At 67.0% G+C, this 47,856-nt stretch carries 36 protein-coding genes and 2 pseudogenes; 24 read left to right on the top strand and 14 right to left on the bottom strand.

Annotation, left to right across the window (positions count from 1 at the left end; all coding sequences use genetic code 11):
- The first annotated feature begins 103 nt into the window (after positions 1 to 103).
- Positions 104 to 646 carry a hypothetical protein gene (locus tag VI480_RS02720; protein WP_323671280.1) on the top strand — a complete coding sequence of 181 codons (543 nt, stop codon included), beginning with the start codon at positions 104 to 106 and terminating at the stop codon, positions 644 to 646.
- A gap of 101 nt (positions 647 to 747) precedes the next feature.
- On the opposite strand, the gene VI480_RS02715 is transcribed toward VI480_RS02720, so the two are convergent.
- The 4 genes from VI480_RS02715 to VI480_RS02700 are packed head-to-tail and all read right to left on the bottom strand — an operon-like array spanning position 748 to position 5,050.
- Positions 748 to 1,590, bottom strand: a complete 843-nt coding sequence (locus VI480_RS02715) for an SMP-30/gluconolactonase/LRE family protein (RefSeq protein WP_323671279.1) — start codon at positions 1,588 to 1,590, stop codon at positions 748 to 750.
- Positions 1,591 to 1,645: 55 nt separating this feature from the next.
- Complete coding sequence (locus VI480_RS02710; RefSeq protein WP_323671278.1) at positions 1,646 to 2,998, bottom strand: ATP-binding protein; 1,353 nt, start codon at positions 2,996 to 2,998, stop codon at positions 1,646 to 1,648.
- A 23-nt stretch (positions 2,999 to 3,021) separates the two neighbouring features.
- Positions 3,022 to 3,705 (bottom strand): response regulator transcription factor, encoded by a 684-nt coding sequence (locus VI480_RS02705; protein WP_323671277.1) that lies wholly within the window; start codon positions 3,703 to 3,705, stop codon positions 3,022 to 3,024.
- 52 nt (positions 3,706 to 3,757) lie between these two features.
- Positions 3,758 to 5,050: a cytochrome P450 gene (locus VI480_RS02700; RefSeq protein WP_323671276.1), complete on the bottom strand. Its 1,293-nt coding sequence runs from the start codon at positions 5,048 to 5,050 to the stop codon at positions 3,758 to 3,760.
- Between the two features lie 107 nt (positions 5,051 to 5,157).
- Between VI480_RS02700 and VI480_RS02695 the strand changes: the two genes are divergently transcribed.
- The 6 genes and pseudogenes from VI480_RS02695 (at position 5,158) to VI480_RS02675 (ending at position 13,254) form a co-directional block, all read left to right on the top strand.
- Positions 5,158 to 6,174: an NAD(P)-dependent oxidoreductase gene (locus VI480_RS02695; RefSeq protein WP_323671275.1), complete on the top strand. Its 1,017-nt coding sequence runs from the start codon at positions 5,158 to 5,160 to the stop codon at positions 6,172 to 6,174.
- Between the two features lie 48 nt (positions 6,175 to 6,222).
- Positions 6,223 to 8,334, top strand: a pseudogene (locus VI480_RS02690) (DEAD/DEAH box helicase); the annotation flags it as partial.
- Between the two features lie 596 nt (positions 8,335 to 8,930).
- Positions 8,931 to 10,769 (top strand): helicase HerA domain-containing protein, encoded by a 1,839-nt coding sequence (locus VI480_RS02685; protein WP_323671273.1) that lies wholly within the window; start codon positions 8,931 to 8,933, stop codon positions 10,767 to 10,769.
- Between the two features lie 3 nt (positions 10,770 to 10,772).
- Positions 10,773 to 12,089, top strand: coding sequence for a hypothetical protein (locus VI480_RS02680; protein ID WP_323671272.1), 1,317 nt, complete (start codon positions 10,773 to 10,775; stop codon positions 12,087 to 12,089).
- 4 nt (positions 12,090 to 12,093) lie between these two features.
- Positions 12,094 to 12,315: pseudogene (locus tag VI480_RS15515) on the top strand (DNA methyltransferase); the annotation flags it as partial.
- 141 nt (positions 12,316 to 12,456) lie between these two features.
- On the top strand, positions 12,457 to 13,254 hold the full coding sequence (locus tag VI480_RS02675; RefSeq protein ID WP_323671271.1) for a hypothetical protein: 798 nt from the start codon (positions 12,457 to 12,459) through the stop codon (positions 13,252 to 13,254).
- Positions 13,255 to 13,418: 164 nt separating this feature from the next.
- On the opposite strand, the gene guaB is transcribed toward VI480_RS02675, so the two are convergent.
- Positions 13,419 to 14,933: an IMP dehydrogenase gene (gene guaB / locus VI480_RS02670; RefSeq protein ID WP_323671270.1), complete on the bottom strand. Its 1,515-nt coding sequence runs from the start codon at positions 14,931 to 14,933 to the stop codon at positions 13,419 to 13,421.
- A gap of 84 nt (positions 14,934 to 15,017) precedes the next feature.
- Here guaB and VI480_RS02665 point away from each other — a divergent pair, with 84 nt between their 5' ends.
- Complete coding sequence (locus VI480_RS02665) at positions 15,018 to 16,238, top strand: hypothetical protein (RefSeq protein WP_323671269.1); 1,221 nt, start codon at positions 15,018 to 15,020, stop codon at positions 16,236 to 16,238.
- 15 nt (positions 16,239 to 16,253) lie between these two features.
- Here VI480_RS02665 and VI480_RS02660 read toward each other — a convergent pair whose 3' ends face one another.
- The gene (locus tag VI480_RS02660; protein WP_323671268.1) at positions 16,254 to 17,870 is read right to left on the bottom strand and encodes an alpha-amylase family glycosyl hydrolase; all 1,617 of its coding nucleotides are present in this window, start codon (positions 17,868 to 17,870) and stop codon (positions 16,254 to 16,256) included.
- A gap of 123 nt (positions 17,871 to 17,993) precedes the next feature.
- On the opposite strand from VI480_RS02660, the gene VI480_RS02655 reads away from it, so the two are divergent.
- From VI480_RS02655 to VI480_RS02630, 6 genes are all read left to right on the top strand, one after another.
- A complete protein-coding gene (locus VI480_RS02655; protein ID WP_323671267.1) occupies positions 17,994 to 19,937 on the top strand; it encodes a primary-amine oxidase in 1,944 nt (647 codons plus the stop codon).
- A 25-nt stretch (positions 19,938 to 19,962) separates the two neighbouring features.
- Positions 19,963 to 20,949: a hypothetical protein gene (locus VI480_RS02650; protein WP_323671266.1), complete on the top strand. Its 987-nt coding sequence runs from the start codon at positions 19,963 to 19,965 to the stop codon at positions 20,947 to 20,949.
- 160 nt (positions 20,950 to 21,109) lie between these two features.
- Complete coding sequence (locus VI480_RS02645) at positions 21,110 to 22,204, top strand: BMP family ABC transporter substrate-binding protein (RefSeq protein ID WP_323671265.1); 1,095 nt, start codon at positions 21,110 to 21,112, stop codon at positions 22,202 to 22,204.
- A 28-nt stretch (positions 22,205 to 22,232) separates the two neighbouring features.
- Positions 22,233 to 23,777 carry an ABC transporter ATP-binding protein gene (locus VI480_RS02640; protein WP_323671264.1) on the top strand — a complete coding sequence of 515 codons (1,545 nt, stop codon included), beginning with the start codon at positions 22,233 to 22,235 and terminating at the stop codon, positions 23,775 to 23,777.
- A gap of 132 nt (positions 23,778 to 23,909) precedes the next feature.
- On the top strand, positions 23,910 to 25,073 hold the full coding sequence (locus VI480_RS02635; protein ID WP_323671263.1) for an ABC transporter permease: 1,164 nt from the start codon (positions 23,910 to 23,912) through the stop codon (positions 25,071 to 25,073).
- Positions 25,066 to 25,890 carry an ABC transporter permease gene (locus tag VI480_RS02630; RefSeq protein WP_323671262.1) on the top strand — a complete coding sequence of 275 codons (825 nt, stop codon included), beginning with the start codon at positions 25,066 to 25,068 and terminating at the stop codon, positions 25,888 to 25,890. The genes VI480_RS02635 and VI480_RS02630 overlap by 8 nt, the downstream gene beginning before the upstream one ends.
- A 22-nt stretch (positions 25,891 to 25,912) precedes the next feature.
- Here VI480_RS02630 and VI480_RS02625 read toward each other — a convergent pair whose 3' ends face one another.
- The 5 genes from VI480_RS02625 to VI480_RS02605 all read right to left on the bottom strand — a co-directional run bounded on the left by VI480_RS02625 (position 25,913) and on the right by VI480_RS02605 (position 29,520).
- Positions 25,913 to 27,157 (bottom strand): DEAD/DEAH box helicase, encoded by a 1,245-nt coding sequence (locus tag VI480_RS02625; protein ID WP_323671261.1) that lies wholly within the window; start codon positions 27,155 to 27,157, stop codon positions 25,913 to 25,915.
- A gap of 108 nt (positions 27,158 to 27,265) precedes the next feature.
- Complete coding sequence (locus VI480_RS02620; RefSeq protein ID WP_323671260.1) at positions 27,266 to 27,463, bottom strand: cold-shock protein; 198 nt, start codon at positions 27,461 to 27,463, stop codon at positions 27,266 to 27,268.
- Between the two features lie 74 nt (positions 27,464 to 27,537).
- Entirely contained in the window at positions 27,538 to 28,512 is a 975-nt protein-coding gene (locus tag VI480_RS02615; RefSeq protein ID WP_323671259.1) for an alpha/beta hydrolase, read from the bottom strand.
- A 57-nt stretch (positions 28,513 to 28,569) separates the two neighbouring features.
- Positions 28,570 to 28,905: a hypothetical protein gene (locus VI480_RS02610; protein WP_323671258.1), complete on the bottom strand. Its 336-nt coding sequence runs from the start codon at positions 28,903 to 28,905 to the stop codon at positions 28,570 to 28,572.
- Between the two features lie 63 nt (positions 28,906 to 28,968).
- Positions 28,969 to 29,520 (bottom strand): hypothetical protein, encoded by a 552-nt coding sequence (locus VI480_RS02605; RefSeq protein ID WP_323671257.1) that lies wholly within the window; start codon positions 29,518 to 29,520, stop codon positions 28,969 to 28,971.
- A 177-nt stretch (positions 29,521 to 29,697) separates the two neighbouring features.
- Here VI480_RS02605 and VI480_RS02600 point away from each other — a divergent pair, with 177 nt between their 5' ends.
- The 4 genes from VI480_RS02600 to VI480_RS02585 are packed head-to-tail and all read left to right on the top strand — an operon-like array spanning position 29,698 to position 32,735.
- Positions 29,698 to 30,183 (top strand): globin, encoded by a 486-nt coding sequence (locus VI480_RS02600; RefSeq protein WP_323671256.1) that lies wholly within the window; start codon positions 29,698 to 29,700, stop codon positions 30,181 to 30,183.
- Positions 30,184 to 30,211: 28 nt separating this feature from the next.
- Positions 30,212 to 31,105, top strand: a complete 894-nt coding sequence (locus tag VI480_RS02595; RefSeq protein ID WP_323671255.1) for an SCO6745 family protein — start codon at positions 30,212 to 30,214, stop codon at positions 31,103 to 31,105.
- Between the two features lie 11 nt (positions 31,106 to 31,116).
- On the top strand, positions 31,117 to 32,175 hold the full coding sequence (locus VI480_RS02590; RefSeq protein WP_323671254.1) for a serine hydrolase domain-containing protein: 1,059 nt from the start codon (positions 31,117 to 31,119) through the stop codon (positions 32,173 to 32,175).
- A gap of 59 nt (positions 32,176 to 32,234) precedes the next feature.
- Positions 32,235 to 32,735 (top strand): SRPBCC family protein, encoded by a 501-nt coding sequence (locus VI480_RS02585; RefSeq protein ID WP_323671253.1) that lies wholly within the window; start codon positions 32,235 to 32,237, stop codon positions 32,733 to 32,735.
- 19 nt (positions 32,736 to 32,754) lie between these two features.
- On the opposite strand, the gene VI480_RS02580 is transcribed toward VI480_RS02585, so the two are convergent.
- Positions 32,755 to 33,489 carry an EthD domain-containing protein gene (locus VI480_RS02580; protein WP_323671252.1) on the bottom strand — a complete coding sequence of 245 codons (735 nt, stop codon included), beginning with the start codon at positions 33,487 to 33,489 and terminating at the stop codon, positions 32,755 to 32,757.
- 123 nt (positions 33,490 to 33,612) lie between these two features.
- The gene (locus VI480_RS02575) at positions 33,613 to 34,785 is read right to left on the bottom strand and encodes an aminotransferase class V-fold PLP-dependent enzyme (RefSeq protein ID WP_323671251.1); all 1,173 of its coding nucleotides are present in this window, start codon (positions 34,783 to 34,785) and stop codon (positions 33,613 to 33,615) included.
- 43 nt (positions 34,786 to 34,828) lie between these two features.
- Here VI480_RS02575 and VI480_RS02570 point away from each other — a divergent pair, with 43 nt between their 5' ends.
- From VI480_RS02570 to VI480_RS02550, 5 genes are all read left to right on the top strand, one after another.
- Positions 34,829 to 36,478 carry a class I adenylate-forming enzyme family protein gene (locus VI480_RS02570; protein ID WP_323671250.1) on the top strand — a complete coding sequence of 550 codons (1,650 nt, stop codon included), beginning with the start codon at positions 34,829 to 34,831 and terminating at the stop codon, positions 36,476 to 36,478.
- A 127-nt stretch (positions 36,479 to 36,605) separates the two neighbouring features.
- The gene (locus VI480_RS02565) at positions 36,606 to 40,025 is read left to right on the top strand and encodes a pyruvate carboxylase (protein WP_323671249.1); all 3,420 of its coding nucleotides are present in this window, start codon (positions 36,606 to 36,608) and stop codon (positions 40,023 to 40,025) included.
- Positions 40,026 to 40,091: 66 nt separating this feature from the next.
- Positions 40,092 to 41,435, top strand: a complete 1,344-nt coding sequence (locus VI480_RS02560; RefSeq protein WP_323671248.1) for an aromatic ring-hydroxylating dioxygenase subunit alpha — start codon at positions 40,092 to 40,094, stop codon at positions 41,433 to 41,435.
- Positions 41,432 to 44,071 carry an FAD-dependent oxidoreductase gene (locus tag VI480_RS02555; RefSeq protein ID WP_323671247.1) on the top strand — a complete coding sequence of 880 codons (2,640 nt, stop codon included), beginning with the start codon at positions 41,432 to 41,434 and terminating at the stop codon, positions 44,069 to 44,071. The genes VI480_RS02560 and VI480_RS02555 overlap by 4 nt, the downstream gene beginning before the upstream one ends.
- Positions 44,072 to 44,332: 261 nt before the next feature.
- Positions 44,333 to 45,241, top strand: a complete 909-nt coding sequence (locus VI480_RS02550) for a LysR family transcriptional regulator (protein ID WP_323671246.1) — start codon at positions 44,333 to 44,335, stop codon at positions 45,239 to 45,241.
- A 28-nt stretch (positions 45,242 to 45,269) separates the two neighbouring features.
- Here VI480_RS02550 and VI480_RS02545 read toward each other — a convergent pair whose 3' ends face one another.
- Positions 45,270 to 46,478, bottom strand: a complete 1,209-nt coding sequence (locus tag VI480_RS02545; RefSeq protein WP_323671245.1) for an acyl-CoA dehydrogenase family protein — start codon at positions 46,476 to 46,478, stop codon at positions 45,270 to 45,272.
- A gap of 155 nt (positions 46,479 to 46,633) precedes the next feature.
- Here VI480_RS02545 and VI480_RS02540 point away from each other — a divergent pair.
- Positions 46,634 to 47,856 (top strand): acetyl-CoA hydrolase/transferase family protein (locus tag VI480_RS02540; protein ID WP_323671244.1); only part of this gene is annotated, 1,223 nt, incomplete at its 3' end.

Below are 47,856 nucleotides of genomic sequence, written 5' to 3'. Positions count from 1 at the left end.
ACCGACCACTACCATGACCAACCAGACACCACCGCCAGCACGCCGATGCTGCTTGAAACAACCGGCAAACTGTCGCGAAGAGTCAGAAACACCTCAGCCAACAATGATCACCCGACCCCACGGCCTCAGCGAGGCGGTCGAACGACATCGGTCGCCACGCGGGCGGCGATGGTCGCTGCTGGCCTGGACGCTTGCCACGGTGCTGAGCGTTGCTGCGGCATTCACTTTCAGCGCCGGAGCGGCATCTGCACAGGCGTCAGGCACGAGCATCGACCTGCAGCAGGGCCAGATGCACGACGACGACCCGCTGCACGACGGCCACGAAGAAGAGCCCGGTACTGAAGGCCACGACGGGCACGAACTCGACGGCGATGACAGCGACCACGAGCACGACGACGAGTGCGACCACGAGCACGCGGATGATCCGCTGCACGACGGCCACGAAGAGGAACCCGGCACCGAAGGCCACGACGGGCACGAACTCGACGGCGGCGACGCCGACGACAACTGCGGACACGACGGCGATGAGCACGACGACGACCCGCTGCACGACGGCCACGAAGAAGAGCCCGGTACTGAAGGCCACGACGGGCACGAACTCGACGGCGATGACAGCGACCACGACGACGGTCACGGCCACCACTAGGGAGGAACGGCCGACCGGCATCTGACCGGCCAGACAAGCGGGTCAGCGAGATTCCCCGCCTCGCTGACCCGCTTTCGCGCGCCCAGATTCTGCGCGTGTCTCTAGGGCATTCCGGCACCCGGAATATCGACCCGGACGCGCTCTATGCGGCCGAGCGCAGGCGAGTCGGCTGGCGGGCGGGAGGTGGGCGCGGTGACCATGTACAGCGTTCGGCGGTCATCATCGCCGAGCATGCAGGCGAAGCAGTTCAGCTCGAGCTCAATGACCTCGGTCACCTCGCCGCCGTCGACGACCCGGAAACAGCTCGCATTGAGCGGGTCCGCCACCCAGATGCCGCCGGCTTCGTCCCCGCAGATGCCGTCAGGCACCCGCTCTCCCAGATCCGCGAAGATTCTCCGGCCGCTCAGCGAGCCGTCAGGGTCAATGTCGAACGCCGTCATCCGGCGTCCGTAGCTCTCGGCGATGACCATGTGGCGCCCGTCGGGGTCGATGACCGTGCCATTGGGAAAGTCGAATCCGTCAGGACCCGGCCGGGCCGTGCCGTCCGGGCTCACGATGGCGAGCGTGGCCTGCGCGAATGTCTCTCCCACGCTGTCGTCGAAACCGAAGTTGCCGACGTACGCCGTGCCGTCGGCGGCCACCACCATGTCATTGCACGGCCCGCCGGCGATGCCGGACAGGTCGGCGTGCAACGACTCGTTCCCGTCCGCGTCCAGCCGGCGAAGCTGGCGGTCCAGCATCGAGACGAACAGCAGGTCACCGTCAGGCAGCCAGCCCAGCCCCGACGGCTGCGTTGGCACGGTGTGAACAAGTTCTTCATGACCACCAGGAGTCACTGTGAAGATGCCGTGTCGGTAGAAGTCGGAATACCACAGCTTGCCGTCGCGCCAGCGCGGCCCTTCCCCGAACCTCAGCCCCGTCACCACCACGTCAGTCGTCGTCATGGCCGCCGACGCTAACCCACGGTATGTCAAGGCTCGGCGAGCGGCGAGACGACGCCTAGGAGAACGAGCGAAGCGGCAGGCGCATCGTCACCGTCGTACCGATGCCCAGCTCGCTTTCGATCGTCAGAGTGCCCTCGTGGCGGATCACGACCGATTCGGCGATGGCGAGCCCGAGCCCGCTGCCTCCGTGAGCTCTGGTCCGGGCAGGGTCGACGCGGTAGAAGCGCTCGGTCAGCCGAGGCAAGTCGGCTGGGTCGATGCCGCTGCCGGTGTCCGCTACGACCACCACGGCCTCGGCGCCTTCTTCGCCGATCCGGAGCGCGACCGCGGCCTGCTCGTCGGTGTGGGCAACGGCGTTGCGGACGATGTTGCCGAGTGCTTGATGAAGGCGATCGGCGTCCCCGAGCACGACCAGTTCGTTGGGTGCCTCGAGTCGCAGATCTCGATCAGGCTCGGTCGCCCAAACGTCGGTGATGAGATCCCGAGCCAGTGCGATGAGATCCACGGTTCGTCGGGTCAACGAGGCTTCCTGGTCGAGCAATGCGAGGTCGCGCATGTCGTCGATCAGACGAGCCATGCGTTCGGCCTCCTGCTCGGTACGCCGCAGCGCATCGGCCCGCGCTTCAGGGTCGGAAAGCGCGCCGATGCGGTGCAGTTCGTTGAAGCCCCGAATCGTCGTGAGCGGAGTGCGCAGCTCGTGGGACGCATCAGCGATGAAGCGCCGCAGCTCACGCTCGGCCGCTTCACGGCGCTCCGCGGCATGCTCGATCGAGCTGGCCATCGCGTTGAAGGCCCGCGCCAGCTCGGCGGCCTCCGTTCGTGACCCGTCCTGCTCCGGCAGGCGCACACTCAGATCGCCAGCTCCGAGACCCCAGGCCGATGCTGTCGTGTCCTTGAGCGGTCGTACCCCCAGACGGATCACCCACCAGCCCAGCGCCCCCAGGACGAGGGCCGCCGCGGCCAAGCCTGCGAGCCCGACCCATCTCAGCCACGACACGATCTCGCCAACGCCCCCCAGCGGGAGCGCACGGATCAAGTGGCCTCCGTCGGTCTCCGTCACCAAAACGCGATAACGCCCATCGCTTCCTTCCAGCGTGAACGGCACGCCAACTTCGGCAGCCCTGATGTCCGCCAGACCTTGCTCGATCTCTTCGCCGAGTGCGACGCCTGCCGAATCGGAGATCTCTGCAAGTTGCCCGTCGGTGCTCAGCAGCGCCTCGAAGGGCTCCGAGAAGTGGCTGCTGTGAACGTGTTCGAGATGGTCGTCTTCGAAGTCGGCGGGGCTGTGGCCGGCCACATCGCGCAGCTCATCGTCGAACTGCGAGACGAGCCCGACTCGCAGCAGCACCAGCATTGCGACGCCCAAGGCCGTGACCGCGGCACCGATGACGAGGAGCGCGCTGATCACCCGCGCCCGGAGCGTGAGGCTCCTCACTGCTCCACTCGCATGACGTACCCGAATCCCCGAATGGTGTGGATCAGCTTCGGGCCGCCGATCTCGATCTTGCGTCGCAGATAGCTGATGTAGGTCTCGGCGACGCTGGCTCGGCCCCCGAAGTCGTACTCCCACACGTGCTCCAGCAACTGGGCCTTTGACAGCACCCGGCCGGCGTTCGACATCAGGCACACCAGCAGGCGGAACTCGGTCGGCGACAGCGAGATGTCTTCGCCCGCACGCTGGACCGTGCACGCATCGAGATCCACGACGAGGTCATCGAGTTCGAGATGACGAGTCCCGTTCTTGGGTGCGATGCGGCGGAAGATGGACTCGATCCGGGCGATCAGCTCTTCAAGGTTGAACGGCTTGGGGAGATAGTCGTCAGCGCCGAGCGACAGACCGCGGACGCGATCGCTCACGTCATCCCTGGCGCTGAGCAGCAGCACCGGCGTGGGGTCATCGTGCGCCCGCAGGCTTCGGAGCACCTCGAGCCCATCGGGCCGGGGAATCGTGATGTCGAGCACGACGAGATCGGGACGCTGCTCGGCGATTGCCGCTAGCGCTTCGCGGCCATTAACCGCCTCCATTACCTCAAAGCCGTAGTGGCGCAGCGCGGCCGACAGCATGACGCGCAGGTTTTCTTCGTCATCCACGACGAGCAAAGACCGGGGCGCCACGACGTCAGTGTCGCAGCCGTTCCTGTGAATTTGCCCAGAATCTGCAGGCGGGTCAAGCGCGAGGGGCGACCATCTGGTGCTTGATCGGGCCGACGTGCAGGTGCGCTATGCGCGACTGCTCACCGTCGAGCTGCAGGCCGTCCAGCAGGGGCGCCACCACCCGGAAGAAGGCGCGCAGCTCCCAGCGCGCCAGGTGTACGCCCAGGCAGAAGTGGGCGCCGTGGCCGAAGGCAAGGTGGTCGTTGGGCGTGCGCTGGATGTCGAAGCGGTACGGATCGGGGAACTGGCGCTCGTCCCGGTTGGCTGAGGGGTACCAGATGCCGACGTGCTCGCCTGCCTTGATCGTCTGGCCTCGCAGCTCGGTGTCTTTGGTGCACGTGCGGGCGAACTGGATCACCGGTGAAGTCCAGCGCAGGATCTCCTCGACGGCAGTCTCCACGGCTTCCGGATCGTCGATGCGCTCGTTGAGCAGGTCGAGCTGGTCACGATGTTCGAGCAGGGCGATCACCCCGCCACTCGCCGCGTTGCGGGTGGTCTCGTTGCCCGCGGCGATCATCAGGCGCAGGTAGCCCACGAGCTGCTGGGGCGTGAGCGGGCCCGACTCGATCTCGGACCGCAGCAGGATGCTGACGAGGTCGCGGCCGTCGGTCCCCTCACGCCGACGCTGGCGGATCAGCTCGCCGATCCACGCGTCGAACTCACGGATCATGCGCCGCCGCATCTCGTCACGGGACTCGCCCGGCCGGCAGAATCGCTCCAGGTCGGGATCGTCGAACAGCGCCGACGTCCACTCGTGCACCTGTTCCCAGTCATCGGCCGATACGCCGACCATCTCGCAGATCGCCGCCAGCGGCAGCTTCACCGCCAGGTCCTCGACCACGTCGGCGGTGCCGGTCTCGGCGACCTTGGCCACGAATTCGTCCGCGAAGCGCTGAGCGTGCCGCTCAAGCGATTCGGACCTGCTGCGCATCGCTTTCGGGGTGAACTCCGGCACCACCAGCCGGCGCAGGTCCCAGTGGTCGGGGCGGTCCTTGAAGATGAAATCCGGCGGCTCGTCGGGATCCCAGCCGATCTCGATGGCTCGCTGGCGGTACCTGTTCCAGAAGCGAGCATCCCGGTCGGCATCGGCCAGACGCAGGCGGCCGCCGCCGTTGATGAAGGTTTTGTTCTGGCCCGAGATCCACTTCACGTCCTCGTAGCGGGTCACTGCCCAGAACGGGACGATGTTGTCGCGTACGTACCAGTAGACGGGGGCCTCTTCGCGCAGCAGGTCCCACTCGGCCCACGGGTACCCGTCTGCGGCGTACCGCTCCGTGTCGTGGATCACCGCCTCGTCGACCTGCATCAATCCTTGCTCCTGCTCGCTGGGCTCCTGCTCGGGCTGGCCACCGTCGGGCCAACGGTAGTGGTGTGCCTCGCCGTGTCGCAGAGCTGCGGCGCAATACTGACGGCATGAGCACCGGTGCGACTCACGCGGATTCCCCTGACGCCCACGCGGAAGCCGGGCTGCCAGTTGTCTGGTTCGACCGGCCCGCCGGTCGTCTGCAGCGCGAGCTGCTCGAGGGCCGAGCGCAGATTGTCGATGTGCGAGGAGACGATCCACTGGAGGGCATCGATCGAGCCGAGGGCGCCATCGTGGGCGCCGCCATCCGCTACGACCGCACCGTGTACGAGCAGGCACCGAAGATGCGGGTCATCGCCCGTGCGGGGATCGGTTTCGACAATCTCGATCTCGACGACGCCACCGAGTTCGGCATCGCTGCTTGCAACACGCCCGACGGACCGACGACCTCGACCGCTGAACAGGCCGTTGCCCTCATCTTCGCCGTCACCAAGGGATTGAAGGAATCGGCCCTCCGGCTCGAAGCCGCCGAAGGCGACTACTGGGCGCGCCACGGACACCTCGAGCTGGCCGGATCGACCCTGGCCTTGCTGGGTCTCGGACGCATCGGCGGCTACGTGGCACGGGTGATGTCAGCTGTGGGCATGAACATCGTGGCGTACGACCCCTATGCCGCCGGCGAGCGTTTTGCAGAACTGGGAGCACGGCGGGCGGCGACGCCCAGCGAAGCGGTTGCCAGTGCGCATGTCGTGTCCGTGCATGCGCCGCTCAGCGAGGCCACGCACCATCTGGTGAACGCCGACCTGCTCGCGGCGATGCGCGACGGCGTCTATCTCGTGAACACGTCGCGCGGCGGTCTCGTCGACCAGGACGCCCTGCTGGCAGCTCTGAACGCGGGCAAGGTACGCGGCGCCGGGTTGGACGTGACCGAACCTGAACCGCTGCCGCCAGGCCATCCGTTGCTGGGTCGCCCCGACGTGGTGGTCACCCCGCACGTGGCCTCGGCCACCGTGGCGGGCCGCCGTCGCATCTTCACCCATGCTGTCGCCGAGGTCATGGCGGCGCTCGACGGCGCCCAGCCGCCCAACATGCTCAACCCGCAGGCCTGGCCCGGCCGCAACGCCTGATGGCCGCAGGCACATGACGTGAGCCTCGCCGCTGCGGCGCCGGGACGGCTGACGGCATTCCTGCCGGGCGACCCCGATGCCGACTCGCTGCTCGACGGGTTCCTGGCCTACACCGCCGAGGTGGGTCTTGAGCTGTACGAGGCGCAGGAAGACGCCGTGCTGGAGATTTTCGGCGGCAACCACGTCATCATCACCACGCCGACCGGCTCGGGCAAATCGCTGGTGGGCCTCGCGGCGCACTTCGAGGCGGTGGCGCGAGGTCAGCGCAGCTACTACACGGCCCCGGTCAAGGCGCTCGTGTCGGAGAAGTTCTTCGCTCTCTGCGATGAACTCGGCGCAGCGAACGTCGGGATGGTGACCGGTGACGGCGCCGTCAACCCCGACGCGCGGGTGGTCTGCTGCACGCAGGAGATCCTGGCGAATCTGGCGCTGCGCAACGGCGCCGACGCACCGATCGACAGCGTCGTCATGGACGAGTTCCACTTCTATGCCGACCGGGACCGGGGCTGGGCCTGGCAGGTGCCGCTGCTGGAGCTGACCCGCGTCCAGATGATCCTGATGAGCGCCACCCTCGGCCCCGCCCAGCGCTTCGCCGACGACCTGCGACGCCGCAGCGGCCGTGCAGTCGCCACGGTGACCGGTGCCGAACGGCCGGTGCCGCTCACCTTCACGTACCGCGAGACCACGCTGCACCAGTCGCTCGAAGAGCTGCTGGAGCTGCGCAGGGTGCCCGCCTACATCGTCCACTTCACCCAGAAGGCCGCCACCGAGCGGGCGCAGGCCCTCACCAGCCTCAATGTGCTGTCGAAGGACGAGAAGGCGCAGGTGGCTGCCGAGATCGCAACGTTCCGGTTCGACTCGCCGTTCGGGCGCGACATCCAGCGATTCGTCAAGGCCGGTGTCGGCGTGCACCACGCCGGGATGCTGCCCAAGTACCGGCTGCTGGTGGAACGGCTGGCCGGGGCGGGCCTGCTCAAGCTCATCTGCGGCACCGACACGCTCGGCGTCGGCGTGAACGTGCCCATCCGCACCGTGGTGTTCACCCAGCTCTGCAAGTACGACGGCCGCGACACGCGGGTGCTGTCGGTGCGCGACTTCCAGCAGATCGCCGGCCGGGCAGGGCGCCGGGGCTTCGACCACGAGGGCTTCGTGTGGTGCCAAGCGCCCGAGCACGAGGTGGAGTACGCGATGGCGCTGGAGAAGGCCCGCGAGAAGTTCGGTGACGACCCGGCCAAGCTGCGCAAGGTGCGTCGCCCGTCGCCGCCCAAGCGGGGCTACGCGCCCTGGAATGCCGACACGTTCGACCGGCTGGCATCGGGACAGCCCGAGCTGCTCCGCTCGCAGTTCGACGTGTCGCATTCGATGCTGATGAACGTGCTGGACCGGCCCGGCGACGGCTGCGCGGCCATGCGCCGGCTGCTCACCGACAACCACGAGACCCGTGCCGCCAACCACACCCACATCCGCCGGGCCATCGCCATCTACCGCTCGCTGGTCGAGACGCAGGTGGTGGAGCGCCTCGACGAGCCCGATGAGCTGGACCGGCTGGTGCGGGTGAACGTGGACCTGCAGGCCGAGTTCGACCTGACCCAGCCGCTGTCGCCGTTCGCGCTCGACGCCATCGAATTCCTCGACCCCGACGAGCCCACCTACCCGCTCGATGTGCTGAGCGTGCTCGAAGCCACGCTCGAGAACCCGACGGTGGTGCTGGAACGCCAACGAGACATGGCGCGCACCGACCTGCTTGCCGAGATGAAGGCCGAGGGCGTGGAGTACGAAGAGCGGATGGAGCGGCTGGAGGAGGTCGAGTGGCCCAAGCCGCTGCGCGACTGGCTCTATGACAGCTTCAACGCCTGGTCGACCCGTCACCCGTGGCTGCGCAACGACAACGTGCGGCCGAAATCAGTGGCGCGGGACATGAACGAGCGAGCGATGACGTTTCGCGAGTACGTGAACCACTACGGCATCAAGGGATCCGAAGGGGTGCTGCTGCGCTACCTCAGCGATGCGTACAAGGCGCTCGTGCGCAACGTGCCCGAGGACCGCCGCACCGACGACATCGTCGAGCTGACCCGGTGGCTGGGTGAGACCGTTCGCACCACCGACAGCAGCCTCATCGACGAGTGGGAACGGCTGGAGCGACTGAGCCAGGCTGCCGAATGATCCGACGCTCGATGCGCAACTCAACAGGCCCCGATGCAATGTGTGTGCGTTGCACACAACAGACACCGATACTTGGCCCGCGGCGGCTCTCTGAAAGTCGCAGGGCTAGGCGGTTTGGCACGTGGTTACACTGCGTCCGAATCACCCTGTGTCGTCGGTAGGGCAACCACGGGCTCGCTGCGTGATCACAGGGGACTGACTCGGGCGCTAGGCGGTGCGGGATTATGGCTGAGTACGACGCGGACGTGGACTCCTCGATGATGGAGGAGTTGATCGACAGCATCGCCGAGCCCGACCGCCGGTCTTGGCGTGACCGCGCTACCCGCGTCGGTTCCGTCTACACAATCTCGTATTCGACTGCCGTAGTGGCGGTCTTCGACTATGACCGCGAACTGGCCCAAGGTCTGCCGCAGAACTCATTCTTGGCCGCCGCCAAACCGGAGGGCGACGACGGATTCATTCTGCTGCGCATCCGCAAGGAAGCCCGTCTGCCTGCCGCAGCGGTCAATGACCAAACACGTCAGGAGAGCATCGAAGACACCGGGAACTTGGGTCCGTGGTCGGACAAGATGCCGACGTGGATCAAAGACAAGATGTCGCTGCACGGCCTCGAGTGCTCGGTCCTAGGAACATTTGTTGAGAGGGAAGACGGCACTCTCCGTTTCGCAGAGGACATCGACAACTACTACGCAGTCAGCGAGCTGATGGCGTGGAAGCCGGACGCTGCGACATTGGAATTGATCGTCAACCATCAACATCGCACCAACGACATCGGCACAGAAAAGAACGCTGTCCCGGTCGGCCGGACTCGCTTCGCTGCTGCCGAGAGCTCGGCCGCTACGAACGTGGATTTTGCGACTGACCCAACAGACATCATGAAACGCCGAACCGCCTACTTCGGCATGTCGCGATCGGGCAAGTCGAACGGGATCAAGATCGTCGCAGAGAGCATCTACGGATTACGGGGGCACAACCCCGCTCACCGAATCGGCCAGCTGATATTCGACCTCAGCGGCGAGTACGCCCAGGACAACTTCCAGGATGGCAAGGGCCTTCACCGCGTGTACGAGTCTCTGGGTTTGGAGCGCGACAACGAAGTCTCCACCTATGGCCTGATCAAGGTTCAGTGGGACGACGATCGGGTCGTCATGAAACTCAACTTCTACGGTGACGAACTTCCTTGGTCGTGGAACAGCGACGACGACACCACAGCCGTGGAGGCGGCGCTTGAACAGCTTCTCGCAGGCAAAGAGATCGTCAACGAGATCATGCAGGGCGAGACGGCGCGCTACACCACCGCTTTCCGGGACGCCGACCTGTCAGTCGACCGGATGGCTCAGAGCGACAAGAGTGCGCAGACGCGTTATCTGCGCGCTCTGCTGGCATACAGGACCGCTCTGTACGCGGCCGGTCTTGAGCCTCCAGCGTGGAAGCCGAGCATTCGCGGCATCGGCAGAAACTCGCTGTTCAGCGAGGACCTCATCGCCGCGTTAGCAGCTGCCAACAATGTCGGCAGCGACCACCAGAACGAGTATCACCAAGCTGCAGAGATCCTCAGGAGGTCCAAGGCCGATAACAACTCCATCTCATGGGCGCAGCTGCTGACCGTGTTCGAGGCGCTGGCTTACTTTCTCGAGGACGGCAACGGAGGCTTTGGCGAGTTCGAGCGGGGCTACATCTCCAACAGCAGCAGCGGCGACTCGTGGGCGGATGCACGGTTCCGATCACTGTTGCGCATCTTCCGTTACCAGAACGGTCCTCGCTCGTTCCAAACGGCCCGGGACCAGCACGATCCGGACACGACTGAGGATTTTGCAGAAGCGATCGTGAAGGACCTCCAGGTCGGCAAGCTGGTCATCATCGACCAATCTGCGGGCGATCCGGACCACAACAAGGCAGCTGCAGAGCGCGTGATGTGGCATCTGTTTCGAGCGCAACAGGCCCGCTTCCGCTCCGCTGCCGTGGACTTCGACCCGACCGAGCCTCAGGACCCCGATCGCGCGACCGAGGGGCACATCATCGTCTACATCGAGGAAGCACACAATCTGCTGCCTCGCGCCAACGCCCAGGAAAACCTCACCACGGTGTGGGCGCGTTCCGCCAAGGAGGGAAGCAAGCTCAACATTGGCATGGTGCTCGCAACGCAGGCACCGAGTTCAGTCATGCCCGAGATTCTCAGTGAGACCGACAACTGGGTCCTGTCGTATCTGAACTCCGAAAATGAGCGTCGCGTCATCGCTGGATACATGGACTTTGCCGACTTCACCGAACAGATCGGCAAGGTCAGTGAGCAGGGTTTCGTGCGTATCCGCACGCTGTCCCAGGCGTACACGGTGCCTGTGCAGCTCAACAAGTTCCAGCTTGAGGGCGCTCCCGCCGACACCGCGGACGCTGCCAGCACCGAACCCCAAAGCAACGGTTCACGGGTCTGAACAGTGCCGTATCCCGACGAACGGGCCGGTCTCGCGGCGATCCGCGCGATCGTCGACAGCGTCGAATTCGAAGAGTTTCGGGAGCGTCTGGACCCGCCCACCCACAGCGCTGTCGCCGAGCCATGGCCACCATTCGCTCCGTGCCCTCCAGGTAGCAGCCGCACTCACCTCGTCGCCATAGACGGGTCGCAGGTCTACGACAGCATTCCGGGCCGATTGCCCGACACGCATGCAGGTGCCGTGTCGCTCGGTGTCGTCGTCATCAAGCTCCAGGAGCTGCACAAGCTCGACAGGTTGCCTCAGAGCGGGGCCGTCAATCCACGTGATCTGCGAGACACCGAACTCGGCCACAGCGTCGGTGCGATGCTGCCCGGCACCAATGCTCGAACCGTCGACGGACTTGGCCCACAGCAGTGGTTCCGCCGCTGCTTTAACGACTTACTGTCGAGGCTCACACTGGGTACCGAGAGCTTCGCGGACACATTGTGCGCATTGCTCGGCACAGAGCACACGATCACCAGTTGCCCTAATCCAGACTGTGAGGCAACGCGCCTGCCGGTACCAGCCCCCGGCAGCGAGGGTGCCTGCCCGTCTTGTTCGACGCCGTTGCTTACCAGCGACGCTCTTCGCATTCATGAGCAGTTCGACGAGAACCACTCGTCGCTTGAGTGCCATATGCGAGTCATGCAGACACTTGAGATGCTCGCGCTCGCCAACAGCCTGCGATGCCTAACCGAGTCCGCAGCTGGTCTAGACGCCCTCGCCCGAACTGCTTTCGTTATGGATGGCCAACTCGCCGCATTCGGCACGATCGCAGTGCTCGCTCATGCCATGCGTGCAGAATTCGGCAGGATTCAGAGCCTTCTGGAAGCTGATCGGCCCGGGGCACAACTTCTCGTTCTATCGGGAGTCAAGTCTGGCCCGTTCGTACGGCACGCCGACGAGCTGGACCGAGCACCCCAACCGAACCGTCGCATCCCTACTAACCACTACTGGCTGCCTGACAACGACTACATCCGCGCTCACATCGTCGCTGGTCAGGCCAATGACTCCAAACCTTGGGGCGAACTGACGCACTACGGCCGCCCGCTCGTCCTCAAGACTGCAGCGGGTCAGCGCTTGGTGCTCAACTTGGCTCAGCCTGAGGCCGCGCCACCGCTGACGAACAGGGCGACGCCAGCCGTGCTGGCTGACGCTATCGCCACCGCCGCACCTCTCGGTGTAGGCACCGACCAGTTCCTCGCTTTGCGCCGAGCGCACCGGTGGGCATCCATCCCGCTGCGCGCCGGTGTCGACCTCATACGCAGCCTGGCAGGCTGAGCTAATGGACGGTGTCTGCGCCGACGGCTCCGAAACATGGAAGCACGGCACTGCAGCAACACGCTGGTACGCACTCGGCCGCTACTACGCCATGTTTCCCCGCGACTTTCTCCACGACGCAATCCCTCGCCTCACGCAGCCCGGCGATACCGTTCTGGACCCCTTCTGCGGCCGCGGGAACGCACCGTTCGTGGCAACCGTGCTAGGCCGTCGAGCTCTCGCAATTGACATCAACCCGATCGCTTGGCTATTTGCTGCGACAAAGCAGCGGCCTGCCCGAGATCCTGCCCGATTGCTTGCCCGGCTCGACGACATCGGCAGTGCGAGGCGCTCGGCGGACCGGCGAAGCCGCAGCCGCTTCGAGACCATGGCATGGGCGCCGCAGGTACGGGCCTTCCTGAAGGCAGCTAGACGGGAACTGCAGTGGAAAGCCTCGGTCGTCGACCGCACCCTGATGGCCTTCATTGCATTGCACATGCAAGACAAACGCGAAGCCGGGCTATCCAACACCTTGGCCCCCACTATCGCCCATTCGCCCCAATACGCCGTCAAGTGGTGGACCCGTCACGGTCTGGTCCGACCCCCCGACATTGACCCGATCCAGATGCTGGAGGACAAGATCCGGCGCCGCTACCGCTACGGCGTGCCCGACCAAGCGCCCAGCCGGGTCCTGCTCGGTGACGCACGTCGTGAGCTCCCGAAGCGCCGACGCTGCGACGCCCAGCTGCTGATTACCTCACCGCCATACCGGGGGGTCACCGACTATTGGAACGACCACTGGATTCGCTTGTGGCTGCTCGGGCACAGCTTTCGCCAAGATTGGAGCAAGACTTCGAAATACACCGCCCAGACGGCGTACAGCGAGCTGATCACCTCGGTGCTTCAAGCGAGCAAACGCCATCTGCGGGACGACGCGACGATCCTCATCCGTAGCGACCAACGTCGCCGTACGGCTGATCTATGCGTGCAAGCCATCACCGAGGTTTGGCCCGATCGCCGCCTGCTACAGCTACCGACCAGCGCATCGCACGCCGGCACCTCCAACGGTCATGGTCGGGGCGGCACGAAGTCCAAAGAGATCGACTTTCTCATTCCAGGCGCTTATGGAGCGGACTGGGCTCACGGCAAGGGCTTCACTGGTGTCAAGCAGCGCCTTAGAAGTTGAGCTGCACAAGAACGTAGAGACCAGCTCCCCGGAATCACTCCGTCGATGCGGACGGCTGGGCGAGACCGTGCGCACCACCGACAGCAGCCTCATCGACGAGTGGGAGCGCCTCGAGCAGCTCGCTGCCGGCTAGATCGGCGCCCGGCAGTTGGGCGCCCCTGTGACTACTGAGTCGGCGCCCGGTAGTTGGGCGCCTCTTTGGTGATCATGATGTCGTGGGGGTGGCTCTCGCGCAGGGCCGCCGCCGTGACACGCACGAACCTGGTGCGCAGCCGCATGTCGTCGATGCTCGCTGCACCGCAGTAGCCCATCGCCTGGCGCAGACCGCCGACGAGTTGGTGCAGCACACCCGCCAGCGGCCCCTTGTAGGCCACCCGCCCCTCGATGCCCTCGGGCACCAGTTCCTCCACCTCGCGCCCGTCCTGGAAGTAACGATCCTTGGAGTAGCTGCGGCCCTTCATGGCACCGACCGAGCCCATGCCCCGATACTCCTTGAAGCGCTCGCCTTGGTACAGCACCACCTCGCCGGGCGACTCGTCGGTGCCCGCCAGCAGGCTGCCCACCATGGCGCTGTGCGCCCCCGCAGCCATCGCTTTGGCGAGATCGCCCGAGAACTGCATGCCACCGTCCGCGATCACCGGCACACCCGCCGCAGCAGCCTCCGACGCGCAGTCGAACACCGCCGAGATCTGCGGCACCCCCACCCCGGCCACCACCCGGGTCGTGCAGATCGAGCCAGGTCCGATGCCGACCTTGATCGCATCGGCTCCGGCGTCGATGAGCGCACGAGCCGCATCGGCCGTGGCCACGTTGCCCGCCACCACCTCGGCAGGGTGATTGGCCTTGATCTTCGCGACTGTCTCGATGACGTCGCGGCTGTGACCGTGTGCAGTGTCGACCACGATGGCATCCACGTCACGCTCCACCAGCGCCGCCGCACGCTCCATGGTGTCGGGACCGGTGCCGACTGCGGCGGCGACCAGCAGACGGCCCTGCTCGTCCTTGGAGGCATTCGGGAACTGGATGCGCTTCTGGATGTCCTTCACGGTGATCAAGCCCACCAGCCGGAAGTCGTCGTCGACGATCGGAAGCTTCTCGATGCGGTGGCGGGCCAGTACCACCTGGGCCTCTTCCAGAGTGGTCGGGGCGCTCGCAGTCACCAGCCCTTCCGACGTCATCACTTCGTGGATCGGACGGCTCCAATCGGTCTCGAAGCGCAGGTCGCGGTTGGTGAGGATCCCGACCAACCGGCCCGCCGGATCGGTGATCGGCACGCCGCTGATCTTGAAGCGGGCCATGAGGTCCTCGGCTTCGGACACCAGGTTGTCGGGGCCGAGCGTGAAGGGCTCGTTGATCATGCCCGACTCGGAGCGCTTCACCCTGTCGACCTCGGCCGCCTGATCGGCGACGGACAGGTTGCGGTGGATCACGCCGATGCCGCCGTGACGGGCCATCGCGATGGCGAGACGCGCCTCGGTGACGGTGTCCATGGCCGCGCTCACCAGCGGAACGGCAAGCGTGATGCCGCGTGTGAACCGCGTCGACGTGTCGACCGCATCGGGCAGCACGTCGGACGCGTCGGGCACCAGCAGCACGTCGTCGAAGGTCAGCCCGTCGGTCGTGAACTTGCTGTCCAGAGAGGGAAATCGGCCCTTTGCAGGGGGTTGTGACTGGGCCATGGCGCACCCTACCGCGCGCCCTCCAGCGAGCCAGTGAACCCGACCGCAGTAGCTTCACTGATGTCCCGCGCAAAGCAGGTTGACGTGGCGGATTTCCAACAGCACGAACCGATCGCAACACTGCATCGGCTCTCGGACCGGCCGGTCGACAGCCTCGCCGCCGAACTCGTCGAGTACTCCCAGCGGCGACCGATAGCGCTCATCATTCCTGCGCTGTTCAGCGAGCTCGCCGGGCCGGCCCTCGACCGCATCGTCGATGAGATCAGCCGCATCAGCTACCTGAACGAAGTCATCGTCGGGATCGATCAGGCCTCAGAGCAGGAGTTCGCCGAGGCCAAGCGTTTCTTCGATCGGCTGCCGCAGCGAACCCGGCTGCTGTGGAACGACGGACCTCGCATGCGCAGCATCGACGAAACGCTTGCTGACCGGGTGCTCGCACCGTCCGAACCGGGCAAGGGGCGCAACGTCTGGTACTGCCTGGGCTATTTCCTGGCGTCGGGCCGCTGCGAGACGCTGGCTCTGCACGACGCCGACATCGTGACCTACGACCAGGGAATACTGGCTCGGCTGCTCTACCCGATCCTGCACCCGACCTTCGGCTACTCGTTCTCGAAGGGCTATTACTTCCGCGCCGGCGAAGGCCCCACTGCGAACATCAACGGACGGGTCGTGCGTCTGCTGGTTGCTCCGCTGCTGGGAGCGCTTCGCACAACTCTGGGAGACCACGACTATCTGCGCTATCTGGCGGCGTTTCGTTACCCGCTGGCCGGCGAGTTCGCGATGCAGCTCGACATGACCCGGAGCATCCGCATTCCCAGCGACTGGGGACTCGAAATCGGAGTGCTGTCGGAGGTGTACCGCATCTACCAAGGACGCCGGATCTGCCAAGTAGACATCTGCGACCGGTATGACCACAAGCACCAGAACCTGTCGGTGGCTGATCCCCAGGCAGGACTCCACAAGATGAGCCGCGACATCGCCAAGGCGATCTATCGAAAACTCGCCATCGACGGCATGACGCTGACTGCGGAGACATTCCGCACCGTCAAGGCCGTGTACTACCGCAACGCACTCGACCTCGTCAGTCATTACCGCAACGACGCCACCTTCAACGGCTTCGACTTCGACCTGCACGCGGAAGAAACTGCGGTCGAAGTGTTCTCTGCTGCGATCATGGAAGCGGGCCACGACTTCTTGAACGACCCGATGAACACGCCGTTCATCCCGAACTGGTCGCGGGTGCAAAGCGCCGTGCCCGACGTGCTCGAGCGGCTCTACGACGCCGTCGAGCTCGACAACGCCTGAGTTCCCCGCGGTTGCCTAGACGAGCGGGGCAACTCGCTTGTCGGCAAGGGCGGGTTCACGGCGTTGCGTATCGCCGCGCATCACGCCCAGTGCCTGCGGGCCCAGATCCAGCGACACCTGCGGGCTGTCGGGATGGAATGCCGGCTGCGCACGACGGATGAGCATGCGGTGAACGAGCTCGACCAGGGTCCTGCGCCTGATCCCGTCCTGCGCGCCGAGCAGGTCCACCGCCTCGTCCAAGGTGACCTTGCGCCGGTTGATGGTGCGCTTGTTCTGCTCGACCGGCGGCAGGCCGTGCTCGGTGACGATGCGGGGCGGCTCGCTGATCGGCGTCCAGTAGCTGGGGGTGCCCAGCAGTGCATGCACGTAGAGCGCGGGAACGCCGGCGAGGCTCAGCATGACCGTGTGCGCGGCAAGGAACTGCGCCACGCCCAACGGATCCCCGTCACCGGCGAAGAGGTCCCACAGCGACACGTTCAGCTCGTACGCCTTGGGGCCCGCAGGCGTGTCGAACTCCGAGTGCGTGCCGCCGGCGCTGTGCGCCGCGGCGATGAGCCGGTTGATCTCGGCCGCGCTCAGTAGTCCCTCCACCGGGCGCAACCCGATGCCGTCGTGGCTGGCGATGAAATTGAAGAACGACGTTCCCGCAGGCGGCGTTTCGAGCTGGGCCAGCCACTGCTGCATGGCCACCGACGAACCCGACAGCATCGTGTGGGCGACCAGCGGCGGCAGGCTGAAGTTGTAGACGAGGTGGGCTTCGTCGCCGTCGCCCCAATAGGCCACGTTCTGGTCATGGGGCACGTTGGTCTCGGTGATGATGACCGAGTCGGGACAGCGTGCGTCCAGCAGCGTCCGCAGCAGCTTCACGAACTCGTGCGTCTGCGGCAGGTTCACGCACGACGTCCCGAGCTCTTTCCAGAGATAGGCGATGGCGTCCAGCCGGAACCACCGCACGCCCGCGTCGACCAGTCGGGCCACGGTGCGCAGCAGGTCCAGCAGCACCTCGGGCTCGGCGAAGTCCAGGTCGATCTGGTCGTAGCTGAACGTGCACCACAGCAGCCGCGGGCCGTCGGGGGTCTCGACTTCACGCAGCAGCGGCGTCGTGCGGGGACGCACCACGCTCGACAGGTCATCCTCGGGTTCGGCGGTGAGCAGGTAGCGGCTGCCGGGCTCCTCCGCGCTGCAGAACTGCTCCATCCACGGGTGATCGGCGCTGACATGGTTCACGACCAAGTCGGCCATGACCGTGTAGGTCTCGCTCAAGTCGGTGATGTCTTCCCAGGCTCCTAGCCGCGGGTCCACCGCGCGGTGGTCAGTGATGGCGAATCCCCCGTCCGAGCTCGCCGGGTAGAAGGGCAGCACATGCACGACCGACACGACGTCGCCAGTCAGGTCGTCGAGCAGCTCGTGCATGGTCTGCATGGGCACCTTGCCGGCTTCGGTGATCGAGTCGGCGTAGGTAATCACCGCCACGTCGTGCTCATCCCACCGCGGGCCGACCGCTGCAACGGCCTCAGTGCCGTCGAGCCCGAGCGTGGAGAGCACGTCGTCGACGAGGCCATCGCCGCTCAACGCCGGGTAGATGAACTGGAGGTGCTGCTCGACCCGGCTGCGGAGATCCCCCTCGGTCACGACGTGCGGACCCCAGTCGTCAGGCCAGCTCTGGGCCAATCGGGTGCGGAACCGTACTGAGCGAGATTAGTGACGTTCATCGCCCCGGCCGCGTATCCGCAGCCGACCGCGTAGCGTGAGCCCATGGCCGACACACTGCTGGAAACACCTGTCGAGGGAGCCGACACGCCCTCGGTTCACCCGCTTTCGATGATGACCGAAGCGGAGGCCCACGCCGCCATCGAGGTGTTGCGACGCAGCGGGCGCATCGGCGCGGACGCGCGCTTTCACGGCTTCTGCATCGCCGAGCCGCCGAAGGCCGAAGTCGCCGCCTGGACCCCCGGCACCGATACCGACCGGCGATTCGAGGTGGTGATTCACGAGAACGGCGAGGTGCACATCGCCGTGGTGTCGGTGACACGCGGCGAAGTGGACTCGTGGACTCACCATCCCGGCGTGGTGCCCCGGGTGGGCATGGCGGAACTGTTCGCCGTCATGGACGCCTGCCGGAAAGACCCGGGCTTCGCCGCCGCACTGGCCAAGCGCGGCATCACCGACCCGTCGAAGGTGCAGATCGACCCGTGGCCCACCGGCGATTACGACTTCGACTTCGAGATCGGCCGGCGCGTGCAGCGCTGCATCGCCTTCTGGCGCCCGAACCCGGCCGACAACGGCTATGCGTACCCGCTCGACGGGCTGATGGTGCACGTCGACGTGGACACGCTCGAAGTGCTGCACGTCACCGATTTCGACCAGTGGCCGGTGGCCTCTGAGCGCGGCAACTATGACGTCGACGCGGTCACCGAGGACTTCGGTCCGATGCGCACCGACCTGCGGCCCATCGAGATCACCCAGCCCGAGGGCACCAGCTTCACCCTGGACGACAACGAGCTGCGATGGCAGAAGTGGTCGATGCGCGTCGTGATGGACGACACCGAGGGCTTGGTGCTGCACCGGATCGCCTATGACGACGGGGGCCGGGTGCGGCCGATCATCGACCGGGCATCGCTGGCCGAGATGGTGGTGCCCTACGGCGACACCCGGCCGTCGCAGACGTTCAAGCACGCGCTCGACTCGGGCGAGTTCGGCCTAGGCCTGATGAACAACTCGCTGCGATTGGGCTGCGACTGCCTGGGCGAGATCGCCTATCTCGACTCCGTGCAGGTATTCGACGACGGTTCGGTCGTGACGACGCCGAACGCCATCTGCATCCACGAGGAGGACTTCGGCATCGGCTGGAAGCACTTCGACTGGCACGCCGACACCACCGAGGTGCGCCGCTCCCGCCGCCTGGTGGTGAGCGCCATCCACACCGTCGGCAACTACGAGTACGGCTTCTTCTGGTACTTCTACCTCGACGGCACGATCCGCTACGAGGTGAAGCTGACCGGCATCCTCACCACACGGTCGCATCGGGAGGGCGACGACCTGACGTTCGCCCGCCAGGTGGCGCCGCACGTGTCGGCCCCGATCCACCAGCACATCTTCTGCGTGCGCTTGGACATGGCGGTTGACGGCAACGCCAACAGTGTCGTTGAGGTGAACACCGAAGCGCTGCCGCCCGGGCCCGACAACCCTCACGGCACCGCGTTCGCCGCCAGAGAGACGGTGCTCGAGAGCGAGTTGGCTGCCCGCCGCAACGTCAACTCGGCGTCCAGCCGGTATTGGAAGATCCAGAGCGCAGACCACATCAACCGGCTCGGGCGTCCGACGGCGTACCGGCTGCTGCCGCCGCCCACAGCCACGATGTTCGCGGCACACGACAGCCCGCATTCCGAGCGTGCCACCTTCGCCCGCCACAACCTGTGGGTGTCGCCGTCGCGTCCCGACGAGCGCTACGGCGCCGGGCGGTTCCCGACTCAGCGCAACGCCGGCGACGGTCTGGAGCGCTACACCGCAGGCGACCGACCGGTGGTCGACACCGACATCACCGTGTGGCACACGTTCGGGATCACCCACGACGCCCGGCCCGAGGACTTCCCCGTGATGCCCACCGAGTACGCTGGCTTCGGGCTGGTGCCCGACGGTTTCTTCGACCGGAACCCGATGCTGGACGTGCCGCCGTCGCCCAACGGCCACTGCGCCTGAGCCAGTCGCGGCCTACTGTGGCCGCATGGCAGGAGCACCCGAAGCCGACGAACCGAACCCGACGGCTACCAGCGCTGAGTCTGTCGACGCCCTGCTGTCGGGCCTGGAACTGGTCGAGCACTTCGCCCCTGCGCCAACCGAGGGCCTGCGGATCGCCCCGTTCCTGGATGCCATCGAGGCACAAGCGGAGACGGCGGACCGGACCCGGTCCGTCTCGTCGGAGGTCATCGAGGCCATCCGCGGCACCGACTTCATGCGCATGTCGGCCACCCGCAACATCGGCGGCGTCGAGGAGACGATGCTGCACATGGGCCGCGAGCTCGAAGCGGTGGCAGCCCGCTGCCCGAGTCTGGCGTGGTGCCTGTGGAACCACCTGTGCGTGTTCCACCTGTTCGTCGGTTCGGTCGGCCCCGAACAGCAGGACTTCCTCACCCACGTCGTGACCAACGGCCAGTGGGTGTCGTTCCCCGGCGGCGCCCGCAGTTCTGTGTACGGCCGCGTCGAGGGCGACCAGGCCATCCTGAACGGCACCGGCCGCTGGGGCACCGGTGCCCGCTACGCCGACTACTGCGGGGTGGCCTTTGCGATCACCGGCGACGACGGCAAGCCGGTGAGGCCCATGGACATCCGCTTCACCATCCTGCCCACCACCACAGAGGGCATGAAGATCGATCCGTCGTGGGACGGCGCCGGGCTGCGGGCCTCTGCTACCGACGACGTCCACTACACCGACGTGCCGGTGAAGCTCAGCGACTGCGTGGCCTGGTTCGGCGCCAACCGGGCAGAGTCGCTGCGCACGGTGCCAGTGGTGCATCACCGCTACCGCGAGGACTGGGTGGGCATCTCCGACCTGTGGCTCTCGTTCATGGCGGTGGGCCTGGTGCGTCGAGCGCTGGCCGAGGCCGCCGACGCAGCCGGAGGACCGCGCTGCGCGAGGGCGGCGCCTTCGACCGCCGCTACCGCGACTTCCGAGCCATGCCGGTGCACATCAATGTGCACCAAGACCGGGTGACCCACCAGTTGGGCCGTCACCTCCTCGGCCTCGAACTCAACCCCTTCTGAACCGGCCAGGGGCGCCTGCGGGCGGTGGCTGCGGGCCCAGATGGGCAAGATTAGGCTCGATAGTTGCTGCTCCGAGATTTGCCTCGCGGGCGCGAACGGAGAGGGAGATCATGCGTTCGAGGACTCTGACACGACTTGCCATTGCCCTAGCCGGCGTGGCGCTGCTGGGAGCGGCCTGCGGCGGCGACAGCGACGACCCTGAGGACGTAACGGCGGCATTCGTGCTGGTGGGCCCGGTCGGCGATGCCGGCTGGAACTGGGCGCACGACCAAGGCCGCCAGTACGCGGAGAACCAGACCGGGGCCACAACGCTGTTCGTGGAGAGCGTCCCGGAGAACGCCGAGGACTTCAAGGCGGTGGCCGTCGACTTCATCGAGAACGAGGACGCGGACGTCATCTTCGGCACATCGTTCGGCTACATGGACCCGATGCTCGAACTGGCTGACGAATACCCCGATGTGGTGTTCGAGCACGCCTCGGGCTTCAAGATGAACGACACCAACTTCGGCAACTTCTTCGGGCGCATGTACCAGCCGCGCTACCTGTCGGGCATGGCGGCCGGCGCCATGACCGAGAGCGGGCAGCTGGGCTACGTCGCAGCGTTCCCGATTCCCGAGGTGATCCGCGGCATCAACGCCTTCACCCTCGGCGTGCGCGAGACCAACCCGTCGGCTGAGGTGCACGTCATCTGGACCTTCACCTGGTTCGACCCTGCGGTTGAGGGCGACTCAGCCAAGGCGCTGCTGGAAGCCGGCGCCGACGTGATCGCCATGCACCAGGACTCGACAGCCGCAGGCGTGGCCGCGCAGGATGCCGGCGCCCGCTGGGTCGCCTACAACTCCGACATGCGCGACTTCGCACCCGACGCATTCATCACCGCACCGGTGTGGAACTGGGGTCCGCGCTACGCCGAGATCATCGAGGCGGTCGCTGCAGGCACCTACTCACCGGGCGCCTACTGGGGCGGCATGGACGACGGCATCGTCGACCTGGCGCCGCTGGCAGACGACGTGCCCTCTGACGTCGCCAGCCAGATCAGCGATGTCGCCGAGCAGATCCGCGAAGGCGAATGGGACGTGTTCACCGGCGAGATCCGCGACCAGGACGGCAACGTCCGGGTAGCCGCAGGCGAGACCATGGACGACGGCCCGATGCTCGGCATGGACTGGTTCGTCGAAGGCGTCGTGGGTGACGCCAGCCCCTGATCCGACTGATCGAACACCACTCAAACCGATGCCGGAACCGGGGGACCCTGCTGTATCCCCCGGTTCTGGTGACGGTGCCGTAGTCGTCGACCTGCGCGGCATCCGCAAGGAGTTCCCTGGAACAGTCGCCTGCGACGGCGCGAACCTCACCGTGCGGGCGGGCACCATCCATGCGCTGCTCGGCGAGAACGGCGCCGGCAAGACCTCGCTGGTCAATGTGCTGGGCGGCGTCTACCTGCCCGACGCCGGCGAGATCTGGGTGCACGGCACCCAACAACAGTTCCACTCGCCCGCAGATGCGATCGCCGCTGGGATCGGCATGGTCCACCAGGAGTTCCGCCTGGTGCCTTCGCTCACGGTGTTCGAGAACGTGGTGCTGGGCTCGGCACCTCGCTACCTGGACATGGGCCAGATCGTCGAGCGTGTCGCCCACCTGGCGGCCACCTATTCGCTGCAGACCGACCCGTCCCGACCGGTGTGGCAGCTCTCGGTGGGCGAGCGCCAGCGCGTGGAGATCTTGAAGGCGCTGTGGCGCGACGCCGACGTGATGGTGCTGGACGAGCCGACCGCTGTGCTGACTCCGGCCGAGGCGGCCGACCTGGGGCTCACCTTGCGCTCCATGGCTGATCGGGGCCGCTCGGTCATCTACATCAGCCACAAGCTCGACGAGGTGCTGGCGGTGTGCGATGAGGCCACCGTGCTGCGCAACGGGGTGACAGTGGCGCAGCCGCGCAGTCTCGCGGGCATCGATCGGTCGGATCTGGCCGAGATGATGGTGGGCGAGGCGGCGGCACAGATTCAGCGGCCCACCGATCAGCCCAGCGGCGACATCGTGCTCGATCTGGAGGGCATCTCGGCGATGAGCGACCGGGGGCTGCCGGCGCTGCATTCGGTCGACATCGACATACGGGCAGGCGAGATCGTGGGAGTCGCAGGCGTCTCGGGAAACGGGCAGCGGGAGCTGGCCGAGGCCATCGCCGGTCTGCGCCCCACCACGGCGGGAGCGATGCGGCTGGCGGGCACGGACGTCACCGGCACGTCCCCCCGGGCTCGATCCCGCGCCGGGCTGGCCTATGTCCCCGAGGATCGGCTGGGTGTGGGCCTGGCGCCCACCATGTCGGTGGTCGACAACGCGGTGGTGCGGTCATACCGGTCGATGCGTCGCAGGATGATGCTGGATCTGCGTCGTTGCGAGGACTTCTGCCGCCGCCTCATCGAGCGTTTCGGCGTGCAGGTGGGACGGGTGCACGACTCAGTGGGCGTGCTGTCGGGCGGCAACCTCCAGCGACTGCTGCTCGGACGTGAGCTGACCGGCGAGCCCAAGGTGCTGCTGGCGGCCCAGCCGACGCGCGGGCTCGACGTGGTGGGCATCGCAGCCATTCAGGCGCAGATCGTCGCCCAGCGGGCTGCCGGCGTCGGGGTTTTGCTGATCTCTGAGGATCTCGACGAGCTGCTCGCGCTGTCCGATCGCCTGGTTGTCATGTATGAGGGGCGCATTGCCGCCCGCCTCGATCCCAGAAATACGACACGAGCCGAGGTGGGCGCCGCGATGGCCGGAGGCGGCGGCACATGACCGACCCCACGCCTGCATTCGCCGCCGACCCAATGGCGCAGCCGCAACTCAGGGGCGGCGGCACATGACCGACCCCACGCCTGCATTCGCCGCCGACCCAATGGCGCAGCCGCAACTCAGGGGCGGCGGCACATGACCGACCCCACGCCTGAACCCACGCACGCTCCGCTGCACACCGTGTCACGCGGGCGAGCTCGCTGGCATCGCGGCCTGATCCGGCCCGTGCTGCAGCGACGCTCCGATGTGGTGCCGGCTGCCCAGGCCATTGCCTTCGTCATCGGCATTGCCGTGGCCCTGGTCGCGGGAGCCCTGCTGCTGCTGGCAGCCGGCAACGACCCGGCCCAGGTGTACGGCCGCATGCTCGACTCGTCGTTGGGCGGCATCAATTCGATCTCACGCACGCTGCTGCGGGCGACACCGCTGGCCCTGGCCGGTCTGGCGGTGGCCGTCGCCGGCTCGATGGGCCTGTGGAACATAGGAGCCGAGGGTCAGATGATGGCGGGGGCCACGGTTGCGGCCGGCTTGGCCATGACGGCGGGAGATCTGCCGGGTCCCGTGTTGATCGTGCTGATGATCGGCGCCGGTGCGGTGGGCGGTGTCGTGCTCATGGCGGGCCCGGCGCTTGCCCGGGCATATCTGGGCGTCAGCGAGATCATCACCACCTTGATGCTCGTCGAGGTCTCCATCCGGGTGGTCGAATGGCTCGAGACGGGGCCGTGGAAGGACCCTGAGTCGCAGGGCTTCGCTCTGATCGAGCCGCTGCCCGATCAGGCCTCGCTGCCTGGTCTGTTCGGACGTGCACACATCGGTGTGCTGATCGCGATTGCGCTGCTGGTGGCGTTCTGGCTGGCGGTGTCGAGAACGGCTTGGGGCTACGAGCTGCGGATGGCCGGTTCATCCCCGGCGACGGCGCGGTATGCGGGCATTTCGCTGCAGCGCAAGGTGCTGACCGCACTCGTGCTGTCGGGCGCCTTGGCAGGACTGGCAGGAGCCGTCGAGCTCACCGGCACTGCGACGCGGCTCGATCCCGGCCTGTCCAACGGGTACGGCTTCGCCGGGATCATCGTGGCAGCTCTGGCGTTGATGCGGCCATCGGGCGTGGCGGCAGTCGCCTTCGTCTTCGGCGCAGTGCAGGTGGGCGGTCAATCCATCCAGACGCTCGGTGTCACGAGTTCTATCGCGACGATCCTTCAGGCCATGATCCTCATCGGCGCGCTGGTCGCGGCCGTGCTGCTCAACTACCGCATCCGGTGGGTGCGGCCCGTCGGCCACGACGCAGAGACATCGGATGTCTGAAGCCGCCGTCGTCGGACTGCTCGTGGCGACCGTCCAGTTCGCCACGCTGGTGTACCTGGCCGGGCTGGGCGAGCTCATCGCCGAGCGATCCGGCGTGCTGAACCTCGGTGTCGAGGGGATGATGGCCATGGGGGCTGTCAGCGGATTCATGATGGCGCTGGCCACCGGCCGGCCCTGGATCGGCTTCGCATTCGCTGCCCTCGTGGGCATGGCGGTTGCAGGCGTTCACGCCCTGGTGAGCGTGGTGATGGGCGCCGGTCAAGTGGTGTCCGGCTTGGCGATCACCATCGGCGGTCTTGGGTTCGCCGCCTTCATCGGTCAGGACGCCGTCCGTGAGCGTGCCGATGCCGTGTTCACCGATCTCGGCATCGCCGGACTCGCCGACATCCGCTGGGTCGGCCCGATCCTGTTCAACCAGCCACCGGTGGTGTATCTCGCGGGCCTCCTGGGCGTTGCAGCCTGGTTCGTGCTGAATCGAACCCGGCTGGGCCTGGCGTTGCGGGCGGTCGGCGAGTCGGCTTCCACCACGGACTCGGTGGGCCATTCGGTGACCCTCCTGCGCTCGGGAGCGGTGCTGGTCGGGGGCGCATTCGCCGGCGCCGCCGGTGCCTTCCTGTCGCTCTACATGGCAGCGGGCTGGACCGAGGGCCTCATCGCCGGCCGCGGCTGGATCGCTGTGGCGAGGCGTTGTCGTGCAACGCATCAACATGTCGCCGCAGTTCGTGGAGCAACTCATCAGCGCCCTGTCCGACAACATGTCCAAGTTCGCTTCGAACCTCGCGCCGTCCAGCCTCGAGACCCTGAACGATCCGAATGACAGCCCCGACGCCTGAGCACCGTCAGCGGTGCGACGCGCGCTGGCGACCCCTGGACCCGGAGCGGTTCTTGCTGCCTCGACGGCGTCCGGATTGACTCTTGGCCGCCGAGTGTTCGAGCGTGCGACGTCGCGTCCGTGATCGCGAGGGCTGCCGGATCTCGGCCACGTCGACCTCCGTGGTCGAGGTCCGAAAGCCGAGCTCTCGCTGCATCGAGGCAAGTTCTTTGACCTTTTCGGGCTCGACAAGCGAGACGACTACCCCGCCCTTGCCAGCTCGGGCGGTACGCCCTGATCGGTGCAGGTACGTCTTGTGGTCGACCGCAACGTCGTAGTGGACGACAGCGTCGACTCCGGGGACATGAATGCCGCGCGCAGCCACGTCAGTAGCAATCAGCGCCTGCACTTTGCCAGTTGCGAAGTCGTCCAGGGCCCTGGTTCGTTGGCTCTGGCTGCGGCCGCCATGGATGGCCGCCGTTGCGATCCCCCGGCGGCCGAGCTGGCGAGCGACACGATCACAGCCATGGCGAGTTCGGCAGAACACCACCGTCGTCCCCGCAGCATCGATCGCCTCTGCGCAGACGTCGACCCGGTCGGTCCTGGCGACCTTCCAGAAAATGTGGTCGGCGGCTGTCACATCCGGGGTCTCGTCCCCGACCTCGTGACGAACCGGATCACGCTGATAGTCGCGCGTCAGCGATGCCACGTCGCCATCGAGGGTCGCCGAGAACAGCAGCGTCTGGCGCTGGGTGGCGGTCTGGTCAAGAAGTCGCCGGACAACCGGGATGAACCCCATGTCAGCCATGCGGTCGGCTTCGTCGAGCACAACCCGGTCCACTGCGGACAGATCCACCGCCCCTTGGGAGATCAGATCCTCGAGGCGTCCGGGGCACGCCACCAGGATGTCCACACCGCGTCGCAGGGACGCGAGCTGCGGGCCGTAGCCCACGCCGCCATAGGCGACCCCGATGCGACGCTTGCCGGCGAACGAGCGCAGCTCCTTCGTGATCTGATCCGCGAGCTCGCGAGTCGGCACGAGCACCAGCCCCTGGGGCCTGTGGGGCTGCGAGCCTCCCGCGAGAGCGACGAGCGGGATTCCAAAGGCGAGCGTCTTGCCGGATCCGGTAGGGGCGCGGCCGCACACATCTCGCCCGTCGAGAGCATCGGCGACCGTGGCCATCTGGATGTCGAATGGCCGAGTGATGCTGCGCTGCGCGAGCGCGCGAACGATGAAGTCGGGGACGCCCAGCTGGGCGAAGGTGGGGGGCATGTGTCTCCTCGCCGACTGCACGCCGGCAATTGACGCTCTTGGCGTCGTCTCAGGCCGCAGATGACGTCGCTGGCCGCTGCGGCCAGCGATGCTCAGCGGCGTATGAGTTCAGACGGGCTTGACGTTTTGGGCTTCGTCGCCCTTGCGGCCGGGTCCGATGTCGAACTCGACCTCTTGCCCTGCCTCCAGCGTCCGGTAGTTCTCACCGACGATGTTGGAGAAGTGGACAAAGACGTCGTCTGCCCCTTCACGGGAGATAAAGCCGAAGCCCTTCTCGTTGTTGAAGAACTTGACTGTTCCGCGCATGTTCTGCCTCTCGAAGCTCGGCCTGGCCGGCCACAGGCCGCAAGGGTACGGCGCGAAGGCCGCGATCAGGCCCGCTATCGCGCGCCGGGCACGAATTCGGCCAGGAACTCGAGCGTCGCCTCGACGAAGATGTCGTTGCGGTCACCGGCCACCATGTGCGCCGCACCGCCCACATTGGCGTAGTGCGCATGCGGCACGGTGTCGAGGAATGACTGAGCGCCTTCCTCGGACAGCACGTCGCTCATACCGCCTCGAACCAGCAGCGTGGGCAGCGTCAGCTTCTCGGCCGCCGCCTGCTGGCGCGGGATGCGCTCGGCGAAGCTGCGGGGCCGGTGCATGAACGCCGGGTCCCAGTGCCAGCGGTAGCGGCCGTCGGGCCAGAGGCGGACGTTCTTGGCGAGCCCGTCCAGGTTGCGCGGCCGTTTGCGATGCGGCTGGTAGTTGGCGATGGCCTCGGCGACCTCTTCGAGCGATGCGAAGCCGTCGGCGCCCTGGGCCATGAAGTCTCGGATCTTGCGCACGCCAGCCGCCTCGATCTGCGGCGCCGTGTCCACCAGCACGAGCGCGAGCGCATCCACGGCACCCTCGCCGACCGCGGTCAGCGAGGTTCCACCGCCCATCGAGGCGCCGACCAGCACCGGTCGTTCGCCGAAGTGCTCCACGATCGCCACCAGGTCGGCTACTGATGCCTCGGTTGTGTAGTCGCCGTCGGGCGCCCAGTCCGAGTCTCCGTGGCCTCGGGCGTCGAGGCAGACGGCCCGGTAGCCGCCGTCGGCGAGCGCCTGACCCGCTCCCTTCCAGGCGTGACGGGTCTGGCCGCCGCCATGCTGCAGCAAGACCAGCGGACCGTCGTCGCCGTAGATGTCGGCGGCCACCTTCACGCCTCCCGACGCATCGATCATGACGTCGGGAATGAGCGAGTCGGTGATGCGCTCGCCGTGCTCGGAGGGGTGGGAATAGACATCCGCGCCGGCCGGCTCCGACGGAACGAAGTCGGGCGCGTCGGCGTCGGCGGGATCGAACAGCGGCTTGCGCTGTTGGTCGCTCATGGGAAGCCTCTCGTTCGCGTCGAAGCTGGTTGATGCAGCCGGCGGGCGCCGGGCCGCTCAGCTTGTCCGGGCGCGGCCGTCAGCCTTGGCTGCGGCCTGGTCACGGCGGCGTGCCTCACCGGCCGCCGCCAGTGCGGCCCGGTTCGAGTCGTCAACGCGCATGAAGTGTTCACGCCAGCCGTTGTTGTCGTCCGCATCCCACACGAACGGCGTCTGCACCGTGGTGCGAGGCATCCAGGCGTGGGTGAGCAGGTCCAGCCCCGTGCCCACGATGGCGCGCTGCATGGCGGCGTCGCCGGGCTTGCCGGTCGGGTTCCCGAGCGGGAAGTCGGTGAACACGAACCGGGCGACGCCGCATTCCTCCACGATGTCGCGAGCGCTGCCGGCAACCACGGTTGGGATGCCGGCTTCTTCCAAGTGACGTGCGATCAGACCGACCGTCTGGTGGCAGACCGGTCAGAGCGGCACAAGAAAGGCGACATCCACGCCGTCTTCGCGCATCCACTCTTCGATGCGGGGCGAGTCGTTGCGCTGCGTGCGACGGTGGCTGTAGTCGGTGGGAATCCCGTAGAAGCGCTCCGACAGCGCACCGATGCGACCCTCGGCCTCGAACTCGCGCAACCGGTTGATCGGCAGGTAGGTGTCGAGATCGTCGGTGTGGGTGTTGTCCTTGTCCCAGAAGAGATCGCTGTTGTACAGGCCATCAAGGGCGTCGTCGCAGCGGGCGGCGTAAGGCTGCTTTGGCCGAGACACGGGCACGCCTGCAGGCTCGCGGCCCTTCTCGAAGAACGAGGTGGTGACCAGCCCGACGGTGCACTCCGACAGCGGCTTCGGCAGCGGCGTGAAGGCAACCTCGTGGCTGTACGCCCACTGGTACGGCTGCGGGTAGCCGTGCGCGGCGTAGTACTCACGCGACTTGTCGATGTAGCTCAAGTACGAGCGGTGCGCACGCCGCCCATCCGGCTTCCGCCCGTTCGTCGCCCGCTGGGTCCGCTCTGTCAACGCCATCGTGTCTCCCCTGCCTGCTTGCGCACCAAGACTGTACGCGCCCGACCCGGCCCGCGGTGGAGGCGACAGGACCCTCTGCGACCAGCGATCCAGCAGGTCGCAACGTCGCCGAGTCTCCTGTCGCCTCCACAGCTATGGCATCTGTGCCTACTGGCTCGAATCCTTAGCCTGAGCGCCATGACCGAGGCCGACGCCACCCCCGCGGACGAGGAAGCCGCATGGGGTGCGGGCGGGCTGACGCTGGGCGGCAGCCTGGCCGATGCCGTCGAGCAGCCGCCGACGGTGTATGCGGCCGTCGGCGGGCAGCAGTTCTTCGACGAGCTGGTGGACCGGTTCTACGACGCCGTCGAGAACGATGAGCTGCTGCGACCGATGTATCCCGTCGACATGGGACCCTCCCGGCACCGGCTGACGGGCTTCCTGGCCCAGTACTGGGGCGGGCCTGCCGACTACAGCGCCGAGCGGGGCCATCCCCGGCTGCGCATGCGACACATGCCGTTCGCCATCGGCGTGGCCGAGCGCAACGCCTGGATGCGCCACATGCTCGCGTCGCTCGAGGCGGCCAGCCTGCCCGACGGGTCGCCGCTCGACCCCGACATTGCGCAGGCCATGTTCGCCCACTTCGACAACGCCGCCACCCACCTCATCAACCAGCCCGGCTGACCGGCCGAAAGCGCTAGAACAGCGGCCGATGGCTGAGACGACCCGGCGCCGAGCGCGTCAGATGTGGGAATGCGTGGAGCGGTATCACCAGCTCTGCTACTGGGCGCCCGAAGTGCGCGATTCGAGCGCAGCGGCGGGGCTGCGGGGATTCTGGATGAACTACTTCGCCACGCGCGTGGCGCCGCTGGGACCAGTGCCTGCAGGCGTCGTGGAATCGCTGTTCTTCTACTACGCCCCCGCCCGCGTGCGGCGCGCCATCCCGGACGCGTGGACGTTCTCGACACCTGATCGGGCACTGGCAGCTCGCTACGACGCCATGGACCAGGCACTGCAGCGAGAGCTGGGCGAATTGGCGAGCAGCGAGGCTGTCGGCCGGAGCGCCGAGATCGTGCGGGCTGCCTGCGATGCCGCTGACCCCGTCGGGCGGGTGCTCTTCGCCGGCTGGTCGTCGCTGGACTGGCCCGACGTGCCGCACCTAGCGCTGTGGCATGGCTGCACCCTGCTGCGCGAATATCGCAGCGGCTGCCACCTGATCGCGCTGGCGGCGGCCAGCCTCGACGGCTGCGAGTCGGTGGTGTCCCAGGTCGCCGTAGACGAGGCGCCCCACGAGTGGATCCAGGAAGAGGCCGGCTGGACCGAGGCTGAGGCCGCGGCGGCCTACGAGCGCCTGCGCAGCCGCGGCTGGGTGGATGCCAATGGACTGGCCACCGCAGCAGGCGTCGCCGGCCGCGCCGATGTCGAAGCCACGACCGACCGGCTGGACAGCTTCCACTGGTCCGCTATCGGCGACAAGGCCGCCGACGCCCTCCTCGCCGACATGGCACCAATCAACGCAGTGCTGCCGAAGGACGACCAGCTCGACTGGCGAGAGCTCTACCCGTCCAATGCACAGCCAGATCCCGGCGCATCCCGGACCAGTTGAACGCTGGCGGCATGACGGACCCGGCCATGAAGGAACTCCTCGAGCGGTTTCGCGGACGAGAACAGGTGCCAGCCGTCGCAGCAGCCTTAGTCGGAGCTGACGGGATCGTCGAGTCTGCTGTATCGGGAGTGCGGCGCCGCTGCACAGCTGACGAAGTGACGATGTCAGATGCGTGGCACATCGGATCCTGCGCCAAGACGATGACGGCGGTCCTCTGGGCACGGCTTGTCGAGCACGATCTGGCGAGGTGGAACATGCCGCTTGCCGAGGCGCTCGGCTGCCCTCGCGGTCGAGTGCACGCTGACTGGGCCGGCCAGACGGTTGACGATGCACTGCGGTGGCACGCAGGTGTCCGGCCGAACCTCGCGCCGTCGGCCATGCGGCAGGCGTGGGCCGACTCCCGCCCGTTCGAAGACCAACGTTTCGACATCGCCGCACGCGTGGTGGCATCGCCGCCGCGACGACCGGGGCGCTTTGCCTACTCAAACCTGAGCTACATGCTTGTGGCAGCCGCTGTGGACCGTCTGGCGCCGATGCCGTTCGAGACGGCCTTGGGCGCCTACGTGCTTCAGCCCCTCAGAATCAGCAGTGCAGGATTCGGCGCGCCGGCGCGCGTGCTGGGTCACCGTTCACGAATCCGGCTCGGTCCCGTACGCGCGCTGCCCGGCGCTCCGGTCGTGGCGTCACACCCGATGAGTGACAACCCGCCGGTCATGTCAGCCGCGGGGACCGTTCACATCAACATCGAAGACTGGGCGCGATTCGTGGGAATCTTCCTCCGCGACAACTCGACAGCACTGTGCAGCGGGAAGCCGTTCCTGCAGCCTGAGACAGTCGAGCACCTGCTGACGCCCGTCACCGCGAGACCTGTCAGCGCGGCAATGGGATGGATGGCGACTGACAAGAGTGCTGCGTTCTCCTACGCCATGCAGGGATCCAACACCCTTTGGTCTGCAACAGCCGGCCTCGACAGCGACCGTGGTCGAGGAGTCGTCGTGGCGGCCAACGACGGACGTTCTCGCGTGCTGCGGGCAATGGCTCGCTTGGCACTCCAGCTCTTGCAGGCGTGATCGGTGGGCAGAGCGTCACGGCCTGACAGGCATCAGCGGCATCTGCAAGGCTGCGGCCCATGAGCGAGCAACTGCCTGGACACGTCGACGACCCGGTGATGTCCCATAGCGAGTCGATCGAGATCGATGCCCCGCCTGAGAAGGTGTGGGAGATGGTGACGGCGCTAGACCGCTACGGCGAATGGAGCAACGAGAACACCGGCGGGTACTGGCGCAAGGGGCCTGACGGCGTGCCCGGCACCGGGCAGGTCGGCGACATGTTCGTCGGCATCAACCGTCTCGACGGCGAAGAGTGGAAGGCCCCCGTCGAGATCATCCGCCGGGTCGACAACGAGGATTTCGCCTTCGTGACAGGCGGCCTCGAATACAACATCGTCCTGTGGCGCTACCAGCTAGCGCCCAAGGGTGCGGGCACCACACTGACCGAGACCTGGACGCTCCGCAAGCTCTCGCCGCGCATGGTCGAGTTCGGGCAGAAAGAACTCGACTACCGGGCCAGCAACGCCCGCGCCGGTATCCGCGCCACGCTCGCAGCGATGAAGGCGGCCGCAGAGGCCTAGCGCCTATGGAGCGAGCCGTTCAGCCGGGAATGCCGATCATCTGCGCTGTTGCGTGCATGTTCACCAGACCGTCGAAGTCGACGAATTCGCTGAAGCCGTCCTCGGTGATGGTGGCCCGGTAGTCGTCCCAACCCTGCGGATCGCGGAAGTACAGCTCCGCCATGCCCAAGTAGGCCTCATTCGCGGGATCCTGGCTGTGGTTCACCACGTAGCGCAGCCCGCCGATCTCGCCCATGACGCCTCGCACGTTGGGCGCATGCACTTCGAGCCAATGCCGGAAGGCCTCGTCGTAGTCGATGCCGTCCCGGGCAGGCACTAGGAACGACACCTTGAAGAAGCCCGACCGCGTCGCCGGGAACGGCTCGTTGAGGGTGTTCGGCACGACCGGCAGCTCGCCGTCGATCACCACGTACTCGGTGGTTGCCCACCCCACGTACGGCTGAGCCTTCTCCTGAAACGTGTCTCGGGGCACCGTGCCGTGCGGCTCGGGCGGGTTCGGGATCGCCCGGTCGAACCAGAGCTGCGCCATGCCGTCCCAAGGCACGTCTTTGCCGGGCCGCTGATCGAACAGCGTCGCTATGTATTTCGTGGCGTGGACCTTGCCGTCGGCGGCGGCGCGCTCCTGGCCGGCGATCACGTCGGGCATGTGATTCTTGAACCAGTTCGCGACCAATTCGTCGCGGGTGGCCTCCGGCCGACGCTTGATGAGGAAGATCATCTTGGCGCCGGGTGTTGCTGCGATGGCCGATGACATCAGTGCCTCCTGGGCTGTGATCGTCGGGCGGATGCCGCCCTGCCTGCCGCGATCCTGCCATCTAGCCCCAACCGCCGCAGCGCTGTGCCGCCGCGACACCGTCATCACCTGAGTTGGCAACTCCTAGTCGGACAGTTCGGTCGTCAGCGCTTTGGCAAGCAGGTCGTAGTCGTCGGGCCGGTTGTAGAGGTGGGCCGAGACCCGCAGCACGCGCTCGGGCGGCGCAGGCCAGGTGAACACCGGCACTTCGATGCCGTGACGGTCGCGCAGCGCCGCCATCAGCGGGTCGAAGATCGCCGAGCCCGAGTTGCCGGCCGGGGGCAGCGGCACGCTGGCGATGGCGCCGATCATGTCCGCCGGTGCCGGCGGAGCAATGCCGAGCGCTTCCATGAGCACGTCGCGACCGGTCAGGCAGAGTTCGCGGATTGCCGCCTTCACCCCCGGCCAGCCGTCGGGATGCATGGCCTCGACCGTGGCCAGAGCATCGGCGACAGTCAGCCAGGCCGTCGGATCATGAGTGCCCGTCCAATCGAACTGGGCATGCAGATGCCCCCCTTCCGACGGCCAGCCGCCGTTGTAGCCGTGGCTGACAACAGCGTGGTGCACGCCATCGCGCCGGTCGGGTCGCACCCACAGAAATGCGGCGCCCTTGGCCGAGCACATCCACTTGTGGCAGTTCGCAGTGACGTACGAAGCGCCCAACTCCGTCACGTCGAAATCGATCATGCCAGGTGCGTGTGCCGCATCGACGAGCACCCGCACATCGGGTTCCAGCCGCGCCGCCAGCTCATCCACCGGCATGACTAGGCCCGTCGCCGAGGTGACCGCATCGATGAGCAGGATGCGCGTGCGGTCGGTAACGGCACTGAGCACAGCGTCAACTATCTCGCTGCGGTCGTCGAGCGGGAACGGCACTGCTGCGGTGGTGACTACGGCGCCGACACGTGAGGCCGACACAGCCGCGGCGTTGGCGCAAGCGTTGTATTCGTGGTCGGTCACCAGAATCTCGTCGCCGGGCGACAGGCTCGGTTCCAACGAACGCAACACCGAGTTCACGCCCGCTGTTGCGTTTGTGACGAACACGAGCCCTGCCGGGTCGGCACCGACGAACTCCGCCACAGCTCGCCGCGTGTCGTCCAGCCGCTCCTGGTATTCGCCCTCGAGGAAGAACCGGGTCGGGTTGGCCTCGATGCGGGTGCGGATGGCCTGCTGCGCTTCGAGCACGCCTGCAGGAGTCGCTCCGAACGAGCCGTGATTGAGATGCAGCACTTCTGGGTCCAACAGCCATGCAGTCACGCAGATCACGCTACGGCGCGCTCCGGGCCGACCTCCACACGACTTGGGCATCGCCGGTAACTTCCGCACCGACATGCTGCAGCCGTTCACCGTCGCCGACTGCGTCGCCGCCAACGCCCGGTCGTTTCCGGACAGGTGCGCTATCGAAGTGCTCGACCCTCGCACGACGGGAGGTGTCGAGCCGATCGAGACGTGGACGTACGGCGCGCTCTGGGGCCGGGCCGAGGCCTTGGCGGATGCACTGGGTCCCGTGTCCGCAGGCCCGCACGGGCCGATGGCCGGTCTCTTGCTGCCGAACGGCGCCGATCACGCTGCCGCCTACCTCGCCTGCCAGCTCGTTGGCGCTGCTGCAGTGCCGGTCAACAGCCGGCTCGCCGAGCCTGAGGTCCGCTACGTGCTGGAGGACTCGGGCGCCGCGGTGCTGCTCTCCGCCGAGCCATTCATTGACATCGCCCGCCGGGTCACTGCCGATCTCGGCATCGGGCTGATCGACGCTGCCGAGACTCCCGTCTCGGCGCCGATGAGGTGGTCCAGGCCCATCGGTCCGTATGCCGACGGCGATCGCCGCACTGGTCGGCTGGTGCCGAGCACTACGCCCACCGAGGTCACCACCGACGAACGCGCTGCGATGATCGCGTATACGTCGGGCACGACCGGCTTTCCCAAGGGAAGCATCAATTCCAACGCGGGCTTCCTGATGCGCCTGATGCACTGGAGCTGGACATTTGGGTTGACCGCCCGCGAGGTTGTGTCGACGCCGGGTCCGATGTTCCACCTCTCGTACGGCGGGCTGACGTTGGCGCAACTGGTGGCCGGCGGGCGCGCCCGTGTCATGACTGCGTTCGAGCCGCACGCGGCCCTCACCGAGTACGCCCACCACAGCACTTGGGCATTCCTCGTGCCCTCGATGACCGCTGCCATTGCCGAGGCTTGGCGGAACGCTGGACGGCCGCCGTTGGGGGCGTTGCGGTACCTGCTGTCCGCAGGTGCACCCGGACCGATGTCCTTGCTCGACGAGGCGTTCGACATCTTTCCTAATGCGGAGATCACCGACGGCTACGGATGGACCGAAGCCGGCTGGGTGACCTACGACATCAAAGACCGCTCGGCGCTCGTGCCCCATTGTGTGGGAGGGCCGACGCCGGGCTCGGTGGTGAAGGTGGTTGACCCTGAGACCTGTGAAGAGGTTCCCGACGGCGTTGCCGGGGAAGTGGTCGCCATGTCGATGGTGCCGTTCGAGGGATATCTGGGACGACCCGAAGCGACGGCGGCGGCGCACACCCCCGATGGATTCGCCCGTTCGGGCGACATGGGCATCATGACTGCCGACGGCCGGTTGGCGATTGTGGACCGGGTCAAGGACATGATCATCAGCGGCGGGGAGAACGTGTACTGCGCCGAGGTGGAGCGCGTCCTCGTCGAGCATCGGGATATTGCCGAGGCGGCCGTGGTCGGATTGCCCGACGAACGCTGGGGCGAGCGCGTCGTCGCGGCCGTGGTGCCTCACGAGGGCAGCCAGCCCGAACCGGCTGAGGTGATTGACTTCGTGCGCGACCGACTGGCCCACTACAAGTGCCCGCGGGAGTTGATGGTCGTCGGCGATCTGCCCCGCAATGCCATGGGCAAGGTGCTCAAGCCGCTTCTCGCCCAGCAATTCGGTCCGGAGGCCCAAGCGTCGTCCAGCAGCGCCTGATACTCGCCGCCGAGAACTTCGCAGCCGGCATCGTGAAATGGCGCGGCGCACGTCGCGGGAATCTCGGCCCCGAGGCCCAGCCCCTCAGAACGGGGCGCGAACATGTTGACCGGACACAGGAGACGTCATGGAGAAGCTGCTCGTCGCGAACCGGGGCGAGATCGCCATCCGGGCTTTTCGCGCTGCGACCCAGCTTGGTATCCGGACGGTTGCGATCCTTCCCGTCGAGGAGGAGCGCAGCGGTGCCCTGCACCGGATCAAGGCCGACGAGGCGTACGTCATCGGTACCGAGGGCCGGCCGGTGCGGGCGTATCTCGACCACGAGGCCATCGTGGCCAAGGCGGTCGAGGTCGGCGCCGACGCCATCTACCCCGGCTACGGGTTCCTGTCGGAGAGTCCCGATCTCGCCGACGCATGCGCAGCTGCAGGTGTCACGTTCGTCGGACCGAGCGGGGAAGTGCTGAGGCTCACCGGCAACAAGATCCGGGCGCGGCAAGCAGCCGACGAGGCAGGCCTGCCCGTGCTGCGCCAGTCGGCGCCCATCGACCCCGACAGCGACATCGATGTCGTCGCCACTGCTACGGGGATCGGGTTCCCGCTGTTCGTCAAGGCCGCGTCAGGTGGCGGCGGTCGGGGCATGCGCCGTGTGGAGCGTCCGAGCGACCTGTCAGAGGCGATCGACGCCGCACGGCGAGAGGCGCACAGTGCGTTCGGCGACGGCACCGTCTTCCTGGAAGAAGCCATGACCGACGTGCGCCATATCGAGGCGCAGGTGCTGGCCGACGCGGGCGGCAGCGTCGTACATCTCTACGAACGCGACTGCTCGGTGCAGCGGCGGTTCCAGAAAGTGGTCGAAATGGCTCCCGCCCGGGATCTCGACTCTGCGGTGCGAGGGCAACTGCTCGCAGACGCCGTCCGGTTCGCTGAGGCCATCGGCTATGCGAACGCGGGCACTGTGGAGTTCCTGGTGGACGCCAGCGGTCGGCATGTCTTCATCGAGATGAACCCTCGCATCCAGGTAGAGCACACCGTGACCGAGGAGGTGACCGATGTGGACTTGGTGGAATCGCAGTTGCGCATCGCTTCGGGTGCCACGCTCGACGATCTCGGATTGAGCCAGGGCAACATCAGCCTGCGGGGCTTTGCACTGCAGTGCCGGGTCACCGCGGAGAACCCGGCCAACGACTTCCGTCCTGATACCGGCCGCATCGTGGCGTACCGACCTGCCAGCGGCGCGGGCGTGCGTCTGGACGGCTGCGTGTACCAGGGGGTGGAGATCACCCCGCACTTCGACTCGATGATCGAGAAGATCACCTGCCGCGGGCCGAGCTTCGACACAGTGGTCCGCCGGATGCAGCGCACGCTGGCCGAGTACCGGGTGCGGGGCGTGTCGACCAACCAGCCGTACCTGCAGGCAATCCTGGCCGACGCTGAATTCCGAGCCGGACCGGTCACGACCACCTTCATCGATGATCGTCCCGAGCTGACCGCCGCGTCGGTGGGCGCCGACCGAGCCACTCGCCTGCTGCGCTATCTGGCCGACGTAACCGTCCACCAGCCCAACGGATCGGCCCCGACCCGTGTCGATCCTGCGAGCAAGCTGGCACCGACGCCGCGCACGCCGCCGGACGGGTCGAAGCAGCGACTCGACGAGCTCGGACCGCCTGGCTTCGCCGCCGAACTGCGAGCGGCAACCACTGTGGCCATCACCGACACCACGCTGCGCGACGCTCACCAATCCATCCTGGCTACCCGGCTGCGCACCATCGACCTGGTGGCCGGCGCCCGCCAGATGGCCCACAACATGCCGCAGCTGCTCAGCATGGAGTGCTGGGGCGGCGCCACCTTCGACGTGGCGCTGCGGTTCCTGCACGAGGACCCGTGGGAACGACTGCGGCGCATACGTGCCGCGGCACCCAACATCTGCACCCAGATGCTCCTGCGAGGGCGCAACACGGTGGGCTACTCGCCCTATCCCGACACGGTCGCCCACGAGTTCGTGGCCGAGGCAGCCGAGTGCGGGATGGACATATTCCGGGTGTTCGATGCGTTCAACTCCATCGACCAGATGCGGCCCGCCATCGAAGCGGTCATCGAGACCGGCGCCGTGGCCGAGGGCACCATTTGCTACTCGGGCAACCTGTCCAGCCCCGATGAGGACCTCTACACCCTCGACTACTACCTCGGGGTCGCCGAGCAGCTCGACGCCGCCGGAGTGCACATCCTGTGCATCAAGGACATGGCCGGGCTGCTGCGACCGCCGGCCGCGACGACTCTGGTCACTGCGCTGCGGGATCGATTCGCCCAGCCTGTGCACCTGCACACGCACGACACCGGCGGCGGGCAGCTCGCGACCTATCTCGCAGCGATCGACGCCGGGGTGGATGCCATCGACGGTGCCGCTCCGCCCCTGTCGGGGATGACCTCCCAGCCGTCGATTGCCTCGATCGTGGCGATGACCGACGACACCGACCGGGCTACCGGGCTCAGTCTCGACGCGATCGGCGACATGGAGCCCTACTGGGAAGCAGTGCGGCACGTGTACGCGCCGTTCGAAGCTGGCCTGCCGTCGCCCACGGGCACCGTCTACCGCCACGAGATTCCCGGTGGGCAGCTCTCGAACCTGCGGTCGCAGGCACGGGCGCTGGGCTTGGGGCACCGCTTCGAGGAGGTCGAGCGGCTGTATGCGGCGTGCAACGACCTGCTCGGCCGCCCCATCAAGGTCACGCCGTCGTCGAAGGTTGTCGGCGACCTCGCCCTGCATCTCGTGGCCTCGGGCGTCTCGCCCGCAGAGCTGGCTGGCGACCCGGCTGGGGCCGACCTGCCCGACAGCGTCATCGGCTTTCTGCACGGCGAGCTCGGCACCCCGCCGGGCGGCTTCCCCGAGCCCTTCCGCACCCACGCCACCGAGAACCGCGACTGGGCCCCCAAGACCAAGGACCTCACCGACGACGACGTGGCGGGCCTGGCGGCCGATCGCGCCGCCACGCTGAATCGGCTGCTGTTCCCCACGCCCTCTGCGGCCCAGGACGAGAACACCCACCGCTACGGTGACCTGTCGGTGCTGCCGTCGCTGCTGTTCTGGTACGGGCTGGACCCTCATGACGACGACACCGCGGTGGTGCTCGGCCCAGGCGTGCGGCTGCTGCTGGGCCTTCGGTCCATCGGCGAGCCGAACGACGAGGGCATTCGCCTGGTGAGTTTCCGGGTGAACGGCCAGCCCCGAGACATCGACACGCTGGATCGCACCGTGGCCGTCGATCGGTCCGAGCACGCCAGGGCTGACCCCAGCATTCCGGGTCACGTGGCCGCACCGTTCCGGGGCGCGGTGAACGTGTCGGTGTCCGAAGGCGATCAGGTGGAAGCCGGGGACACGGTTGCGGTCATCGAGGCCATGAAGATGGAGTCGTCGATCTCTGCGCCCGTCACCGGCACGGTCATCTCGGTGGCCGCAGCCTCGGGGTCGCTGCTCGAGCCCGGCGACCTGATCGCGGAGATCCGCCCGGCCGGTCGCTCTGGCAGCCCAGAGAGCGAGCACGACGGCTGATCGGGAGAGGCGATTGGTTCCGCGCACTAGTGTTCGGAGCAGGAACCCAAGGGGTAGAACTGCGACATGGCAGCAGATGGGACGCAGCCGGAGGCTGACTGGACACAAGCGGAGGCAGAGTGGACGCAGCCGAACGCTGAGTTCTGGGCTCCCCAACGCAACGCCGTCGACGCATCCTTCGCCATGCAGCCGGCGGTGTACGCCGACGAGGATTTCTTCGCTGCTGAGCAGGAGCGCCTGTTCGGCCGGGCGTGGGTCGCAGTAGCCCTGGCTGAACAGGTTGCACTGCCGGGCCGGCTGCTGGTGCGGTCGGTGGGCGGACGTTCGGTGCTGCTGACCCGGTCCGACGGCGGCCTGCACGGCTTTCTGAATTCGTGCCGTCATCGCGGCACCGAGCTGGCCGAACGCGATTGCGACATCGCGAACACGATCCGCTGCCCGTACCACCGTTGGCACTACAGCGCCGACGGCCAGCTCGTATCGGCACCCCTGTTCGACGAGGTGCCCCGAGACGACTTCGATGTGGCCGACTACGGGCTGGTCCCCGTGCGTACAGAGGCCTGGGGCCCGCTGGTGTTCGTCTGCCTCAGCGAAGACACACCGCCGCTCGAGAAGTGGCTCGGCGATCTGCCCGACAGGTTGGCTGCCTACCAGTTCGCTGAGTGGCGCTCAACGGGGCTGGACGGAGCCGCAGGCACCTTCGACGTGGCGGCCAACTGGAAGCTCATCGTGGAGAACTTCGCGGAGTACTACCACCTGCCCTGGGTGCACCCGGAGCTGGCCAAGGTGTCCCGAGTGCCCGACCACTACCGCTACCAGGGTCCGGGCATGTACTGCGGCCAGACCACCACGCCGGTGTCGGGCGACGAGCGTGACGACTGGCTGACACTGCCTGCCGCAGCCGGACTCGACGATTCCGATGTCGCCAGCGGCAGATTCGTGGCCCTGTTCCCCAATGTGACGCTCGCCGTGCTGCCGAGCCACATGTTCCTGATGGTGCTGCAGCCGCTCGCCGCGGGCCGCACGCTCGAACACTGCACGTTCCTATTCCCGCCGGGCCCGATGACCGCGGGCGAGCCGTCGGCCGAGCTGCGGGAGGCTTTCGAGACCACACGCCGCTTCTGGATCGAGGTGAACGACGAGGACATCGACATCTGCGAGCGCGCCCAGCGTGGCATCTCGCTGGGCGGCGCGCCTCCGGGGCCGCTGGCCCCCCGCTTCGAAGAGCCGGTCAACCGGTTCCACAAGATGACCGCCGACCTGATGACACTCCCCTGCGCTGCCGACCTGACAGTGCCGGCGGGCGATCGACCCGGTGGCGTCGATCTCTACGGCAGCAAGCCGAATCCCCTGCCGCCGGCCATCGAGTCCGCCGAAGCTGCGTTGACGGGCAAGACTTCGCATTCGTGACTGAACGGGTGCAGGCCGTCGTGATCGGCGGCGGCGTCGTGGGCGCCTCGGTGCTGTTTCACCTGACCCGCGCCGGCTGGACCGATGTGGTGCTGCTCGAACGCGCTGACCTGACTGCGGGTTCGACCTGGCATGCGGCCGGCGGCATTCATCCCATCAACGCCGACCCGACCGTCGCAAAACTGCAGAAGTACACCATCGAGCTGTATCGCGAGATCGAGGCTGAATCCGGTCAGGACTGCGGCATCCACATGACTGGTGCGATCTTCCTGGCAGACACGCCCGAGCGTCTCGACTGGCTGCAGATGACCGACGCGCGAGGCAACTACCTGGGCATCGACTCCGAGATGATCCCGGTGGGCGAGGCTGCCCGGCTGCTGCCCATTATCGATCCCGGTCAATTCGTGGGCGCGATGCTCGATGCCGAGCACGGCCACGTGGATCCCTCCGGCGTGACCTACGCATATGCCAAGGCCGCGACCGCGGCGGGCGCGGTGATCCGCCGCCATACGTGGGCTCGTCGCATCGAGCGAACGCCTGACGGCGCTGCCTGGCGCATCGGGCTCTACGACACCTCCCGCGGCGACCTTGCCGGAGCCTCCGAGGCTGCAGGCGATGACGGCTGCGACGACTGGATCGAGGCGACCCACGTGGTGAACGCCGGCGGGCTCTGGGCTCGTGAAGTGGGCCGCATGGCCGGCGTGGAGCTGCCGGTGCTCGCAATGGAGCACACCTACGTGATCACCGAGCCTCTCGATGCCGTCATCGCCCACAATGAGCGCAGCGGCAGCGAGCTCATGGGTTCCATCGACTTCGGCGGCGAGATCTACACGCGCCAGGAGGGCCAGGGCCTGCTGGTCGGCACGTACGACCAGGCCGCGGTGGCATGGCAGCGCCGACAGACGCCGTGGGACTTCGAGCGGCGACTGCTGACGCCCGATCTCGAGCGCATCGCACCGTCGCTGGAGACCGCCTTCAGGCACTTTCCCGTGCTCGGCGATGTCGGCATCGCGCGAGTGGTCAACGGACCGTTCACCTTCTCTCCCGATGGGAACCCGCTGGTCGGGCCGATCCGCGGTCTGCCGAACTTCTGGTCTGCCTGCGGTGTGCTGGCCGGACTCTGCCAGGGCGGCGGCGTAGGCCTCGCGCTGTCCAAGTGGATGACGACCGGCGATCCCGGATTCGATGTGTGGGCCATGGATCTCGCACGATTCGGCGATTGGGCCACCCGCCCGTACACCGCCGCCAAGGTGCGCGAGAACTACCGGCGGCGCTTCAGCATCGCCTTCCCGAACGAGTTCCTTCCCGAGGGACGTCCCTTGGCGACCACCCCGATCTACGAGCCCCAGCGTGACGCCGGCGCCGTCTTCGGCGACGTGTACGGATTGGAAGTGCCGCTGTGGTTTGCGCCCGAGCCCGGCACAGTCGAGGACGTCACCTTCGGTCGCTCCAATGCGTGGCCTCACGTCCGTGCAGAAGTGCACGCTGTGCGCCATGACGTCGGTCTCATGGAGACGTCAGGATTTGCCAAGTTCCTGGTGGAAGGGTCCGGTGCGCGGGCATGGCTCACCCACCTGCTCGCGGGCAGACTTCCGCCGCCAGGCAGGATCTCGCTCTCGCCGATGTGCAACGAGCGAGGCAATCTCACCGGCGATCTCACGGTTGCCTGCCTGCCGGCGGCGACCGGAACTCCCGACGGGCCGGTGCACACGGCGACCGGCGGCGCCACCGGCAATGCCGCGACCGCCGAGCGCTTCATCATCTTCGGATCGGGCATCGCCGAGCGCCACTACGAGCGCTGGTTCGACGCTGATCTCGCTCGCTGGCGCGCATCAGCCGCAACGCCGCAGGGAACAGCCTGGTACCGGACGCTCGGCGCCGAGCTGTGCGGCGTGGCCATTGCGGGGCCCAAATCGAGAGATCTCCTCTCGGAGGTGACCGACGCTGACGTCTCCGATGAGGCGATGCGTTTCGGCAGCTTCACCGCGGTCGATGTGGGCTGGGCGCGAGCGTGGTGCGGCCGCCTGAGCTACACCGGTGATCTCGGTTACGAGCTGTGGACCGATGCCAGATACCTGCGTCATGTCTTCGACCTGCTCATGACGCATGGCCGGCCCTACGGGCTGCGGCTGTTCGGCTTGGCGGCGCTGAATTCGCTTCGACTGGACAAGAGCTTCGGCAGCTGGGCGCGTGAGTACCGGCCCACCTACGACCCCTTCGAGGCCGGCTTGGGCCGCTTCGTCCGATTCACGAGAGCCGGCGACGACGGCGTTGACTTCGTCGGGCGTGCAGCCCTGGTCGACAAGTACGGACTTGGCGGAACTGCGACGGGCGACCGAAGTGCCTCGGCTGGAGCAATGGCGCTGTGCGCGTGGACGGTCGATAGCCCACTCGACGAATCCGGCTTCGACGCAGTCGGCGACGAGCCCATCTATTGCAGCGGAGAGCCGGTCGGCTGGGTGACATCTGGCGGATTCGCGCACCACAGCAATGTGTCCGTCGCCATGGGTTATGTGCCGGTCGAATTCGCACACGACGGTGCGGATTTTGGGATCGAAATCGTGGGTGAACGGCGCGCAGCCCACCTCATCGCTGACTGCCTCTGGGATCCAACCGGCAGGGCCATGCGCCGGTGAGCCCGGCTTGTCGCATTTTCTGGCCCGGATACGCTCGACTCCAGGCGTTGAGTTGGATTGACTAAATCTATAGCGGCATAGGTATTTCCAAATAGTACGGCGAAGAATATAGACAGCTGCACTTCAAAATACCGGCGATTTTTGGCCGCATTTCATGAGCAATCCGGGTTGATTGTCTCCGGCTTGAAGTACCCTTACGCTCTTCCACTTCTTGTAAGCACCGGGAAGAGATACAGGTCAAACGTCGGTGATGTCATAGATATGTCCTCACGCTTGGAAATGCATCACTACGAAACCATCGTCGCGGTCTCGGAAACCGGATCGGTGACCGCGGCGGCCGGTCGACTTCATGTCAGCCAATCTGCAGTGAGCCATCGGCTGGCCGAAGCTGAGCGGCGCCTCGGTGGACGCCTCTTCGAACGCCGGCCATCTCGCGGCATGCAACCCACACCTGCGGCGCTGGCGCTGTGCCAAGCCGCCCATCGCGCAATGCCGGATCTGGCACGGGCCGAGCAGGACTTCATGCGCAGCGTCGGCGGTACCACGGCCACGGTCCGGATCGGCGTCGGGTCATACGACTGCTACCACTGGCTGGCGCCGTTTGCGGCAGCGTGCAGCGAACGGCTGGAAGGACTGCTCCTCGAACTGGTGGTCGTGGGCGACATGCCAGTGCCACGACTCGCTGACGGGACGGCCGACCTCGTGCTCGCTCCGGGACCGGCGCCGGGGGCGCGTGACGCGATCCACCTGTTCACCGATGAGCTGGTGCTGGTCACACACCCAGAGCACCGACTCGCCAGCCGGACATGGATCGGGCCCGAGGCGATCGCGGAAGAGAACTACTTCACATACAACCGGCAGCCGTCGCCTGGCTTCGAGTACGAGCGCTTCGTCCGCCCTGCGGGACTGTCGCCCCGAACGATCACCGTGCTCGAGCAGACCGGCGCCATCGCCGAGATGATCGCGGCTGACTTCGGAGTGTCCATTCTCAGCCGGTGGGCGATGTCGCCGTGGCTCGATTCCGGGCGACTCGTCGCCGTGCGCTGCGGTCGTTCTGGGCTCGACCTGGAATGGTCGGCCCTCACCCGAGTCGAAACAGACGACGACGCACCTGAGCGGCAGGTTGCCAATGCCATCGTCGGCTGGCTCGGCAATCCGAGCAACAGCTGAGCCCAACCGGTTTGTCTGACCGCCTGGCTCAGTCGAGCAGCGACCTGCTGATCACGACGTCCTGGATCTCGGTGGCACCGTCGACGTAGTGCGTCAGGCGTGAGGCGGCGAGGTGCCGGGGCAGCGGATGGTCGCGCCGGCCGCCCGCTGCGCCCATCACCTGCATGCAGTCGGCCAAGCCTCGCTCGGCAACGCGAGTGGCGAACTTCTTGGCGTGTGCTGCGTGGACAGCCGCTGGTCGGCCTTCTGCCACCGCCAGCGCTGCCCGATAGGCGAGCAGGCGGGCAGCCTCCAGGTCGGTTGCCACGTCGGCCAGCTTGAAGCGCACGCCCTGCAGGTCGGCGATGCGGCCGCCGAACGCCTGCCGCTTGCGGACGTAATCGATGGCAGTCGCGAGGCCGGTGCGCATCATGCCGCAGCACATTGCCGCCACCAGCACCCGGGCGATGTCGATGCCTTCCATCGCGGCAACGAACCCTTCGCCGAGGGGCACCATGACATCAGCGTCAGCTACCCGGCACTCGTCGAAGCGGATCTCGTTGGTGCCGATGCCGTGGGCGCCGATGAGCTCGTAGCCGTCGGTCCGCTCGATGCCGTCAGTGCTGCTGTCGACGAGGAACGTCATGATGCCCCGGTGTCCCGCTGCGGGATCGGCCTGCGCGTACACCGACATCACGTCGGCCGCCGTGCCATTGCTGACCCATGCCTTGCGACCGTCGATGACCCACTCGTCGCCGTCGCGACGCGCTGCAGTAGTGATCTTGGCGGCATCGCTGCCGACGCCCGGCTCCGTCAAGAGGAAAGCGCCGAGCCGCTCGCCCGAGACCAACGGCCCCAGTGCCCGCTCCCGCATCTCCGCGGGGGCACGCCTGCTCACCGCACCCGCCAGATTGTTGTGACAGACGAGCACGAATGCGATGGCGAAGTCGGCCGCGGCCACCTCTTCGAGCACCCGTGCCAGCCCGACCTGACTCAGCCCCGAACCACCATCGGCAACGGGCACGAGCAACCCGCACAGCTGTTCTTCCGCCGCACTCTGAAATGCCTCAGCCGCGAAGCGGCGTTCACGCTCCCAGGACTCGGCGTGCGGCGCGACCGCAGAGCTGGCCCATGCCGTCGCCCGATCCACCACCGCCTGGTCTGCTGCTCCCACCGCAGCGTCCGCCACCTCTGGCATGAGTTCATCGGCCAGTTCCGACGGGGGCATGACGTCGAGATCGATTGCAGCTGAGGTCATGGCCCGCATCTTGCCATCCTCACGTCCCGCCCATCTGCGAGAGGATCGCGGATCCCTGGAGTGAGGCCGATGGCCCGCGACGCCATGCCGGGCCGTCGTACAGTTCGCCAACCGGTCGGCTACCAGGCCGCCGGGTGCCGAGAAGGGCTGCCGAGATGAATCCAGACCGCCCCTCCGAGCGCCAGGGCAACCGTGCCGGCGTCCAGCTCGGCGCCGACGAGGCGATCGAACGCATCGGACGGCGGGCCCGCGTGTATGTCGCGCAAGGCTCGGCGGCCCCGTACGGCCTGCTCGCCGCCATTGACGCGGCGCACGACCGCTTCGCCGAGCTCGAGTTCGTCAGCGCCTTCCTGCTGGATCGGCCCGCACCGCTGGATCATCTCGGCAACCCGTTCCGCTGGACGTCACTGCAGCCGAGCGGGGCTCTGCGCGACGCACTCGACAGCCCGCACTTCGGCGTGGTCCCGGCCCGCTACTCGGACATCACCGGCCTCGTGGGACCCGGCGGCGGCCTGGAGGCCGACGTTCTGCTCTGCCAGGTCAGCCCGCCTGACGCAGACGGCCGCATGAGCCTCGGCACCGGCGTCGGCGGTCACGTCGACCTGCTGCGATCCACCCCGCTGGTGATCGCGCAGGTGAACCCGCACATGCCGTACGTACACGGCGCGGGGGAATGCCACCGCACAGACTTTGACGGGCTCGTCGAAGTCGACGAGCCGCTGCCGGAGCTGGCGCCCGCCGTGGTCGATGAGACCGCGGCGGCAATTGCGGCCCACGTCGGCCAGTTCATCGGCGACGGGACGACGCTGCAGTTCGGGATCGGCTCTATCCCCGATGCGGTGCTCTCCAGCCTGGCCGACCGCCGGCACCTCGGCCTGCACGGCGGCATGATCAACGACGCCTGCATCGACCTCATCGACAGCGGTGCGGTGGACAACCGTCACAAGGGACCGGTCGGTGACGGCGTCAGCGTCGCCGCAGAGGTGATGGGCACGCGCCGCCTCTACGACTGGGTCGACGGCAATCCGGCGGTGCAGCTCGTGAACGGCGCGTTGAGCCACGGCATCGAAGGCATCGCCCAGATTCGCAACTTCGTGGCACTGCAATCGACCGTGCAGATGGCCCTCGACGGCTCGGCGAACTCCGAAATGATCGCGGGCCGCTACATCTCCGGACCCGGCGGGGCGCCCGACTTCGCATTCGGCGCCTGTGTAGCGACCGGCGGCCGGTCCATTGTCGCCATGCCGTCCACCGCAGCCAGCGGACGCATCTCGCGCATCGTGGCCCAGCTCGAGCCGGGCGCCCCCACAACGCTCCCGGCCTACACCGCGGACATAGTCGCCACCGAATTCGGCGCCGTGGAACTCCGAGGCCGCAC

Origin of the sequence: Candidatus Poriferisodalis multihospitum (assembly GCF_028283155.1) — a bacterium.
Taxonomy (GTDB): Bacteria; Actinomycetota; Acidimicrobiia; order Acidimicrobiales; family Poriferisodalaceae; genus Poriferisodalis; species Poriferisodalis multihospitum.
The sequence above is the reverse complement of the archived record's forward strand: the minus strand, read 5'-3'. Positions and strand labels throughout refer to the sequence as shown.

Excerpts from the sequence above, each read along its gene's own strand:
- VI480_RS02720 (WP_323671280.1), top strand. The coding sequence starts at position 104 with ATGATCACCCGACCCCACGGCCTCAGCGAGGCGGTCGAACGACATCGG.
- VI480_RS02715 (WP_323671279.1), bottom strand. The coding sequence starts at position 1,590 with ATGACGACGACTGACGTGGTGGTGACGGGGCTGAGGTTCGGGGAAGGG.
- VI480_RS02700 (WP_323671276.1), bottom strand. The coding sequence starts at position 5,050 with ATGCAGGTCGACGAGGCGGTGATCCACGACACGGAGCGGTACGCCGCA.
- VI480_RS02695 (WP_323671275.1), top strand. The coding sequence starts at position 5,158 with ATGAGCACCGGTGCGACTCACGCGGATTCCCCTGACGCCCACGCGGAA.
- VI480_RS02685 (WP_323671273.1), top strand. The coding sequence starts at position 8,931 with ATGTCGCTGCACGGCCTCGAGTGCTCGGTCCTAGGAACATTTGTTGAG.
- VI480_RS02675 (WP_323671271.1), top strand. The coding sequence starts at position 12,457 with ATGGCATGGGCGCCGCAGGTACGGGCCTTCCTGAAGGCAGCTAGACGG.
- guaB (WP_323671270.1), bottom strand. The coding sequence starts at position 14,933 with ATGGCCCAGTCACAACCCCCTGCAAAGGGCCGATTTCCCTCTCTGGAC.
- VI480_RS02655 (WP_323671267.1), top strand. The coding sequence starts at position 17,994 with ATGGCCGACACACTGCTGGAAACACCTGTCGAGGGAGCCGACACGCCC.
- VI480_RS02650 (WP_323671266.1), top strand. The coding sequence starts at position 19,963 with ATGGCAGGAGCACCCGAAGCCGACGAACCGAACCCGACGGCTACCAGC.
- VI480_RS02645 (WP_323671265.1), top strand. The coding sequence starts at position 21,110 with ATGCGTTCGAGGACTCTGACACGACTTGCCATTGCCCTAGCCGGCGTG.
- VI480_RS02640 (WP_323671264.1), top strand. The coding sequence starts at position 22,233 with ATGCCGGAACCGGGGGACCCTGCTGTATCCCCCGGTTCTGGTGACGGT.
- VI480_RS02635 (WP_323671263.1), top strand. The coding sequence starts at position 23,910 with ATGACCGACCCCACGCCTGAACCCACGCACGCTCCGCTGCACACCGTG.
- VI480_RS02630 (WP_323671262.1), top strand. The coding sequence starts at position 25,066 with ATGTCTGAAGCCGCCGTCGTCGGACTGCTCGTGGCGACCGTCCAGTTC.
- VI480_RS02625 (WP_323671261.1), bottom strand. The coding sequence starts at position 27,157 with ATGCCCCCCACCTTCGCCCAGCTGGGCGTCCCCGACTTCATCGTTCGC.
- VI480_RS02620 (WP_323671260.1), bottom strand. The coding sequence starts at position 27,463 with ATGCGCGGAACAGTCAAGTTCTTCAACAACGAGAAGGGCTTCGGCTTT.
- VI480_RS02615 (WP_323671259.1), bottom strand. The coding sequence starts at position 28,512 with ATGAGCGACCAACAGCGCAAGCCGCTGTTCGATCCCGCCGACGCCGAC.
- VI480_RS02605 (WP_323671257.1), bottom strand. The coding sequence starts at position 29,520 with ATGGCGTTGACAGAGCGGACCCAGCGGGCGACGAACGGGCGGAAGCCG.
- VI480_RS02600 (WP_323671256.1), top strand. The coding sequence starts at position 29,698 with ATGACCGAGGCCGACGCCACCCCCGCGGACGAGGAAGCCGCATGGGGT.
- VI480_RS02595 (WP_323671255.1), top strand. The coding sequence starts at position 30,212 with ATGGCTGAGACGACCCGGCGCCGAGCGCGTCAGATGTGGGAATGCGTG.
- VI480_RS02590 (WP_323671254.1), top strand. The coding sequence starts at position 31,117 with ATGACGGACCCGGCCATGAAGGAACTCCTCGAGCGGTTTCGCGGACGA.
- VI480_RS02585 (WP_323671253.1), top strand. The coding sequence starts at position 32,235 with ATGAGCGAGCAACTGCCTGGACACGTCGACGACCCGGTGATGTCCCAT.
- VI480_RS02580 (WP_323671252.1), bottom strand. The coding sequence starts at position 33,489 with ATGTCATCGGCCATCGCAGCAACACCCGGCGCCAAGATGATCTTCCTC.
- VI480_RS02565 (WP_323671249.1), top strand. The coding sequence starts at position 36,606 with ATGGAGAAGCTGCTCGTCGCGAACCGGGGCGAGATCGCCATCCGGGCT.
- VI480_RS02560 (WP_323671248.1), top strand. The coding sequence starts at position 40,092 with ATGGCAGCAGATGGGACGCAGCCGGAGGCTGACTGGACACAAGCGGAG.
- VI480_RS02550 (WP_323671246.1), top strand. The coding sequence starts at position 44,333 with ATGTCCTCACGCTTGGAAATGCATCACTACGAAACCATCGTCGCGGTC.
- VI480_RS02545 (WP_323671245.1), bottom strand. The coding sequence starts at position 46,478 with ATGACCTCAGCTGCAATCGATCTCGACGTCATGCCCCCGTCGGAACTG.